We start from the raw sequence: 54,936 nt of genomic DNA on the forward strand, positions 1-54,936 counted from the left end.
CCCATGCGTCGAGGGTGACGTCCGAGCCCGCGGACGGGTCGGTCACGCACACCCGCCAGCCGTCGTACTCGCCCTCGTCGGGCAGCGTGTCGTTGACGTACGCCGTGTCCGCCATCACGTGGTCGGCCGGGACACCGAGGTCCACGACCTCCTTCCGCGCCGTCTTCCAGGTCTTCCACACCAGGTCGGGCATCTTCGGCCACGGGACGGCTCCGCCGTCCTCCTTCGGGCAGGGGGCACCGGCCCGCACCGCACCGAAGTCGATCGTCTTCGTGTCGGACCACGTCCAGCCGGTCTCCTGGAAGCACACGGTCCAGTTCGACCGCATCCAGATGCTCTTGCCGTCGTCGGACGCGTTGTGGTCGCCCACGCCGAACCCGGCGGCCTCCGCCCTGTCCCGCGCCTTGTCCAGCCGCAGGCCCCGGTAGTCGGCCGCGTGCGGCCGGGGCTTGGCGGTCGGGGTGGGGGTCGGCGTGGTCACCGCGTCGACCGTGCGCCCCTTCGCCGCGCCCTTCTCGTCCGCCTGCGCCACGGTGCCGCCGGCGTCCTTCTCCTGCGGGTCCGGGACGACCGCGCCGAGCAGGGCCACGGCCCCGATGGTGGCGACCACCTTCGCGGCCTTCTCCCAGGGGTTGTCCTTCCAGATCAGGACGATCGCGAGGACCAGCATGAAGAACCCGAGGAACTCGTTGACCAGCCCCAGCAGCGGCACGGCGAGCACGAAGCCGACGCGGGCCCGGCTGGTCAGCCACCAACGGGTGCGGGGAGGGGCCGGCGGGGCGGGCGGGTGGTTCATGCGCGGTGTTCTCTTCTGGTCAGGGGGGCGGCGGGGACGGCCCCTGGGGTCACCCCCGCGTACGTCGTGTCGAGCGACGGCATCGTACAGAGTGCGCATCGGTGCCCTTGACGCCGGATGTGGGGAACTTTCGGGCTTCGGCCTGTTCACCGGGGGTGCGGGCTCTAGCGTTGACGCCGAGTGGCGGGCCGACAGGGGGCGCTGTACGTGCTCCTGCGGCGCTTGTAGGCGGAGTGGGCCGTGTCCCATCGGTGGGGTGGGGAGTTGGGCGGGCTGCTCGGTGCGCGGCGGAGGTGAACGGGCTGTGGGTGAGCTGGTGCGGGAGCCGGAGGGTACGGCCGAGGTGGGAACGCCGGGTGTGGATGCGGTGCCGGGGGCTTCTGGGGAGCTGGGGTCCGGGATTCTGCGGGTGTTCGGGCGGCAGCTGAAGCGGTTCCGGTTACGGGCGGGGCTTGACCGGGCGGAGTTCGGCGGGCGGACCGGGTACTCGACCGCGACCATCGCCGCGTATGAGCAGGGGCGCAGGGTGCCGCCCTCCAGGTTCATCGACGCGGCGGATGAGTTGTTGGACGCGGGCGGGGTCCTCCAGGAGATGAAGGACGAGGTCGCGCGGGCCCAGTATCCGGCGTTCTTCCGGGACGCGGCGCGGCTGGAGGCGGAAGCGGTTGAGCTATGGGTTTACGGGACCCATGCCGTGCCTGGCCTCTTGCAGACGGGGGAGTACATGCGGGCCGTCTTCGAGATGTGGCGTCCGCTGCTGAATGAGGAGACAGTTCAGCAGCGCGTCGCGGCTCGGCTCGCCCGACAGGATGTCTTCGCCCGCAAGCCTGCGCCACTGGTGAGCTTCGTCATCGATGAGTCAGTTCTGCGCCGACCGCTGGGCGGCCGGTCGGTCATGCGTGGGCAACTGGAACAACTGCTGCTCGTCGGCGAGTTCCGCAACGTGGAGATCCAGGTCATGCCGTTGAACCGAGAGGACAACGCGGGTGTGGACGGGCCGTTCACCGTGCTGCACGGAGATGGTGGAGATCAAGTCGCCTACTTGGAGGCGCAGGGGCGAAGCACAATGGTGACGGAGCGAACTGAGGTCCGCGGCATCGTGTCGCGTTATGGGATCATCCGAGCGCAAGCCCTCACTCCACGTGAGTCCTTGGCCTTCATCGAGAAGTCGCTGGGAGAACTATGAGCGTCAAAGGAACCGTCGGGACCTACCAGCTTGACTGGTTCAAGAGCAGCTACAGCGGCGGAGCTGGTGGCGAATGCGTGGAGGTGGCCACCTGCCCGCACACCGTGCACGTGCGGGACTCGAAGGACACGAACCGCCCTGGTGTGGCCGTCGGTTCGCAGGCGTGGGCCGCGTTCGTCGGGTTCGCCGCCGACCGGATCGGCTGAGTCGACGTCTTACTGGCGTGCCCTGTGGCTCCGAGGTGACCGATGCAGCCGGTGGCCGGGCCCGGTCCGTGGGTCACGCCGGCGGCTCCAGCGGTCGCTCGCGCACCCGCTTGAGGTGCCGTTCGAAGACCTCCCGCGCCTCCGGTGTCAGGGTGCGCAGGGCGACCAGTGCGGTAATGGCCACGTCGCAGAGTTCCGACTGGACGTCGTCCCACGTGTGGGTGACGCCCTTGCGGGGGTTCTGGCCGGTCGCGCCGATGACCGCCTCGGCCACCTCGCCGACCTCCTCGGAGAGCTTGAGGATGCGCAGCAGCAGGCCCTCCGGGCCCGGGTGGCTGCGGGTGGCCTCCAGACGGGACCAGAGTTCGTCCACGGCCGGCCAGAGGCCGGGGGTGGGATCGGCGGGACCGGCGGTGCCGGTGGTGTCCTGACGGGTCATGCCGCGCAGACTGCCATGCCGCCGCGCGGCGCTGCCCCGCTACTGCTCGAAAGGGCTCCTACTCCTCGAACAGGGCCTCCTGCTCGCCCTCCTTCTGCTGCCGCAGCCGCCGGTTCCGGGCGCCCACCACCACGGCCGTCGTCGCCGCCGTCACGCCCAGGGCCACCGGCACCATCCAGCCGCGGTCGAAGACATGGCGGAAGGCGTGGTCGAGGGAGAGGCGGCCGGGGCCGGTGATGGCCAGGCCGGCCGAGGCCAGGCCCAGGGACGCCGCGTGCTCGTAGCCGCCCTCCTGGGCGAAGAAACCGTTGGGCATGTGGACCGCCGACGCCCCGGCCATCGCGCCGGCAGCCGCCGCGCCCGCCGCCGGGGTCGCCAGGCCCAGCGCCAGCAGGACGCCGCCGCCGGCCTCCGCCAGGCCCGCCGCCGTCGCGCTCGCCTTGCCCGGCGCGTAGCCGACGGACTCCATGAACTGGCCGGTGCCCTCCAGGCCGTGCCCGCCGAACCAGCCGAACAGCTTCTGCGCGCCGTGCGCGGCCAGCACCCCGCCGGTCCCCAGCCGGAGCAGCAACAGGCCCACGTCGCGTCGGTCGTAACAGGTCACGGTGACTCTCCATCAGCAGGCGACAGGTCCCCTCCGCGTTCCCACCGTCGCACCCCTCACCCCACCGGGCCCGTCCTGGATGGCGTTCGGGTGGCGATGGTGGGGGACCGGTGTGAGCCTGACGTCATGACCATTCAGCCAGCCAAGCTGCGCGATCCGGCCGTCCGGGCGTTCGTCCACGCCGTCAACGCCCACGACCGCGACAGCTTCCTGTCCCTCCTCGCGCCCGACGCGACGATGGCCGACGACGGCTCGGACCGCGACCTCGCCGACTGGATCGACCGGGAGATCTTCTCCTCCCACGGCCACATGGAGGTCGACAACGAGTCCAACGGCGGTCACACCCTCCTCGCCCGCTACTGCAACGACACCTGGGGCGAGATGCGCACCAGGTGGACCTTCGTCGTCGGGGACGACGGGCGGATCTCGCGGTTCGAGACCGGGCAGGCGTAGCCGGGGAGAGGGTACGAGCTGCTGCGGAGGGGCTGGTCCGTACGCGGGCGCATGCGCGGGTGGACGCTCGAGGGCCGCTCATCATCACGGAGTCGGCCGATGGTGGGCCGTCTGCCAGGGCGATGAGCGGCCCCTCGGGCCGGCACGGTGGATCAAGGGCCGATCAGCGGCCGGTCAGTAGCCGTGTCCGCCGAACCGCTGCTGTGCGTACTGCTGCTGCACGGCGTCCCGCCGCACCGCGGACCCCTGCTCCGTCAGCGTGATCCGGCCCGCGTCGATGGTGGCCAGGCGCGGGGCGCGGCGGGCTATGGAGGAGTCGTGGGTGACCATGACGAAGGTCAGCCCGTGCTCCCGCCACAGGCCCTCCAGCAGGGCCATGATGTCGTCGCGGGTGCCCTCGTCGAGGTTGCCGGTGGGCTCGTCGGCGAGCAGGACCCTGGGCTTCTTCACCAGCGCGCGGGCGATGGCGACGCGCTGCTGCTGGCCGCCGGACATCTCCGAGGGCACGTGCGCCAGGCGTTCGCCGAGGCCGACCGAGCGCAGCGCCTCGGCGGCCCGCTCGCGGCGCTCGGCGGGCCGGACGCCGAGCGGGACCAGGGCCGTCTCCACGTTCTCCTGGGCGGTCAGGGTCGGGATGAGGTTGAACGCCTGGAAGATGATGCCGATCTTCTCGGCCCGCAGCCGGGTCAGCTTGGCCTCGCCGATGGCGCCCAGGTCGACGCCGTCCAGCTCGACGCTGCCGGCGGACGGGCGGTCCAGGCCACCGATCATCTGCAGCAGCGTGGACTTGCCGCCGCCCGTCGGGCCCTGGATGACGAGCTGGTCGCCGTCGGCGATGGTGAGGTCGACGCCGCGCAGCGCCTCCACCGTCTCCTTGCCCCGCGTGTACCGCTTGGTGACGCCGGTGAGTCTGTACATGGGATCTCCGTGACGAAAGGACGTGAAGAGAGGGGGAGGGGACTACGAGACGCTGCGCAGGGCGTCGGCCGGGCGCATCCGTGAGGCACGCCAGCCGCCCATGGCACCGGCGATGAGTCCGCCGGTGACCGCGAGGCCGACGGCGAGGGCGATGGTCGTGATGGAGACGGGTGCGGACAGCGCGATCTCCAGGGTGTTCTTCGCGGCCTGCTGCCCGGGGCCGCCACCGCCGGGGCCGCCGCCCGGGCCGCCGCTCATGCCGCCGCTGCTGCCGCCGAGCTGCGCGGTGAGCTTCGGGCTGATCGCGGTCACCGTGCAGGCCGCCGCGAGACCCAGGGCGATGCCGAGGGCGCCGCCGATCAGGCCGTTGACCATGGATTCGCCGACCACCTGCCGGGTCACCTTGCGGCTCGGCCAGCCGAGTGCCTTCAGGGTGCCGAACTCCCGCACCCGGCGGGACACCGCCGAGGAGGTGAGCAGCGCGGCCACCAGGAACGCGGCGGCCAGCACGGCGACGGACAGCCACTTGCCGACGCTGGAGGCCAGGCTCGAGGCCGTGGACAGCGAACCGGAGACGGTGGAGGCGAGGTCGGAGGAGGTGGTGACGGTCGTACCGGAGATGTTGCTCTGGATGGTCTTCTTCACCACCGAGATCCGCTTCGAGTCCGTCGCCTTGACGTAGATGGTCGTGACCTTGTTCTTGGCGTCACCCAGCGACTGGGCCTGCTTCAGCGGCAGGTAGACGTCGGTGGTGGAGTCGCCGCTGTCCGGGGTGGCGATACCGATGACCGTGTACTTGGTCCCGGAGATCCTGATGGCCGAACCGACCTTGTACTTCTTCTCCTTGGCGTACGACTTGGCGACCACCGCGGCCTTGGCGTTCGTCTGCGCCGAGGTGAACGTCTTCCCGGAGGTGATCTTCATGGTGGCCAGTGGGCCGAGGGCCTGGTCGGTGACGTCGACGCCGGCCACCGAGTAGCTGTTGACGTCGAAGTCGGCGCCGCCGCCCTGTACCTGCGGCTGTCCGCTGCCGCCGCCGGTCCCGCCGGGACCGCCCTGCTGCTGGGAGCCGGACGACGAGGTGGACGAGTTGGCCTTGCCCTGGGTGAAGGAGCCGTCGACCTTGGTGACGTTCAGGGACAGGGCGCCGACCGCCGCCGACACGCCCTTCTGCGCGGCGACCTTCGCGACCAGCGAGGACTTCAGGGCCTCGCCGCCCTGTGTCATCACCCGGTCGGAGCTCTGCGTGGACGTGCCGCTCTGCTTGGCGTCGAACTTGAAGTTCGGCCCCTGTGAGCTGTTCGCCTTGGGGGCCGAACGCGCCTTGGTGACCGTCATGTCGGTGCCGAGGCCGTACAGCGATTTCAGGACCTTGTCCTGGGCCTGCGTCATGCCGGCCGACACCGAGTTGACGGTGATGACCAGCGCGATACCGAGCGCCAGACCCATCGCGATCACCAGAGCGGCCTTCTTGCGGCGGCTCAGCTCGCGCTTGAGATAGATGCCAAACATCCCGTTCCTCGAAGGTTCTTGGCGCCCGCTGTGGGCGCGGCCACAAGCTAGGGAGGAACCTTTGACGGGGCCTGGGTAAAGGATGTGCAAGGGCTGAGAAGGCGGGTGACTCACCGGATTCTCATGGGACGGCAAATTCCGGTCGTCTACCCGGCTCCTGCGGACAAACTCCTGTTCGACGCGGTGTACGGTCCCGGGGTGCGTGATAGTTCCCGGCTCAGCCGGCGTGCCGTCCTCGGGCTGACGGCCGCCGCCCTTCCCCTGTCCGTGGCCGCCCCGGCCGCCGCCACCACCGTCGTGGGCGGTGAGCGGCTGGCGCGTGGCGGAGTCCAGGTGCGCGGCGCCTCAGGACCGCCCAGGAAGCTCGACGCCCGCGCGTGGCTCGTCGCCGACGGCGAGAGCGGCGAGGTGCTCGCCGCGTTCAACGCGCACCGGCGCCTCGCCCCCGCGTCCACGCTGAAGATGCTCTTCGCGGACACCGTGCTCAAGAAGTTCGACCGCACCGAGCGGTACAAGGTCACCGACGAGGACCTGGCCGACGTCCCGGCCGGTTCCAGCCTGGTCGGCATCAAGCCCGGCATCACCTACACCGTCGAGCAGTTGTGGCAGGGGGTGTTCCTGCGCTCCGGCAACGACGCGGTGCACGTGCTGTCGCACATGAACGGCGGCATCGCGAAGACGGTCGCCGAGATGCAGGCCAGGGCGGAGGACCTGCAGGCCCTGGACACCCGGGTGGTCAGCCCCGACGGCTTCGACCACAAGGGGCAGCTCTCCTCGGCGTACGACCTCACGCTGTTCGCCCGGCAGGGCCTGAAGGACGCCGACTTCCGGGGCTACTGCGGCACCCGGACCGCCGACTTCCCGGCGGGCGGCAAGAAGACCTTCCAGATCCAGAACACCGACCGCCTGCTCACCGGGGCATGGGGTCTCGACGTGTACGAGGGCCTGATCGGCGTGAAGAACGGCTACACCAGCCACGCCGGGAACACCTTCACCGGTGCGGCCACCCGGGGCGGCCGCACCCTGCTGGTCACCGTGATGCATCCCCACGTCGGCGGCAACGCCGTCTACGAGCAGACCGCCGCGCTGCTCGACTGGGGCTTCGGGAAAGGGAGTTCGGCGCAGGCGGTGGGCGCGCTGGCCGAACCGCTCAGCGCGGGCGGGGCGAGCGCGAGTCCGGCGCCGGGCACGGCCCGGAAGGCGGCACAGGCCGCGGCGGGCGCCCCCGGGTCGGCGTCCGGGCACACCTCGTCGTGGCGGCTGCTGGAGGGCGCCGCCGGCTCCGCGGCCCTGCTGGGCGCGGGTGCGTGGGCGGTGCGCCGGCGGTTGACCCGGGGGAGGGCGGCCGGGGCCGAGGCGCAGCCGGAGAGCGAATCCGCCGGACGCCACCGGATCTGAGCCGCCGGGAGCCGAAGGGGCCGTAACACGATTTGCGGCAGCCGTTCCGCCGGCCGGTGCGCACCTCGCGGTCGCCCGCGGGCCCCACCCCCAACCTGCGGCCGGTGGAACGGCTGCCGTCTCCCCCCTCGGTATGGCTACGGGGCCCCCGTGCTCCAAGTGTGAAGCTCTTGTGAAGAGAAGTTGACCATATGGGGCCGGTCGGCCGCAATGCCGCAGATGTTCGACTTCCGTCGCCCAACCGCCCTCAGCCGCGCCCGATGTAGGGCATCGCGGTCGCCAGCACCGTCGCGAACTGCACGTTCGCCTCCAGCGGCAGCTCGGCCATGTGCCGCACGGTGCGCGCCACGTCCGCCACGTCCATCACCGGCTCGGGAGCCGTCTGCCCGTTGGCCTGGAGCGCGCCGGTCTCCATCCGGGCCGTCATCTCGGTGGCCGCGTTGCCGATGTCGATCTGGCCCACGGCGATGCGGTACGGCCGTCCGTCCAGCGACAGCGACTTGGTCAGGCCGGTCAGCGCGTGCTTGGTCGCGGTGTAGGCGACCGACATGGGCCGGGGCGTATGGGCGGAGATGGAGCCGTTGTTGATGATCCGGCCGCCCTGCGGCTCCTGCTCCTTCATCCGCCGGTACGCCGCCTGCGCGCACAGGAACGCCCCGTTGAGGTTGGTGTCCACCACGTGCCGCCAGGCCTCGTAGGGCAGGTCCTCGACCGGCACCCCGCCGGGCCCGAAGGTGCCCGCGTTGTTGAACAGCAGGTCCACCCGGCCGAACCGCTCGACGGCCGCCGCGAAGAGCGCCGCCACGTCCTCGGGCCGGGACACGTCGGTGCGTACCGCGAGCCACGGGCCCCCCGGCGCCCGCGCGGCCGTCGCTTCGAGCGTCTCCGTGCGCCGGCCGGCCAGGACCACCGACCAGCCTGCGCGCAGCAGTTCCACGGCGACGGCCCGCCCGATGCCGGAACCGGCGCCGGTCACCACCGCGATCTTCGATTCCCTGTCAGTCATGGCTCCGCAGCGTAGGCGGCAGATCCGCCATGCGGAATCGGCTGTCCGCCATACGGTTGGAGCCGGTTCAGGAGCCGGGCAGGTCCTAACCGGCGACCGCGGCCGCGGCCGCGGGCACGGCCTCCCCGGGGTACCGCACGCCGATCCGCTCCCGGATCGCGTCCAGCGTGCGCATCACCGCGAGGCTGCCGTCCAGCGGCACCAGCGGCGACTCCCGCTCGCCCGCCCGCAGTGCCCGCATCACCTCGGCCGCCTCGTGTCGCAGGCTGGTGCGCGGCCCGTCGGCCGGTTCCGCGGTGAACTCCTCGCAGTCGCGGCCGTCCCGGTGCAGTACGAAACGCTCGGGGTGGAAGAAGCCGGCGGGGATGTCGATCCGACCGAGGGAGCCGGTGACCGAGGCGGTGGTCCCGGTACCCCCGGCGATGGAGCAGTGCAGCGAGGCCAGCGCGCCGCTCTCCCAGGAGAGCAGGGCACCGGTCTGGAGGTCGACGCCCTCCGCCGAGAGCACCGCGCTCGCGGCGACCGCGTCCGGCTCACCGAGCAGCAACTGCGCGAACGACACCGGATACACCCCGAGGTCCAGCAACGACCCGCCGCCGAGCGCCGGGTCCCGCAGCCGGTGCGCCGCCGGGAACGGGCCCGCGAGACCGAAGTCGGCCTGTACGGTGCGGACTTCACCGATCGCCCCGTCGTCCACCAGTGCCTTCAGCCGCCGCACCAGCGGGTTGCAGTACATCCACATCGCCTCCATCAGGAAGCGGTCGTGCTCCTTGGCCAGCGCCACCAGTTCCCCGGCCTCGCGGGCGTTGAGCGTGAACGCCTTCTCGCACAGCACGTTCCGCCCGGCCGTCAGGCACAGTCCCGCCGCGGCCCGGTGCGCCGCGTGCGGGGTGGCGACGTACACGACATCGATGTTCGGGTCCGCGGCCAGCGACTCCCAGTCGCCGTAGGCCCGGGTCACCCCGAACCGCTCGGCGAACGCCTCCGCGGACTCCGCCCTGCGCGAGGCGACGGCCACGATCTCCGCGTCCGGCAGATCCACCAGATCCGCCGCGAAGGCCGCCGCTATCCCGCCCGTCGCCAGGATCCCCCACCGCACGCTCCGCTGCCCCATCCCGCCCCGCCCTCGCTCATGTGTACCTCGGCAGTGTGTACGAGCTGAGAGCATAGGTGCCGGGACAGCACGAGAGGGAGGGACGCATGCGCGAGGACACGGCGGCATCGGCACCGGAAACGGCGCACCCGGCCGGCCCCGCGTGGCCCGCTGCCGGCCCCGCACGGCCCGCCGGCCTGCTCCTCGTCCTCCTCCTCGGCGGCCTCACCGCCACCACCCCGCTGGCGATGGACATGTACCTCCCCTCGCTGCCGGAGGTCACCCGCACGCTGCACGCCCCCGCCGCCACCGTCCAGCTCACCCTCACCGCCTGCCTGGCCGGCATGGCCCTCGGGCAACTGGTCGTGGGGCCGATGAGCGACCGCTGGGGGCGCCGCAGGCCGCTGCTGGCCGGCCTCACCGTCTACGTCGTCGCCACCGCCCTGTGCGCGCTCGCGCCCAACGTCGAGACCCTGGTGGCGCTTCGGCTGGCGCAGGGCCTCGCCGGCTCGGCCGGGATCGTCATCGCCCGGGCCGTCGTGCGCGACCTCTACGACGGCCTGGCCATGGCCCGCTTCTTCTCCAGCCTGATGCTGGTCTCCGGGGTCGCCCCGATCGTGGCGCCGCTGATCGGCGGCCAGATCCTGCGGGTGACGGACTGGCGGGGCGTGTTCGTCGTCCTCACCGTGACCGGCGCCGCCCTCACCGCCCTGGTCTGGGCGCGGCTGCCGGAGACCCTGCCGCCCGCCCGCCGGCACCAGGGCGGAGTGGGGGAGGCGCTGCGCGCGATGCGCGGCCTGCTCGCCGACCCGCCGTTCAGCGGCTACCTGCTGGCCGGCGGCTTCGCCTTCGCCTCGCTGTTCGCCTACGTCAGCGCCTCGCCGTTCGTCGTGCAGGAAATCTACGGCGCCTCCCCGCAGACCTTCAGCCTGCTCTTCGGTATCAACTCGGTCGGGCTGATGATCACCGGTCAGATCAACGGCAAGCTGCTGGTCGGCCGGGTCGCCCTGGACAAGGTGCTCGCGGCCGGCCTGGCCGTGACCGTGCTCGCGGCGGCCGCCCTGCTGCTGATGTCCGCCGGGGCCTTCGGCGAGGTCGGCCTGGTCCCGGTCGCCGCCGCGCTCTTCGTGCTCATGTCGGCGATGGGCATCACCCTGCCCAACGCCCAGTCCCTCGCCCTGCTGCGCACCCGGCACGCCGCAGGATCCGCCTCCGCGCTGCTCGGCACCTCCTCCTTCCTGATCGGCGCGGTCGCCTCCCCGCTGGTCGGCGTCGCCGGGGAGCACACCGCCGTGCCCATGGCGATCGTCCAACTGGCGGGTACGTTGGTCGCGGTGGCCTGCTTCGTGGGACTGTGCCGTCCCTGGAGGGCCCGTACGGGGCCGGAGGGAGACCACAACTGAGCACGCCGAGACTGCGCCCCGGCACACCAGAACGAGCCGGGCTCGACCCCACGGAACTCGGGCACCTGGCCGACGAGGTGCACGCCCTGACCGCCGGAGTGCGCCCCTGGGCGGTCGGTGCCGTCGTGCTGGCCGGACGCGGGCCGGTGGTCGCCGTCGCCGAGGCCGCCGGCTGGGCGGTGCGCTACGCCTCCTACGACCCCGAGACCGGCACCGGTGTCGAACTGCCGCCCGCCGAACGGGTCCCGGCCGGTGTCGACACCCCCTTCGACCTGGCCTCCCTCACCAAGCTGTTCACGTCCGTCGCCGCCGTGCAGCAGATCGAGCGCGGCACCCTCGGCATGGACGCCCGGGTGGGCGCCTACCTGCCCGAGTTCACCGCCGCCGCCGAACACGGCATCACCGTGCGGCAGTTGCTCACCCACACCTCCGGGCTGCGCCCCGAACTCCCGCTGTACGAGAGTCCGGACACCGCCGCCCGGCTGGCGATGCTGCGGGCCGAGGCGCCGGCCGCCGCGCCCGGCACCTACATCTACTCGGACCTGAACATGATCCTGCTCCAGTTCGTCCTGGAGCGGATCACCGGCCGGCCCCTGGACGTGCTGATCGAGGACGGCATCACCCGGCCGCTCGGGATGACGGCGACCGGCTTTGGACCATGCCCCGGAGCGGCGGCCACCGAGGACCAGCGGCTGCCGTGGGCCAAGGCGGACCGGGGGATGCTGCGGGGCGTGGTGCACGACGAGAACGCCTGGGCGCTCGGCGGGGTGGCGGGTCACGCGGGCCTCTTCTCCACCGCGCCGGACCTCGCGGTCTTCTGCCGGGCCCTGCTGGCGGGCGGCGCGTACGGCCCCGCCCGCATCCTCGGCCCCGACTTCACGGAACTCCTGCTGGCCCCGCCCGGCCTGGGCTTCGCCGTGGACCAGCCGTGGTTCATGGGCGAGCTCGCGGGCCGGGGAGCGGCGGGCCACACCGGTTTCACCGGGACCTCCCTCGTCCTGGACCCCGCCACGGACACCTTCCTGGTCCTGCTGGCGAACACGGTCCACCCCCGCAGACGCCTGCCGGACAGCAGACCGAGGGCGACCGTGGCAACCCATCTGTCCCGAGCCGTCCGCGGGGCGTGAGCGGCGGACACTCCCGCGTCGCTGTGCCTGACCGCCGGGCGCTGCGGTGCCGTGGAGCGTGGCCGCCGCGCGCTGCGGTGCCGTGGGGCGCGGTGCTTGGGCGCTTCGGTGCTGGGGGACGACACCTCGGGTACTCCCGCGTCGCTGTGCCTGACCGCCGGGCGCTGCGGTGCGGCGGGGCGTGCTCGCCGGGCGCTGCGGCGGCGTGAAGCTGAACCCGGGCACTTCGGTGCGTGAAGCCGAACCCTCGGCCGTCCCGGTGCCGCGGGACGCGCTCGCCGGGCGCTTCGGTGCCATGGGCCGTGTGCCGTAGGGCGCCTCCGGTGCCATGGGGGCGTGATCCCCGTGTCCCGGCGCCGTGGGGGCGGACTCCCCGGGTGCCCGGCGTCACTGGTCCCACCGGGATCGGTCCCCTCCGGGTTGCTGAGAGAATCGCGGGGTGAACGCCCCAGCCTCCCCAGCCGACGCCCTCCGTGCCTCTGTCACCGCACTGCTCGACGGGCTTCCGCCCAGGCAGGCCGCCGGGGCCGTGGAGCGGCTGATCGCCAGCTACCGGGGCGACACCCCCACCCGCACCCCGATCCTGCGCGACCGCGCCGACGTGGCCGCGTACGCCGCCTACCGGATGCCCGCCACCTTCGAGGCGGTCCGCTCGGCGCTGGAGGCGTTCGCGGACGCCGCGCCCGGCTGGGCACCCGGCAGCCATGTGGACGTCGGCGGCGGCACCGGCGCGGCGACCTGGGCGGTGACCGCCACCTGGGACGGGACACGGCCGGTGACCGTGCTCGACTGGGCCGAACCCGCGCTCGCCCTCGGCCGGGAGATCGCCGCCGCCAACCCGGCCCTGCGCGACGCCCGCTGGGAACGCGCCCGGATCGGCACGGCACTCACCCTCGACCCCACCGATCTCGTCACCGTGTCGTACGTCCTCAACGAACTCGCCGAGGCCGACCGTGCCGCCCTCGTGGACGCCGCCGCGGCCGCCGCGCAGGCCGTCGTGATCGTGGAGGCCGGTACGCCCGCGGGCTACGAGCGCGTCATCGAGGCCCGCGACCGTCTCGTCCGCGCCGGCTTCCGGGTGGCCGCACCCTGCCCGCACAGCGCCGCCTGCCCCATCGTCCCCGGCACGGACTGGTGCCACTTCTCCGCCCGGGTCAGCCGCTCCTCGCTGCACCGGCAGGTCAAGGGCGGCTCCCTGGCGTACGAGGACGAGAAGTTCAGCTACGTGGCCGCCACCCGGCTGCCCGCCGAGCCGGCCCCGAACCGGGTGGTCCGGCGCCCCCAGATCCGCAAGGGGCAGGTGCTGCTGGACCTGTGCGAGGCGGAGGAGCGGCTGGGCCGGACGACCGTCACCAAGCGCCACGGCGGCCTGTACCGGGCGGCCCGGGACGCCGACTGGGGCGACCCCTGGCCGCCCCAGGACCCGCCCGCGTAGCCGCGCGGGCTTGTTAGCGTCAGCCCATGGTCAAGAAGCCCGCCCCCGACGCCACCCGGCGCAGTGAGAAGTCCCGCCGGGCGATCTACGCCGCCGCCCTCGCCCTGGTCGGCGAGACCGGCTACCGCAAGACCACCGTCGAGGGGATCGCCGCCCGCGCCGGGGTCGGCAAGCAGACCATCTACCGGTGGTGGTCGTCGAAGGCGGACGTCCTGCTGGAGGCGTTCCTGGACCTCGGGGAGCAGGCGGCACGGGCGGCGGGACAGCAGCCCTACACCCTCCCCGACACCGGCGACCTCGCCGCCGACCTCAAGACGGTGCTGCGGGCCACCGTGGACGAACTGCTCGACCCGTGCTTCGAGACGCCCGCCCGCGCGCTGGCCGCCGAGGGCCTGGTCGACGAGCAGCTCGGCCGCGAGTTCGTCGACAAGCTCCTGCAACCCCAGCTCCAGCTCTACGTCGACCGGCTGCGCTCGGCGCAGGACACCGGCGCGGTACGCCCCGACCTCGACCCGCGCATCGCCCTGGAACTCTTCGTCTCCCCGCTGGCCCAGCGCTGGCTCCAGCGCACCGGCCCGATCTCCTACGACTACACGGACACCCTGGTCGACTACGCCCTGCACGGCCTGGCCCCGCGCTGACCTCCTGCGCGGCGCGTATCGTCCGGTTTCTCCGGATGGCACCGGTGACACCCCGAAGCGCAGGAGGATGGGACGATGAGGCATGCTGTCCGCACCAGGCGAGGCGAGGGGACAGATGAGCGCGACGTTCGGCGGCCGTAGCGGCCGACAGGGCAAACTCTCCCAGTGGCTGCGCGGGCGCCGCCCGAAGGAGACCGCCGACCCCGGCGGCCGTGAGGCCCTGCTGCTCGCCGCCGCCGCCGCGGGTCTGCCGCTCGCGCCCGCCGCGCACCCCGGGGCCGGCTACGGCTGCTCCTGCGACCGCGTGGGCTGTCCCACCCCGGCCCGGCACCCGGTGTCGTTCGCCTGGCAGACGCAGTCCACCACCGACCGCGCCCAGATCGAGCGCTGGGCCCGGCAGCAGCCGCAGGCCAACTTCATCACCGCCACCGGCATGGTGCACGACGTCCTGGACGTGCCTCTGGAGGCCGGCCGGGAGGCGCTGGAGCGGCTGCTCGACGCCGGTGTGGAGGTCGGGCCGGTCGCCGAGAGCGACGACGGCGGCCGCATGCTGTTCTTCACCCTCACCCGGGGCACCCCCGAGGACGAGGACGAGTGGTGGCCCTGCGAGCTGGACTGCCACCCCGAGACCATGGACGAGCATCCGGGCCTGCGCTGGCACTGCCGCGGCTCCTACGTCCTCGTACCGCCCTCCCGGCTGCCCGGTGACGGGGAGCGGGGGCTGCGCTGGCTGCGCGGCCCGGAGCACCCGCTGCCCGAACCGCTGAGCCTGCTGGAGACGCTGACCGACGCCTGCGCCCGTCACACCGGCGACCCCGCCGGCGCCGCCTGGCCACCGCGGCACTGAGCCGGGCTGAGCCTTCGCCGGGGCCGGGCCTCGCGCGGGTTACTCGCCCTGCGCCGCCGTCAGCCCCTGGACCCGCCCCAGCACCGACACCCGGCCGCTGCCCGCCGGGTCGAGGGCGGCCTCGTTCGCGATGATCTCCAGCGTCAGCGACTGCTTGATCTCGCCCTTGGTCAGGGCCTGCACATCCCGGTTGGGGGTGGGCACCGACGTGCCCGCGGCGGCCGTCTGCTTCTCGTAGTGGTGCGTGGTGAAGAACACCAGCGCCCCGCCGTCCGCCGTGCGCAGCGCGAGCGGCGCGTAGTCGCCGCTGGTCAGCGGCTCGTCGATGAACTGCCGGACCAGACCCGGCCGCTTCGTCAGCTTCTTGCGGTTCGCGCGCAGGGTGCTGGTGTATGGGCCGTCCGCGAAGGTGTTCCCGCCGCTCTTCAGATGGCTCGCGTACCCCTTGCTCAGCTCGGCGGGCGGCACGGCCGGCCCCGTGGAGCCGGCGGGCACGGCCTCGGCCCAGCCGTCCGCGTCCTTCTTGAACTGCGGTACGTCCCCTGCCGCCACCAGCGTCAGATACGCCACCTGCCACGGCTCACCGAGGCCGTCCCGGGTGAACACCAGCAGCCAGCGGGCGTTGCCGCCCTTGTTGCCCTTGGCGTCCGCGACGAACCAGCGCGGCCACCCGGCCTTCTTCGGGATGGTGAACTTCGCGTCCGTCAGCTCCAGCGGCGAGTGGTTCGCGTTGCCCGACGGGCTGTTGGCGTGCCCGGCCTTCAACCGGGCGCCGTCTATGTCGGCGAGGGCGCCGGTGACGTGCTTCGCGTCCAGGGAGCGGTCGTAGGCCTTGTCGGCCTTGTTGTACGCGTCCGTGAACTGCCGTAGGGCCTTGGCGGCCTCGGCGCGGCCGGCGGCCGGGAGCACCTCGCGCTCCCCGTGCACCACCACGCATCCGCTCGCCGTCAACGACAAAGCGGTCAGCGAAGCCGCTATGAGTGCGTTCCGGTCACGCCTGCGAAGCCCGCGACGACTGCGATCCCTGCTCATGAGGTGCCTTCACCCTCCCCTTCCCGGAGGCGAACCCTACCGGGACGGGAAGGCGCGCGGACGGCCGGTTCCCGTACTGTGCCGTCCCGTTGCCCGGACCCGTTACTCGGACGCCGGGACCTTGCCCCCGGCGGGAGCCGCCGTGCCCCGCCGGCCGCCGCGCAGCCGGGCGCGGAACTCCGGCGTGAGCAGGAAGACGGCCAGCGTCGGCACCAGGTAGAGGGCCCACACCGTGAGCTGGACGACGGTCGGGTCCGGCTGGAAGTTGAGCACGCCCTTCAGCAGGGTGCCGTACCAGCTGTCCGGCGGGATCGTGCCGCTGATGTCGAAGGCCAGGTGGTTGATGCCCGGGATCCAGCTCGCCTCCTGCAGGTCGTGGAAGCCGTACGCCAGCACGCCCGCCGCGACCACGACCAGCATGCCGCCGGTCCAGGTGAAGAACTTGGCCAGGTTGATCTTCAGGGCGCCCCGGTAGAACAGCCAGCCCAGCAGGACGGCCGTGGCCAGGCCCAGCGCCACGCCGATCAGCGGGCGCGGGGTGCCGTCGCTCGCCGCGTGCACCGAGGCCCACACGAACAGGGCGGTCTCCAGGCCCTCCCGGCCGACGGCCAGGAAGGCGGTGGCGACCAGCGCGCCCGTACCCATCGCGAGGGCCGCGTCCAGCTTGCCGTGCAGCTCCGACTTCAGGTGCCGCGCGGTGCGCCGCATCCAGAACACCATCCAGGTCACCAGGCCCACGGCGACGACGGACAGCGAGCCGCCGAGCGCCTCCTGCGCCTGGAACGTCATCTCCTGGGAGCCGAACTCCAGGGCGCAGCCGAAGCCCATCGCGATGGCGACGGCGATGCCGATGCCGATCCAGATCGGCTTCAGGGCGTCCCTGCGGCCGGTCTTGACCAGGTAGGCGATCAGGATGCAGACGACGAGCGACGCCTCCAGCCCCTCGCGCAGACCGATCAGGTAGTTGGAGAACACGGGCTACGCCTCCTTCTGGAACAGCGAGCGTCCCCACCAGTCGCCGGTGTCCCGGACGCCGGGGGGAACCGCGAAGAGCGCCGAACCCACGTGCTGGATGTACTCGTTGAGCGCGTCGTGCGCGGACAGCCTGCGCTGCAGCGGGATGAACCCCTTGCGCACGTCCCGCTGGTAGGCGAGGAAGAACAGGCCGGCGTCGAGGCGCCCGAGGCCGTCGGTGCCGTCCGTGAAGGAGTAGCCGCGGCGCAGGATGGTGATGCCGTCGTTGGAGTCGGGGTGCGCGAGCCGCACGTGCGAGTCCGGCTTCATCGCCTTCAGGAACGGCTCGTCGTGCTCCTTGGCCTTGCCGACCGGGGCGCCCTCGCGCTTGTCGCGGCCGAAGACGTCCTCCTGCTCCTGCAGCGAGGTCCGGTCCCAGGTCTCGACGTTCATGCGGATGCGCCGGGCGACCAGGTAGGACCCGCCCGTCATCCAGTCCGGCCCGTCCCCCTCGCCGGCCCAGACGAACTTCTTCAGGCGATCGCTCTCGGTGCCCGCGATGTTGCGGGTGCCGTCCTTGAACCCGAACAGGTTGCGCGGGGTCTGGGCGCCCGGGGTGGTCGACGAGGTCTTGCCGAAGCCGAGCTGGGACCAGCGGATGGCGACCTTGCCGAAGCCGATCCGGGCCAGGTTGCGGATGGCGTGCACGGCGACCTGCGGGTCGTCCGCGCAGGCCTGGACGCACAGGTCGCCGCCGGTGCGGGTCTTGTCCAGGTTGTCGCCGGGGAAGGCGGGCAGGTCGACCAGGGCCGCGGGCCGCCGGTCGTGAAGGCCGAACCTGTCGAAGAACGACGGTCCGAACCCGATGGTCAGGGTCAGCCGGGACGGCTTGAGTCCGAGAGCCTCGCCGGTGTCGTCCGGCGGCGCCTCGGCGAGCCCGCCGTAGGCGCCCTCGCCGACGGTCTTCCCGGCGGTCATCCGCCGGGCCGCGTCCGTCCAGTCCTTCAGCAACTGCACGAACGCGTCGCGGTCGTCGGTCTTCACGTCGAACGCGGCGAAGTGCAGCCGGTCCTGCACGGGGGTGGCGATGCCGGCCTGGTGGGTGCCGTGGAACCGCACCGCCCCGCCCGCCTCGGCGGAGGCGGGGTCGATGTCGTCGCCCACCTTCGCCATCGCCATCCCACCGCCGGCCGCGGCGGCCCCGAGCGCCAGCCCGGCACCTCCCCAGCCGATCAGCGCCCGGCGCGACGGACTGCCGTCGCGGGACTCCTGGGTCTCCCGGGTCTCCTGGGTCTCGGTCATCGTCTTGTCCCCCTGCTCACTTCACGACGGCGGCGGCGAGCTTGGACAACGGCTCGGCGAGCGCGTTCACCGCGTCCGACAGTTCCTTGCGCTGCTCCCCGGTGACCTTGTCGTAGGAGGTGAACTCGTAGGAGTTCTTGTCGGAGCGGTACTTGTCGAGCACGCCGTTCAGCGCCGTGAACTGCTTGTCCAGCTCCTTGGCCAGCGCCGGGTCGTTCTTGGCGGCGACCGGCTTCAGCAGCTCGTAGGCCTTCTGCGCGCCCTCGACATTGCCCTTGAAGTCGACCAGGTCGGTGTGGGCGTAGCGGTCCTCCTCACCGGTGACCTTGCCGGTCGCGACCTCGTCCAGCAGCTCCTTGGCGCCGTTGGCCATGGAGGACGGGGTGATCTCCGCCTTGCCGACCCGGTCCTGCCAGTCCTTGAGGTCGGTGACGAGCTGGTCGGCGAGGGTCTTCTCCTCGGCGCCGATCTTCTTGTCCTTCCACAGGGCCTTCTCCAGCCGGTGCCAGCCGGTCCACTTCTGGCCCTCCTCGAGGCCGTCCTCGCGGACGTCGACCTTCGGGTCGATGTCGCCGAAGGACTCGGCGACCGGCTCGGTGCGCTCCCAGCCGAGGCGGGAGAGCGGGTACGCCTTCTTGGCGGCCTCCACGTCGCCGGCCTTGACCGCCTTCACGAAGGTCTCCACGCGCGGCAGCGTCTCGCCGGCCTGGTCCTGCGCGTACTGGCGGTAGTCGGCGACCGCCTTGTCCAGCCCGGGGTCGCGCCGGGCCGTCTTGCCGCCGCCGGTGACGGTGAGCTTCTGCCGGATGCCGTGGCCCTTCATGCCGGGGCGGCAGGCGATCTCGTACGTGCCCGCCTTCACCTCGGCGGTCAGCGTGTACTTGGTGCCCGGGCCGATGTTCTCCTTCTCGGAGACGATCCGGTCGTCCGGGAAGACGATCTCGACCTCGGTGGCCTTGGCGCCCTTGTTCTCTATCTTCAGCGTGACCTGGCCGGCCGGCACGGACTTGGCCGAGGTGTCGCACTTGGAGTCGGCGGCGGTGACCTCGATGGCCTTGCCGTCCTTGGCATCGCTCTTCGCGGTGCAGGCCGAGAGGGCGGTCAGAGCGGCCACGGTGGTGGCGGCGGTGACGGTCAGTCGGGCGGCTCGCATGCAGGCTCCAAGACGGATCTGGTGTGGTGAGGCTGACCTAACATAGCTGAGGCTTACCTCAGCGATACACACCCGGGTCGTGATTCGGCTCTCACGGAAGGATCACAGACACGGCTTGATCTCGGCGCCTCAAAGGGGGCGCCAGTGAAAGGTAAAGGGAAAGTCAAGGGATGATTCAATCTCCTCGTGACTGACTACGACGTGCTCCGCGTCTTCTGCGGACCCGACGGCGGCTACGGCAACGAGCTGGGCGTCGTCCGGGACGGATCGGTGCTGCCCGAGCGGGACGACCGGCAGGCGCTTGCCGCCAAGCTCGGCTTCAGCGAGACCGTGTTCGTGGACGACCCCGAGCGCGGGGTGATCGACATCTACACGCCCACCCTGCGCCTGCCCTTCGCCGGTCACCCCTGCGTCGGCACGGCCTGGCTGCTGGACGTGCCCGAGCTGGTCACGCCCGCCGGGGTGGTGGGCGTCCGGCTGGACGGCGAGTTCAGCTGGATCGAGGCCCGCGCGCAGTGGGCCCCGCCGCGCACCCTGCGCCAGTACGGCACCGCCGCCGAGGTCGACGCCCTCGACGTGCCGCCGCCCGGCGAGTGGGTCTACGCCTGGGCCTGGGAGGACGAGGCGGCCGGCCGGGTCCGGGCCCGCGCCTTCCCCGGCCGCGACGACGGGATCGACGAGGACGAGGCGACGGGCGCGGCGGCGCTGCTGCTCACCGAGCGGCTGGGCCGGGCCCTGAACATCACCCAGGGCAGGGGCTCCCAGATCCTCACCGCACCCCAGCCGCACGGCTGGGTGGAGGTCGGCGGCCGGGTCTTCCTGGAGCGCTGATCGTTCGAGGGGCGCAGGGCGCCGATCGTCAGGCGCTCTGTGCGAACTCCTCGCCCAGGGCCTGGAAGACGGCGGTGTTGAGGGCGAACGCCCGCTTGCACTCCGTCACGATGCGCTGCCTCTCCAGTTCGTCCGCGTCGACCGCGTCCAGGAGTTCCCGGTAACTCCGCTTGAACGCGGCCGGGTTGGAGATGTCCTCGAAGACGTAGAACCGGACGCCGTCGCCCTTGCGCGCGAAACCCCAGGTCTTCTCCGCCCGGTCCCGGATGATCTGGCCGCCGGACAGGTCGCCCAGGTAGCGGGTGTAGTGGTGGGCGACGTAACCGCCGGGCCAGCGCTCGGCGCACTCCCGGACCCGGTCCGCGTACGCCTCCGTCGCGGGCAGGGCGGACACCTCCGAGCGCCAGCGCGGGCCGCGCAGATGCGCCAGGTCCCGCTCCAGCGCGGGCAGCCGCAGCAGCTCGGACCGGATGAAGGGCCCGGCCACCGGATCCGCCGCCAGCCGTCCGGTCGCGCTCTCCAGTGCCTCGTAGACGAACCACAGCTGCTCGGTGTAGCGCGCGTAGGCGGCCACTCCCAGCCGGCCACCGAGCAGGTCGCTCATGAACGACGAGGTCTCCGCCACCACGTGCTGCTGGTGCGACGCGGTGCGGATGACGGTCGAGAACGACTCCATGGGCTCTCCCCGGACTCGGGCACGGCGATCTGCCGACCACCCTGCTGGCAAGTTTACCGACAGGGTGTCGGGAAACTTCCGCGGGTGGGCGGAGCGGGCAGCGGAAAGCCCGCCCCCACCTGGTGGGGGCGGGCCTTCAGGAGGTTCGGGCGGTCCGGGCGGCCGGGATCACGGCAGGGTCAGGATGTCCGCGCCCGTCTCGGTCACCACCAGCGTGTGCTCGAACTGTGCCGTCCGCCTGCGGTCCTTGGTCACGACGGTCCAGCCGTCGTCCCACATCTCGTACTCGTACGTCCCCAGCGTCAGCATCGGCTCGATGGTGAAGGTCATGCCGGGCTGCATGACCGTCGTCGCGTGCGGACTGTCGTAGTGCGGGATGATCAGGCCGGAGTGGAACGACGAGCTGATGCCGTGCCCGGTGAAGTCCCGCACCACTCCGTAGCCGAAGCGCTTGGCGTAGGACTCGATGACCCGCCCGATGACGTTGATCTGCCGGCCCGGCCTGACCGCCTTGATCGCGCGGTTCAGGGACTCCCGGGTCCGCTCCACCAGCAGCCGCGACTCCTCGTCCACGTCCCCGACGAGATAGGTGGCGTTGTTGTCGCCGTGCACCCCGCCGATGTACGCGGTCACGTCCAGGTTGACGATGTCGCCGTCGTTGAGGACCGTCGTGTCCGGGATGCCGTGGCAGATGACCTCGTTGACGCTGGTGCACAGCGACTTGGGGAAGCCGCGGTAGCCGAGGGTCGACGGGTAGGCGCCGTGGTCGCACATGTACTCGTGGGCGACCTTGTCCAGCCGGTCGGTGGTGACGCCCGGCGCGATGAGCTTCGCGGCCTCCTCCATCGCCTGCGCGGCGATGCGGCCGGCGAGGCGCATCGCCTCTACGGTCTCGGGCGTCTGCACCTCCGGACCGGTGTACGGCGCCGGCGCGGGCTTGCCGACGTACTCGGGGCGGCGGATGTTTCCGGGTACCGAACGGGAGGGGGAGATCTCCCCGGGTACGAGCAGCGACTGGCCAGACATGCCAGCGAGTCTAACCAGCGGGCATGGGGGAATATGTGCGTGGCGAGAGGAGCTGTCCATGGCCTTGTTCAAGAAGCGCACCGCCGGCAAGCCGGGTGAGTGGTACTACTGCCTGGAGCACAAGAAGGTCGAGGAGGGCCCGGACTGCCCGGGCAAGGACCGCTTCGGGCCGTACGCCAGCCCGCAGGAGGCGCAGCGCGCGATGGAGACCGCGCAGGAGCGCAACCTCGAATGGGAGACCGACCCCCGCTGGCACGACGCCCCCGCGGGCGGCCGGGACGCCGACGAGGACTGACTCACACCGGCGCGGACGCGGTGGCGGCGCGCTGCTCGCGCAGCCGCACCGCGTGCTCGTCGCTCCGGGCGTCGTACGTCATCAGCCCCGGCAGGCACAGGGCCGGCAGCCCATCGCGCCCACGCACAGCACCCCGCCCGACCACACGGACGCCCGTACGCCCGCCCAGGCCGCGACACCGCCGGAACGGACCTGCCCGAGCTGCGGGCCCACCGCGTACGACAGCAGCTCGACGCCGCGGCGAGCCGGCCGCGCAGCTCGTCCGGGATCGTCTGGTTCCACATCGCGCCCCGGAAGACCCCGCTGACCATGTCGCAGCCGCCCGCGACGGTCAGGAGCGGTCCGGTTCTCCTCACCAAGGGGCAGCGGGCGGCGCCGTCAGAATGTCCGCCAGCCGGGACAGGCGGTCCCGGAACCCCCGCCGGACCCGCGGAGAGCTGTTCTCGCCGGCCGCCGCGCTGACCAGGTGCTGCACGCTGTCCAGGTCCAGCTCCGCCCCCTCGGGCACGGCCAGCGTGTCGTGGGCCATCGCGGCCAGCTCGCCGCCACCCGCGCCGAGCGCCAGCACCGTCACCCCGGCCCGGCGGGCCCCGTGCACCCGCTCCAGCAGCTCCGCCGGCTCCTCGGGGGCGACCACGAGCAGGGTCTCGCCCCGTCGCGCCGCCTCGATCCGGCCGGGTCCGACGGCCAGGTGGGCGGGGTCGGCCAGGCGCGCGTGGTGCCGTACCAGCGTGGGCGCCAGCTCGGGGGTGCCCGACCACGCGGCCTCGTCCACCAGGTGCGCGGCCAGGTGCCAGGGCTCGTACTCGGGCGTGCCCACCAGCAGCAGCCCGCCCCCGTGCGACACCACCGACCCGCGCAGCACCCCCGCGAACCGCCGGGTGGCTCCCAGCCACTCGGTCCCGGCGAGCACTTCGCGCAGCAACGCGACACGTACGGCGTCCATGCGGCCGCATCCTGCCGCAACCGATCGCCCGCGGCCCGGAGTTCACGCCGAATTCGCCCGACCCGGGGACAGGACGGCCGGCCCCCCTTCCGTGGCTCACCCGACCCGCTGCCGTCACCTTCGCGGACGTAGAGTCGGCCCATGACCTCTACCGACAGCGCACAGACTCCCGCCAAGGCCCCCGCGAAGGACCCCTGGGACCTGCCCGACGTCTCCGGGCTGGTCGTCGGCGTGCTCGGCGGCACCGGCCCGCAGGGCAAGGGCCTCGCCCACCGGCTCGCCCAGGCCGGCCAGAAGGTGATCATCGGCTCGCGGGCCGCCGAGCGCGCGCAGGCCGCCGCCGAGGAGCTGGGGAACGGCGTCGAGGGCGCCGACAACGCCGAGACCGCGCGCCGCAGCGACATCGTGATCGTCGCCGTGCCCTGGGAGGGCCACGGCAAGACCCTCGAGTCGCTGCGCGCGGAACTGGCCGGCAAGCTCGTCGTGGACTGCGTCAACCCGCTCGGCTTCGACAAGAAGGGCGCCTACGCCCTGAAGCCCGAGGAGGGCAGCGCCGCCGAGCAGGCCGCCGCGCTGCTGCCGGACTCCCGGGTCACCGCCGCCTTCCACCACCTGTCGGCCGTGCTGCTCCAGGACCCGGAGGTCGAGCGGATCGACACCGATGTGATGGTGCTCGGCGAGGACCGGGCCGACGTGGAGACCGTGCAGGCGCTGGCCGGCCGCATTCCCGGCATGCGCGGCGTCTTCGCCGGGCGGCTGCGCAACGCCCACCAGGTGGAGTCCCTGGTGGCGAACCTGATCTCCGTCAACCGCCGGTACAAGGCGCACGCGGGGCTCCGCGTCACCGACGTGTGAGCCGTACCGGGCGATGGGGGACACTGGTCGGCGAAGCAATACCGAGCAGTGTCCCCGACAGGAGCCGAGCCCCATGCCCCGCATCGCCCTCTACCCCCTGATCGTCTGCGTCCTCGCCGTCGCCGCAGCGGTCGTCTCCTTCGCCCAGGGCAGCTGGCTGGGGATCGTCTGGGTGCTCCTCGCGGGCCTGTCGTCCAACATGACCTGGTACTACGTCAAGCGCGGCCGCGCAGCCGCTGCCGCGCAGGGCGAGTCCGTCACGAGCTGACCACGCACAGCTCCGGGGTGCCGTTCCAGAAGCGGTAGAGCCAGTAGCCGCAGTCCGAGAAGCCGTCGCTCACGCCCAGCGCGCGCAGGATCGTGTAGATCATGTCGAAGAACGCGTGGTTCACCGACGGCACCCACAGCAGCGCGAACACGAACAGCAGCCCGAACGGCGCGAACGGCTCCACCTGCCGCTTCACGCCGTACGACAGCCACGGCTCGAGCACCCCGTAGCCGTCCAGGCCCGGCACCGGCAGGAAGTTCAGGATCGCCGCCGTCACCTGGAGCAGGGCGAGGAACGCCAGCGCGTACCGGAAGTCGCGGGGCACGCCGTCCAGGGCGTGCAGCCAGAAGGGCGCCGTGCACACCGCGGCGAACAGCACGTTCGTCAGCGGGCCGGCCGCCGAGATCAGGCTGTGCCGCCAGCGGCCCCGGATCCGGCCGCGCTCGATGAACACCGCGCCGCCCGGCAGACCGATCCCGCCCATGATCACGAACACCACGGGCAGCACGATGCTCAGCAGCGCGTGCGTGTACTTCAGCGGGTTGAGGGTGAGATAGCCCTTCTCGCCCACCGAGATGTCCCCGGAGTGCAGCGCGGTGCGGGCGTGCGCGTACTCGTGCAGACACAGGGAGACGATCCAGGCCGCCGTCACGAACAGGAACACCGCGACACCCGGCTGCTCGGCGAAGCCGGTCCAGGTCGCCCAGCCGGTCACCGCCGTCACGGCCAGGATGCCGACGAAGACGGGACTGACACGGCGGTCGCCGCGGCTGGTGGTGGCGGTGGTCATGGGCGGCTCCTGTAGGCGGGGCGGTCGGGAAGGCCGACCGTACCGAACGGCGGACACGCCGGGAAAACGCTTAGCGGTATCCGTCCGGTTCCTGGATGGTGGGGGAATGGCACTGAAGAAGGTGTTCTACGAGGAATGGCAGATGGGCTGCTGCGGTGAGCCCTTCTCGGTCGGCGACGAGATCGACTGGCCGCTGGTCGACCTCGACGAACGGCAGCTGCTGGCGGGGGACTGCCACGGCGCCGAGGCCTGGGTGGAGAACCATGCGGACACCACGCACCCGACCACCGGCCGGGTCCGCGCCATCGACCTGGTGCACCAGGAGTACACGCTCGACCTGGACCTGCGTGACCTCGGGCGCGCGGCGCCGCCGTACGGGAAGGTGACGCTCCTCCCTTCGGGGCGCTCCCCCGAACCGGTGCCCGGCTCGGTGACGTTCGAGCCCGTCGACCACTGCCCGAAGTGGTTCGCGGAGGAGGACTACGCACCGCCGCGGGGCCCGCACCGCGTCCGCCGGGTCCACGGCGCCCTCGTCACCCTGGAGGTGCCGGACGGCGCACCGCGCGAACCCGGTGACCGGCGCTGACCGCTCCGGAGAGAATGGACCCCGTGCGCTATCGCCTCCTCGGAACCACCCAGGCCCACCGCCCCGACGGCACGCCCGTCCCGCTCGGCGGAGCGCGGCTGCGCGCCCTGCTCAGCGTGCTCGCGCTGCGGGCCGGCCGGACCGTCCAGGCGGGCGTCCTGGTGGACGAGGTGTGGGGCGCCGACCCGCCCGCCGACGCGGCCGGCGCGCTGCAGGCGCTGGTCGGCCGGCTGCGCAGGACGCTCGGCGCCGGCGCCGTGGCCTCCGCCGAGGGCGGCTACCGGCTCGTCGCCGCCCCCGACGACGTCGACCTCACCCGCTTCGACCGGCTGACCGGCGAGGGGCTCGGCGCGCTGGCCGACGGCGACCCGGCGAAGGCCGCCGTCGTCCTGGACGACGCGCTCGCCCTGTGGCGCGGCCCCGCCCTCGCCGACCTGCCGGACCGCACCGCCGAGGCGGCCCGCTGGGAGACCCGCCGCCTGGACGCCCTGCGCGCCCGGCACACCGCCGCCCTCGCCCTCGGCCACGCCGGGCGGTCGCTGCCGGAGCTGGCCGCGCTGTGCGACAGCCACCCCCTGGACGAGCCGCTGCAGGCGCTGCGGCTGCGGGCGCTCAGGGACCTGGGCCGCCCCGCCCAGGCGCTGGCCGCCTACGACGACGTACGACAACTGCTCGCCGACCGGCTCGGCTCCGACCCGGGCCCCGAACTGCGCGCCCTGCACAGCGAGTTGCTGCTCGCCGAGACCACCGGTACCGCGCCCACCGCACCCACCGCACCCACCGCGCCGGCTGCTCCGGAACCCGGCCCCACGCCGCCCGCCGCCTTCCTCGGCAACCTGCCGGCCCGGCTCACCTCCTTCGTCGGCCGCGAGCCGGACATCGCGGCCATCGGCGCCGACCTCGGCGTCGCCCGGCTGGTCACCCTGCTCGGACCCGGCGGGGCCGGGAAGACCCGGCTGTCCCAGGAGGCCGCCGAGTCGGTGCGGCACACCGCCCGGGACGGCGTGTGGCTGGCCGAACTCGCCCCCGTGGACGAACCGGACGCCGTTCCGCAGGCCGTGCTGACCGCGATCGGCGCCCGCGAGACCGTGCTGCACGGCGCCGGCGCCGAGAGCATGCGCGCCGTCGCCGACCGGCACGACGACCCGGTCGAGCGGCTGGTGGAGCACTGCGCCCGGCGCCGGATGCTGCTCGTCCTGGACAACTGCGAGCACGTCGTCGAGGCCGCCGCCCAGCTCGCCGAACGCCTGCTGGCGCACTGCCCGGAGCTGACCCTGCTCGCCACCAGCCGGGAACCGCTCGGCGTGCCGGGGGAACTGGTGCGGCCCGTGGAGCCGCTGCCCGAGCCCGTCGCACTGCGACTGCTCGCCGACCGGGGCGCGGCGGCCCGGCCCGGATTCCGGGTCGAGGACGACCCCGAGACGTGCGCCGAGATCTGCCGGCGGCTAGACGGACTGCCCCTCGCCATCGAGCTGGCGGCCGCCCGGCTGCGCATGCTGACGCCCCGCCAGATTGCCGACCGGCTCGATGACCGCTTCCGGCTGCTCACCAGGGGCAGCCGCACCGTGCTGCCCCGCCAGCAGACCCTGCGCGCCGTCGTGGACTGGTCCTGGGACCTGCTCGACACGGACGAACGCGACGTCCTCAGCCGGCTGTCGGTGTTCGCGGGCGGCTGCGACCTGGCCGCCGCCGAGGCCGTCTGCGGCCCGGTCGCCATGGACGCGCTCGGCTCCCTCGTCGACAAGTCCCTCGTGGTGGCCGCCCCCTCGGCCGACGGCCAGATGCGCTACCGCCTGCTGGAGACCGTCGCCGAGTACGCGACCGAACGGCTGGACGAGACCGGGCGCCGTACCGAGGCCGAACGCGCCCATCTGACGTACTACCGCGAACTCGCCCGCACCACCGACCCGTTGCTGCGCGGCCCCGGACAGCGCACCGCCGTCGACCGGCTCCAGCTCGAGTACGAGAACGTGCGCACCGCCCTGCGGCACGCCATCGCCGGCCGGGACGAACAGGAGGCGCTCTGCATCATCCACGCCCTGATCTGGTACTGGCAGATGCGCGACCTGCGCGTCGAGGCCCGCAATCTGTGCCGCGAGGTCATGGCGCTGGGCCCCGACCCGTTCGAGGAGCCCGTGCGCCGTGCCGCCCCGGTGTGGCAGCGCTGCACGGACATCCCGCCCCCCTACACCGGCGAACTGCTCGACGAGGCCCGGCGCGGGCTGCACCTGGCCCATCTGGCCTGCATGGACACGGAACTGGACACCTGGCAGACCCCCACGGCCCAGGCCAAACTGCGCGCCATCACCCGGGTCTACGAACCCGGGATGCCGCAGACCTGCCGTGCCCCGGGCATGCTCTGGTTCTTCGCCGAGCTGCTGACCAGCGGCGTCGACCGGCTGCGCGCCATCCTCGACTCCTGCGTCCGCACCTGCCGGGAGACCCCCGGATTCGAGTGGGAGCTGGCCGGCACCCTGCAGATGCGCGCCAACATCCTCGCCAACCGCACCGAGTGGGCGGGCGACGCCACCCGCGACGCCGACGAGGCGCTGGAGATCTTCGAGCGCCTCGGGGACGCCTGGGGCGCCGCCGAGGCGCTCTCCGCACGCGGCGAGTCGCGCGAGCGCAAGGGCGAGTACGAGGCGGCCGCCGCCGACTTCCGGGCGGCCGTCGCGTACGCCGAGCGCCTCGGCGCCCGCGCCCAGTCATCGGTGCTCGCCATCCGCCTGGGCGCCGTGCTCCTGGAGACGGGCGAGCCGGAGAAGGGCGAAGGCCTGCTGCGCGAGGTCATCGAGCGCACGGACGGCAGCAACAGCGAGGCGCTGCCCATGGCACGCCTCTTCCTGTCCGCCCGGCTCTGCCTGACCGGCCGGGTCGCGGAGGCACGCGAACAACTGCGGCTGCTGCGCGAGGGCTTCGGCATCGCGCACTTCGTGGTCTTCGACGCCCTCATCCTCGGTCAGGAGGCCTGGGTGGACATCGTCGACGGCCGCATCGAGGACGCCATGGACAAGATCCGGCGGGCGCTGGCGCGCTCCAGCGACCCGCTGTCCCAGGCCATCGCCCCGCACCTGCAGCCCCTGTACCTGACCATCGCGGCGGCCGCGCTCGCCGAGGCCGACGGCGGCAGCCGAGCCGCCGACGCCGCCCGCTGCCTGGGCGCCGCCCACGCGCTGCTGCCCCCGGGCCATGTCGCGGCGACCGTCGAGCGGGCGACGCGCGAGCACGCCGAGGGGGCCGTCCTCGCCGTGCTCGACCGGGCGGCGTTCGACGCCGCGTGCGCCGAAGGCGGTGGCCTCTCCCTCGCGGAGGCCACCGCCCTGGTGTGACGTCGCCGGATATCGCCGGACGTCAGCTCTTGGTGCGGAACTTGTGGATGGCGACCGGGGCCATCACCGCGGTGAGCCCCACCGACCAGATCAGCGTCACCCACAGGTCGTGCGCGACCGGGCCGCCCTCCATCAGGCCGCGCGCGGTGTCGGCCAGCGCGGAGAGCGGGTTGTAGTCGGTGAAGTTCCGCAGCCAGCCCGGCATCGAGGCGGTCGGCGCGAAGATCGAGGAGCCGAACTGCAGCGGCATCAGCACCAGGAAGCCCATCGCCTGCACGGACTGCGCGTTCTTCATCATCACGCCGAGGGTGAGGAACACCCACATCAGCGCCGAGCCGAACACCACGGACAGGCCCACGGAGGCCAGCAGGCCGTCCCAGCGGTGGACGTCGTAGCCGACGAGGACGGCGACCAGCATCAGGACCGCGGTCGCGAACAGCATCCGCATCAGCTCCACCGCGATCTTGGCGAAGAGCACGGAGCCGCGCCCGATGGGCAGGGACCGGAAGCGGTCCATGACACCGGAGTTGAAGTCCTGGTTGAAGCCGGTGCCCACGCCCTGGGCCATGTTCATGCCCATCATGGCCATCAGGCCCGGCACGACGTACTGGACGTACGCGTCCTGGCCGCCGCCCAAGGACTTGCCGATCGAGCCGCCGAAGACGTACACGAACAGCAGGGTGAAGATCACCGGGAACAGGATGGCGTCGAACATCGACTCCGGGTCCTGCCGGATCCACAGCAGGTTGCGGCGGATCAGCGCGCCGGTGTGCCGCAGATGCGCGCGGACCGAGATGGGGGTGTCGCCCTTGAGGTGGGCGGCGGGGGTGGTGACAGTGTCCGAAGGGGCGGCGCGGAGCGCCTCGTCCAGGGTGGCGGTGGGAGACGGGTGGGCGCTCATGCGGCGACCTCCTTGAGGGAGTCGGCGGGCGTGGTGTCCTGCGGGGCACTGGCGCGGTGGCCGGTGAGGGAGAGGAACACCTCGTCCAGGCTGGGGAGTTCGGTGGTGATGGAGGAGATGGTGATGCCGCGCGCGGTGACCGCGCCGACCACCGCGGTGAGCTGCTCGTCGCTGAGGATCGGCACCAGCAGCGTGCCGGTCTCGTTGTCCACGGTGGTGGTGGCTAGCCCGGTGATGCCCAGCTCGTCCAGCATGTCGGCCAGCGGCCGCAGTTGCAGCGGATCCACCGGCCGCACCCGCAGCGAGCGCCCGCCGACACGGGCCTTCAGCTCCTCGATGCCGCCCTTCGCGATGACCTTCCCGCGGTCCACGACGGTCAGCTCGGAGGCCAGCTGCTCGGCCTCCTCCATGTACTGGGTGGTCAGCAGCACGGTGACCCCGCTCCCGACCATGGCCTTGACCTCGGTCCACACCTCGTTGCGGGTGCGCGGGTCCAGCCCGGTGGTCGGCTCGTCCAGGTAGAGCACGGCGGGCCGGCCGATCATGGAGGCGGCGAGGTCCAGCCGCCGCCGCATACCGCCGGAGTAGGTGCCGGCGGGCCGCCGCGCGGCCTCCGTCAGCGAGAACCGCTCCAGCAGCTCGTCGGCCCGGGCCCGGGCGTCCTTGCGGGACAGGTCCAGCAGCCGCCCGATCAGGTACAGGTTCTCCCAGCCCGGGAGTTTCTCGTCCACGGAGGCGTACTGCCCGGTGAGCCCGATCACCCGCCGTAGCTGCCGGGGCTGCCGCACGACGTCGTAGCCGGCCACGACGGCCTCTCCGGCGTCCGGCGTGATCAGGGTGGACAGGATCCGTACGAGGGTGGTCTTCCCGGCACCGTTCGGCCCGAGGACCCCCATCACGGTGCCCTCCCTGACATCCAGGTCGACCCCGTCCAGCGCCTTGGTCTCGCCGTAGTGCTTGACCAGTCCCCGTACGGTCACGGCGGAGCGCCCGCCGGCGGGGTTGTCATCGATTCGCGTCATGAGGAGGACAGTGACAGCCCCCACCGACAAACCACCGACAGCCGGCCCGCTGGTACCGACACGGCGCCGACATGTCACACGCGGGCGCGTCGGAGCGTCATGAGGGTGTACCCACCGACGACGGAGGAGCCCCCATGACAGCGGACCGGTCATCAAGCAGCACGGCGGCCTTCAGCCGCCTGCACGACGCCGTGCGCACCGGCGACGCGGAACTGGTCGCGAGGACCATCGACGAGGTCGTCGAGCCCGGCCTGATCTTCCACGCGCCCGTGCCGACGGGCGTGACGGGCGTGCAGGCGCTCAAAGAGGTCTGGACGGTGCTCCTGCGCGCGTTCCCCGACCTGCGGGTGGAGATCGAGGACGTGATCGCGGAAGGCGACAAGGTCGTCTACCGGAACACCGTCACCGGCACCCATCTGGGGGAGTACCGGGGCCTGGCGCCGACCGGCAGGTCCGTCAGGTACGGCGAGATCTTCGTCTTCCGCCTCGCCGGTGGCCGTATCGCCGAGATCTGGGGAGTCGTCGACGTCCTCTCCCAGCTACGGCAGCTCGGCGCCGTCCACGCGTGAGCCGGCGCGGAAGGGGAGCGGCCCCGTCGACGGGGGAAATCGACGGGGCCGCTCTGGTGCCGGATCGGCTCTGGTGGACGGGAGCGTCAGTGGACGGAGTGCTCCTCCAGCGGGAACGTCCCGCCGACGACGTCCTCGGCGAACGCCTTCGCCGCGTTGCCCATGACCTCACGCAGGTCCGCGTACTTCTTGACGAACTTCGGCACCCGGCCGGAGGTGAGACCGAGCATGTCGGTCCACACCAGAACCTGCGCGTCCGTCTCCGGCCCGGCACCGATGCCGACGGTGGGGATGTGCAGCACCCGCGTCACCTCGGCCGCCAGCTCGGCCGGGACCAGCTCCAGGACGACCGCGAACGCGCCCGCGTCCTGCACCGCCTTCGCGTCCCGCAGCAGCTGCGCCGCCGCCTCCTCGCCGCGCCCCTGCACGCGGTAGCCCATCGCGTTGACGGACTGCGGGGTCAGCCCGATGTGCGCCATGACCGGGATACCGGACTCCACCAGCAGCCGGATCTGCTCGTGCGAGCGCTCGCCGCCCTCCAGCTTCACCGCGCCCACGCCGGCCTCCTTCACCAGCCGGGTCGCCGAGCGCAGCGCCTGCACCGGTCCCTCCTGGTAGGAGCCGAACGGCAGGTCGGCGACGATCAGGGCGCGCTGGGTGCCGCGTACGACGGCCGCCGACAGCACGGCCATCTCGTCGAGGGTGACGGGCACGGTGGTCTCGTACCCGAGGTGACAGTTGCCCGCCGAGTCGCCGACGAGCATCACCGGGATGCCGGCCTCGTCGAACACGGACGCGGTCATCGCGTCGTAGGCGGTGAGCATGGGCCACTTCTCGCCGCGCTCCTTGGCGAGGGCGATGTCGCGGACGGTGATGCGGCGGGTGCCCTTCCCCCCGTACAGCGCCTTGCTGCCGTCGGAGGGCGTGGTGTGGGCAGCCGAAAGCTGCGTCATGGCAACGGCTCCTTCAGTCATCTCGAGGCGCCCTGACGGCGTCCCCGGATCGCCTCCATGGTGGCACTTGGTGCCGCCGAGGGCCAGGGGACCCCCCTGTGATCCCTTCGAAAAACGCTGTCGGTGCGGAACGGAAGACTCCGGTGCGTAAGGCCTCGGTAAAGAAATAAGATACGAGACGGTTCCGTATTGAAATGGCCCTAGGCTCGAACACATGACAACTTCCGTCCCTGCCTCCCGGATACCGGAAGCGGTGCACCGGCGCCGCTGGGCGATCCTCGGCGTGCTGATGCTGAGCCTGCTCATCGTGGTGCTCGACAACTCCATCCTGAACGTCGCCATCAAGACCATCTCGACCCCGGCGCCCACCGGCCTCGGCGCCACCCAGAGCGAGATCGAGTGGGCGATCAACAGCTACACCCTGGTCTTCGCGGGCCTGCTATTCACCGCGGGCCTCATCGGTGACCGGCTGGGCCGCAAGAAGGTGCTGCTCGGCGGCATCGTCCTGTTCGGCATCGGCTCGGCCCTGGCCGCCGAGTCCGGCTCCCCGGACCAGCTCATCGCCTTCCGCGCCGTGATGGCCCTCGGTGCCGCCTTCGTGATGCCGGCCACCCTCGCCGTACTGATGAACGTCTTCGAGCGCGAGGAGCAGCCCAAGGCCATCGGTATCTGGGCCGGCGGCGTCGGTCTCGGCATCGCCATCGGCCCGATCACCGGCGGCGCGCTGCTCGACCACTTCTGGTGGGGCTCGGTCTTCCTCATCAACGTGCCGATCGTGATCATCGCGGTCGCCCTGATGGTGTGGCTGGTGCCCGACTCCCGCGACCCGAAGCCCGGCCGCCTCGACCCGGTCGGCGTGGTCCTGTCCGTCGTCGGCCTGGTGCTGCTCGTCTACGGCATCATCAAGGGCGGCGAGCTGGCCGACTTCACCGACGCCAAGGTGCTGGCGACGATCATCGCCGGTCTCGCCGTGCTCGCCGGCTTCGTGATCTTCGAGAAGCGCAGCGACCACCCGTCGCTGGACGTCACCTACTTCAAGAACAAGGTCTTCTCGGCCGCCATGGCCGCCATCGCGCTGGTCTTCTTCGCGTTGATGGGCGTCACGTTCTTCTCGGTCTTCTACATGCAGAGCGTGCGCGGCTACTCGCCGCTGGAGTCCGGCGTGATGATGCTGCCGCTGGCCGCCGCGCAGATGATCTTCGCGCCGCGGGCCCGGCTGGTCGTCGACCGGTTCGGCAACAAGGCCACCACCACCGCCGGTCTGGTGCTGATCGCGGCGACCCTGGCCGCGTTCGCCACCTTCGAGACCGACACGCCGATCTGGCTGCTGGAGGTCATCTTCTTCCTCATGGGCACCGGCATGGCGCACATCATGACGCCGACCTCGGTCGTCATCATGCAGGCCCTGCCCCGCGAGAAGGCCGGCTCCGCCTCCGCGCTCAGCAACACCTTCCGCCAGGTCGGCGGCGCCCTCGGCATCGCCGTCCTCGGCTCGGTGCTCTCCGCCGCCTACCGCAACGGCGTCGAGGGCAAGCTGAACATGCTGCCGCCCGCCCTGCGGGACACGGCCGGCGAGTCCATCGAGGCCACCCTGGGTATCGCCGAGAAGCTCGGCCCGCGCGGACAGGCCCTGGTCACGCCCGCCAACGACGCCTTCCTGCACGCCATGCACGTCACCGCCCTGTGCGGTACGGGCGTCGCGCTCATCGGCGCCGTGGTGGTGGCCCTGTTCCTGCCGGGCAGGCCGCCGGCCGGTCAGCAGGGCGAGCGGGAGCCGGAGTTGGTGGCGGCCGCGGACTGACCGGGCGGAAGAGGGACAGCGGTTCCACGGGGGAAGGAGGCGGCTGCGGGACAATTCCCGCAGCACAGTGGAAGGACGGACGACGTGAGCCTTGCCGACAGCCGGCCGCGACCGGACGGACCCGTACGGGGCCGCCCGCGCAGTGAGGCCGTGGAACGCGCCATCCTCGAGGGAGTGATGAAGCTCCTGGAGGAGGGCGTTCCCCTCGCCGAACTCTCCATCGAGCGCGTCGCGCGCACGGCCGGGGTCGGCAAGGCCACGATCTACCGCCGCTGGAGCGGCAAGGAGGAACTGTTCGTCGACGTCATCCGCGCCGCCGAACCCCCCGACCCCGAACTCTCCGGCACCTCCATGCGCGACGACCTCGTGGTGCTGGTGGAGGTGCTGCGCCAGCGCGGCCTCGTCAGCCGCTCCTCGGCGATCCTGCACAACGTGTACGCGCAGATGAAGTCCAGCCCCAAGATCTGGGTGGCGTACCACGCGAGCGTCATAGCGCCCCGGCGCGCGCTGGTCATGGACGTGCTGCGGCGCGGGCAGGAAAGCGGCGAACTCCGGCCGGACATCGACCTGGAGCTGGCCAACGACATGTTCGTCGGCCCCATGCTGGTCCGCTCCGTCATGCGCCCCGACGCCGAGCTGCCCGAGGGGCTGTCCGAGCGGATCGTGGACACGGTCCTGGCGGGCCTACGCCCCGTCAGCCCCGCGGTCCCGCCGGTCTAATGTGCGCGTTTGGTCACAGACACCGCCCGTACGGGGGGTAACCGGAACCCACGGCGCCGCCTCGTTCGTCCTCGTCTTCCGTACGGCCGTCATGGGACGGCGGGAACGAGCCGATCATCCCCTAGGGTCGTCAGAAGCGCGGGGGAACGACGGCGTGCACGGCAGGCAGTGAGGCAGACGGTATGGCGCAGCAGGCGTACATGACGGAGACGGACAACGGCGGCTCGGGGCCCGAGCGACCGGGATCCCGGCTTCGGCGCCTGACGCACCGCCTCGTCGCCGGCTGGCGCGGCGACCCACGCATCTGGCGGCGGGGCATCGTGCTCGCCGTCCTCGCGCTGCTGGTCGCCCTGGTGATGCTGGTGCACTCGCGCATCCCCAACCGGGTGGGCAACCTCGGCAGCCTCACCGAGACCTTCCTGCCCTGGCTGGGGCTGGCCATCCCGGTGCTGCTGGTCCTCGGCCTGGTCCGCAGGTCGGCGACCGCCCTGATCGCGGTGCTGTTCCCGGCGATCGTGTGGCTGAACCTCTTCGGCGGCCTCGTCTTCGACAAGGCGGGCGGGGGCGGCGACCTCATGGTGGCCACCCACAACGTCAACGCCGACAACCCCGACCCGGCCGCGACCGCCCAGGACGTCGCCTCCTCGGGCGCGGACCTGCTGGCCCTTGAGGAGCTGCCCGCCTCGGCCGTCCCGGTGTACGAGAAGGCGCTCGCGGCGACGTACAAGTACCACGCGGTCGTCGGCACGGTCGGCCTGTGGAGCAAGTACCCGATGACCGGCGTCGCGGCCGTCGACATCAAACTCGGCTGGAAGCGCGCGATGCACGCCACGGTGACGACCCCCGAGGGCCCGCTCGCCGTCTACGTCGCCCACCTCCCCTCGGTGCGGGTCAAGATGGAGGCCGGGTTCACCGCACGCCAGCGGGACAAGAGCGCCGACGCGCTCGGCGAGGCCATCGCCGACGAGACGCTGAAGCGGGTGGTCGTGCTCGGCGACCTCAACGGCACCATGAACGACCGCGCGCTGAACGCCGTCACCTCCCAGCTGCGCTCCACCCAGGGCGCGGCGGGCAGCGGCTTCGGGTTCAGCTGGCCGGCGTCGTTCCCGATGGCGCGGATCGACCAGATCCTGGTCAAGGGCGTCCGGCCGGAGAGCTCCTGGACTCTGCCGCGCACCAACAGCGACCACCTGCCGATCGCCGCCCGTGTGAAGCTGGACACGTCCGCGTAACCGGCTGGAATACCGGGCCGGGGAGACTTTGTTCCGCACGAGAACATACGCTGCGATGGAACTCCGCTCTCCCCTCGAAAGGCACAGGCCCTACATGCCCCTGGCCCTGCTCGCACTGGCCGTCGGCGCTTTCGGTATCGGCACCACCGAGTTCGTGATGATGGGACTGCTCCCCGACGTCGCGGACGACCTGCACATCTCCATCCCCGCCGCCGGGCACCTGGTCTCGGCGTACGCGCTGGGCGTGGTCATCGGTGCGCCGCTGCTGGCCGCCGTGACCGCCCGCATGTCCCGGCGCACGGTCCTCATCGCCCTGATGGCCCTCTTCGTGGCGGGCAACGCGCTCTCCGCCTTCGCCCCCGGCAACGACGCCCTGCTGGCCGCCCGCTTCCTCAGCGGCCTGCCGCACGGCGCGTTCTTCGGTGTCGGCGCGGTGGTCGCCACGAACATGGTGGCGCCGGAGCGCAAGGCCCGCTCGGTGTCCCTGATGTTCCTCGGCCTGACCGTCGCCAACATCGCCGGCGTCCCCGCCGCCACGCTGATGGGCCAGCACATGGGCTGGCGGGCCACCTTCCTCGGCGTGAGCGCGATCGGCCTGGCGGCGATAGCGTCGCTGGCCCTGCTGATCCCGCACGACCGGGCCGCCGCCCCCACGACCGGCCTGCGCGGCGAGCTGGCGGCGCTGCGCTCGGTGCCGGTGTGGCTGGCCCTGGGCACCACGGTGGCGGGCTTCGGCGCCCTCTTCGCCGCCTACAGCTACATCACCCCGATGCTCACTGACGCGGCGGGCTTCGCCGAGACCAACGTGACGCTGCTGCTGGCCCTGTTCGGCGTCGGCGCGACCGCCGGCAACCTCCTCGGCGGCCGCCTGGCGGACCACTCCCTGCGCGGCACCCTCTTCAGCGGCCTCGCCTCCCTGGCGGTGGTGCTGCTGCTGTTCCCGGTCCTCATGCGGGCGGAGTGGAGCGCGGCCCTGTCCGTCACCCTCCTCGGCATGGCGGCGTTCGTCACCGGCTCCCCCCTCCAGCTGATGGTCATGGAGAAGGCCGCGGCGGGCCCCTCCCTCGCCTCCTCCGCCAACCAGGCGGCCTTCAACCTGGCGAACGCCGGCGGCGCCTGGATCGGCGGCCTCGCCCTGGCGGCGGGCTTCGGCGTGACGTCGCCGGCGCTGGCGGGGGCGGTGCTGGCGGTGCTCGGTCTGGGCGTGGCGGGCGTGGCGTACACGGTGGACCGACGGCGCGAGGTCGCCCACGAGGGCCGCGTGGTCGCTACGCACGTACCTGAGCAGTCGGGGGCGCTGCGCCGCTGACCAGCGGCTCCGTCGCCCGGCCGGGCAGGGGCCCGCACGCACGGCGTACGGACCCTTGCCCTGTGCCGACCTGCCGTGACTCAGCTCAGATTCCGGCGGCACTCATCGAGTGCGAACGCGCCGAAGCTGTCCGCGATCTTCTCCATACCGCCGCCCTCCGGAACGCCCGGGTTCCACGCGAACACCGGATACTCACCGTCCTGGTCCGGCCGAGAGGTGTCGAGCACGACGACCCCGAGGACGTCGTCGTGCATGACGACCAGGAAGTAGTGCGGCAGGCCGAGCTGAGCGCGGTCCTCAATCGTGTACGCGGACGAACCCAGAAGCTCTTCTCCTCTGGCGGGCGTTTGGAACACACCCGGGAACTCGACGGGCGGCACCTCCCACGTGCCGAACTCCTCGATCAGGCGCCGATACGAGGGAGGGAAGGCGAGCCCCATATCGGCCTCCGCGCGTGCGATCGCCTCGGGGGCGCAGCCATCACCATGATGAGCCAGGTCTTCGTTCGCACGCACGAGGCCGATCACTTGCTCGGCTGCCTGCAGGCCGTTCGTCATTGGAAATCCTTCGCTCTGCTCTTCCAATATTCCTTCTTCCATCTTTCGAACTCGGGCCGGTCGATCCCGCTGGGAATCTTTGTGCCCGACTTCCAGTGCAGTTTGCCGTAGTTGTCGAAGTGCATGGCATCTGTCACCTCGGCAATGGGCCCGTCCTGTGTCTGAAGCATGTGATGGAGATTCAGAGGCTTGTCCTTCCCGCCGCTTGCAGTCCTGCCCGTGCCCATTGGAGCAAACCCCTGCTGCATCCGCTTCAGGTTGGTCCGACCGTAAGGATCGTCGGGTGAAACGTAGTCCGGCTTGATCAGGTCGTCCCGTTGGTATACGCGCTGACCTTGGAAGTCGGTCAACTTCCAGAATCTACACGGGGGTCCTGAGGCTGCCGCAACCCATGAGCGCGTTGCAGCGCCAGATGCAACCCGCGGCATGGTGGCTGCCTCGCAGGCGACCTGGATGTCCTGCTGGTACGCCTCAACTGTGCGAGAGATATTGGCGAGCGTGGCGGGATTTACTTTGTCCAGGGTTCTGAGTGCCCGAAAGGCATCTTCGATCCCGATTCCCGTGCGCAATGCGGCGTCAACGGCCTTGATGGCGTCGGCGACAGCCTTGATGGCCTTACCCGCAAAGAGAGAGGCTATGTCGAATGTCGCCCAGGCGCAGTCGCCCCAACTGCCGCCATTACCTGTCAGCTTCTCGCCGCACCCGATGAAATCGTGCAGGACGATTTCCACGGGGTCGATGCTCTCGTTGAACTCGACCATCGAAATGGTGCGTTCGACGGTGTCGTACTGATCCGGGATGATCTGGGTATTCAGGAAGAGTGTTTCCCATGCCGGGCAACCGGTCATCGGAAGTTCTTCCAACGTGCACAGATAGATATCCAGCTTCACATTGAAGTGGATCTTCGCGGTGATGATGCAGTTTCCGACGTGGAACGGCTCGCAGTTTTTCTTGTCGAGGACCTCCGGCTTCCCGATCGGTTCGATTTTCTCGTCCCAGAACACGCTGCCGATTCCGGAGATCCCGCCGTCGGAAATCCGCTTGCTGTTCCTTGCCCGTTCGGTGCGGTCGGCCGCGTTTTGAGCTTCCGTCGCGTACTTCTCGGCGTCCTTCGCGGCCTCTTCGGCTTCGGTCGCCGCCGCGTCGGCGCGGTCGGCCGCTGTTCGGGCGTCCTTGGCGTCCTGTTCGGCCTGGGTCGCCGCGGAGCGGGCTGCTGCGGCGTCGAGTTCGGCGGCGTCGGCGGAGTCGCGGGCGTCCTTGGCGTAGCCCTCGGCTTTTCCGGCTGCCTTGTCGGCTGCCGCGGCGTCCTCCGTCGCCTGCTTGTCGTACTCGACGGTGCGGGCCAGCGATGCCGAGGCGGCCGCCGCGGCCTTGGCGGCGTCGGCGGCGTAGCCGAGGGCCTCCTTGGAGTAGGTGCGGGCGTCGGACGCGTACTGGGCGGCGTTCGCCGCGTGCTGGTAGGCCTCCTTGGCGTCGCCCTTGGCCTGGTCGGCGATGTCCTTGGCTGCGGCGGCCTCCTGCCGCGCGTTCTTGGCGTGGGCGTCGGCGACGGCCTGCTGCTGTTCGGCGATGGTCTTCGACGCCTGCCCGGTCAGGACGACGAGGCTGGCGGCCGAGTCGGTGTCGACGTAGGGGGAGCCGAGCTGGATGGCGTCGTTGGCGGGGTCGGTGACCTGTTCGGCTGCCTTGCCGGCGTCGACGGCGGCCTGCGCGGTGACGTGGGCGAATCCGGCGGCCTTGGCGGAGGCGGCGAGCGCCTTGCCGGCCTCCTTGTCGGCGGCGTCGGCCTGGGTCTTGGCGTCCTTGGCGTGCTGTTCGGCCTCGTCGGCGAGCTTGACCGCGGTCTTGGCCTCGGCGGCGGCGTCCTGGGAGGCCTTGATGGCGTCGGCCACCGCGCTGGTCGCGGTCCTGACGGCCGCGTCGGCCTTCAGCTTGTCGGCCTGGGCGGCGTCCGCGTCGGAGCGGGCCCGCTTGGCGGCGGCTTCGGCGCGGGTGGCGGCGGCGTCGGCGCCGGCTGCCGCCTTGGTGGCGGCGTCGGCCTCGGAGCGGGCCTTGGTCGCGGCGGCTTCGGCGTCGTCGGCGGCCTTGTCGGCGTCGTTGGCGGCGGCGCGGGCGGCGGTTGCGGCGTCGCCGGAGTCGAGGGAGTCGGCGTAGGCGTCCTTGGCGTCGGCCTTGGCGCGGGCGGCCGCCGCCTTCTGCTCGGCGTCCCAGGCGTCGTCGCGCATGTCCTTGGCGTGGTCGCTCGCCTTGACCGCGCCGTCGCGTTTGCCTTCGGCGGTCTTCTCGGCTGCCTCGGCCTTGTCCTTGGCGTCCTTCGCCTTCGTCGCCTGGTTCTCGGCGTTCTTGCGGTGGTCGGCTGCCTCGGCGCGTTTGGCGGCGGCGTTCTCCTTCTCCGCCTTGGCGGTCTTCTCCTCGGCCTCGGCGGCGAGCCGCTTGGCGTGCGCGTCGGCGGCGGCCGCCTTGGCGTCGCCCTCGGCCTTCACCGCGACCGCGAGCTTGGCCTCGGCGGTCTCCTTGTCCTTCTTGGCGTTGTCCCGGTGGATCTTCGCCGCGTCGGCGGCGGCCTTCGCCTGCCACTCGGCCGTCTTCGCGGCCTCCTTGCGGAACTCCGCCTTCGACTGCGCGGCCTGCGCGAGCGCCCGCTGGGCGATGGTTGCGCTGTCCCCAGCGGAGGCGCGGGTGGCGGCCTCGGCGGTCTCACCGGCCTTCACCAGCGCCTGCAACGCGGCGACCGAACCCTTGGTGACCTGGTCCTTCTGCTGACCCACCAGCAGACCGCGGCCACGCGGCGCCCCATTGGCATCCGCGATGCCGTAGGCGGTCTGCATCGCGGTGTCCGACGCGGTCGCGGCCTTCTGCGCGGACGCCAACTGCGCCTTCACGACACCGAGCTGCTTCTTCGCCTCCGTCTGCGCGCCCTTGATGGCCACCTTGGCCTTGTCCACGTCGGCCTTCGACGCGGCGGTGCCGGTGTGGCTCTTGGGGACGATCTTGAGCTTCTGCGCGGCGGAGCCGTTGCACGTCGACAGCACGGCGTCCTTGCTGTTGTCGAACGTCGGCAGGTGCAGGCACTTGCCGGTCGCCGCGTTACGCAGCGGCCCGGCGCTGCGCACGTCGAACTTCCACTGCTGGGCCTTGCTGCTGCCGCAGTCCCGGATCTGGATCTTTGTGCCGTCGGCGCTGTTGCCGTTCAGCACCTCAAGGCATTTGAAAGAGTTCGGATTGACCAGGGTGTAGCCGCCCGGGTAGGAACCCATCAGCTGCCACTTCTGGGAGGCTCCGCCGTTGCAGGTGTAGACCTGGACCGGCGTCCCGTTGTCCTTCTTTCCGCCTTGGACGTCGAGGCATTTGCCCGCCGCGCCCGGCACCTGGATCTCCAGCTGGCCGTCGCCGATCCAGCTGATGCCGCCCTCGGTGTAGTAGTCCAGCCAGCGGGTGGCGTAGTCGGCGATCCACGACTGGCCCAGCATCTTGCCCAGGGCGAACGCGCCCTCCTGCAAGGCCTTCGTGCTGGTGGCGCCGGCAGCGAGGATCTGCTGCCGCTGCGTGGCCTGTGACGCGATCTCCTGCTGCCACTCGGCGGATGCCTGTGCCACCTCCTTGCCGAGGACCCGGTTGGGGTCGATCGGATCGTGCCACGCGCACGCGGCGAACCTGGCCTTCAGGTCCTCGACCGCGATGCGGAACTCCGGGGTGTCCGGCTCCGGGGCCGTGCCGGCGAAGCCACCCGAGGACAGGAAGATGCGAGCGTCATCGGCGAATACCCGGGGAACGAACAGCTGGTTGGGCTCGATCTTGCCGGAGTTCTTCTTCCACAGCGCCCAGGCCTGCTGCTCGGAGGGCGTTCCCCCGGTGGCGTACAGCGGGTCGCCGATCGCGAGCGCGGCAGCCTTCGTGCTGTCGTCGGCGGTGGGCGACGGCTCGTAGAACGGGGAGAACAGGTCGATCGACTTGAAGTACGACTGGTACAGCCAGGGAAGCAGCCCGACCTGGTCGAAGATCTTGTCCTGTCCCTGCGGTGCGCCGGGGTAGGACCGCAGGCCGCTGACGGGGCCGGACCACGCCTGCTCCTGCTCATCCGCCTTCTTGACCCACTGATCGCTGCCGGTCTCGTCGGCGTCGTACGCCTGGTGCAGCGGGGTGCTGGTGTTGTAGAGGTCCCGGTCGAGCTTCTGGTGGAGCTGGTCGGGCGGCAGCCCGATGGAGTTCTGCGCGAGGGCGAACATGTTGGGTCCACCCCTGCGCAGGGCGTCAGCGGCGACGCACTGATCCCCGCGCAGCTGTTCGGCCGCCTTGGTGTCGTAGCCGTCGTAGGAGTCCCCGACCGGGGTCGCGTCGTTCCGGTCCGTGAGGCCGGCGAGGTCGGGCCGGACGGTGAGGCCGGCGATGACCGCGGCGGCGGTCACCAGCAGGATGATGCGGGCAACCAGCCCCGATCGTCCGGGTCTTGGCATGAGAAACCCGGGTAATTTGGCACGCAAAGGAGCAGCCCTTTCTTCTTCAGGGGGCACGAAACGAACGGTCGGCCGCGGAGCCGGGCGGCATTGAGCGCACAGGCCCCTGAGGAAGACTCAGGTATGGCGATACCTGGCTGGGATTTCGCGAACGGACGGCCGCTGTGACGGCATGGCGATGCGATCCCTCCCCGTGAGCGACGACGTTCCCCCGGTCGCTGGTCATGGTGTGCGCGGGCGCGGACTGGTCAGATCCCGCCGGTGCGCGGCGACACCTTAGGCACATCCGGAGAACCTCGTACAGGTGTTCACTTTCCGGTGGAGAGGAGTCGTGGCGCGAATCTTTCCGCTGGTCAGCTCTTCGAAGGGGGCTCAGTAGCGCCCAGCTGCTGCGGAGTACCTGTGTTCTTCCTGTGTAGCTCCTGTGGATGCGGCTGGCTGGTGAGGTGCGGGAGCTGATCAGAGATGGCTGAAGTTCGACCCCTGAAACAGGTGACGGCGCCGTCGGCATCCCGAAAACCAGTTGAGCGCCGGCGCCGAGTGTCCCTACCGTGCTGCCGGACCAAGTCGTCGAGGCAAGGACGTGCCGTTGTACACCGTGTGAGACCCCCCGAGGCCTGATTGGTCGCGCGTCGCGCATGTGCGCCGCGCTGCTTTTTGCTGCGGACTTCTCACTGAAGACGGTGTACTTCTGTGCTCAATAGCTGGGTGGTCATACCCACCTGCCTGCCGCTGGTTCTCCGGCGTTGCCACGCGTGCGCGTCCGAACACTTCCGGACGAGCGGCAAGTTCCGGGTCAACGCGAACCACAAGCTCATCGACGTCTGGCTCCTCGCGCTCTGCACCGCTTGCGGGGAGACGACGAAACTCACGATTCTGGAGCGGACGAACGTGCGCTCCGTACGGTCCGACCTGCTGGACCGGCTGCATGACAACGACCCCGCTTTGGCCCCCGAGTTGCTCCAGGACCCGGTCGTGCGGCGACGTAATCGCATCGCCCTCGACTGGGACAACGCCTGGCGTCTCGACACCGGTGGATCGGATCACCTGGACCGCGAGGTGATCGACGTCTCGGTCCGCTTCGCGGCCCGGATCCCGGTCCGGCCGGTGCGGCTGATCGCTGAAGGCTGCGGTCTTCCGCGGGCCGAGGTCGAGAGGCTGGTCGTGGAGGGGAAGCTCGTTTCGGCGGTCCGGCTGGGCGGCAAGCTCTCCGGCGACTTCACCTTCACGCTAAAGCGCTGAGCCCTCCCTGGGGTCAGGGGCCTGTCCGGCAGGATCCGCCGGGCAGGCCCCTGGCGCGCGTATTGGAGAGTGCTGCGGGGTGCCTGTGCGACGCCACCTGAAGGCGATACGGGCGCGGTGGCGGGCGCCGTCGCCCGGGAGGACCGCCGTGATCGTTCTGGCCGTGCTCCGGCACGACCAGCGGCTGGTCGACATGGCCGGCGGCAACGACATCTCCGCCACCACCGTGCGGCGTTGGCGCGATGAACCGATCGGCCTGAGCACTCAGCAGTTGAATCACACCAACGCGCGTGGCCCGACGTCAGCCGGCCCGAGTCCGGTCCCGCATTTCGGCGATCGCCGGGAACCCGGGCCCGCTCTGCCGAGCAGCCACGGTGTCAGTTCGTCCGGATCCGGTCCCGCACCTCCGGCCGCGCCTCGAACCCGGCCGCCTTGTACGTGGCGATGCCACCGACGTTGGAACTCGGCGTGCAAACGCGCACGCTCGACGAGCCCGTCTCCCGCAGCGCGGCCGCCCCGGCCACGGTGATCGCCCGGCCGTAGCCGCGACCACGGTGGTCCTCGTGCACGCCCATCGGCTCGACCAGCCCCGGCTTCCCCGGGCCGGCCGACCACACCGTCACCACCGCCGTCACGTTGCCCTGGTCGTCATAGACGCCCAGGCAGCGGGCGTCTGCGTAGAACGGTCCCGCCGACATCGCGTGCCAGTACTCGCGCGTAGGCCTCGAGGTGTTGAACGCCGACCGCAGGACGTCGGCGAAATCCTGCGCCTGCTCCGGGCCGATCGCTCTGATGCGCACGCCGGGGTCCTCCACCGGCTCCGCGAGGTCGCGGAAGAGCGGCGTCCACGGCTCGTCGACGCCCCAGCCCTCCTTGGTCAACCGGTCGTGAAGCAGCAGGCCCAGCGGTGCCTCGATCGACACCGCTCCTTCCGGCAGCACGCCGCGCTCAGGCAGCGAGAAGTCCTCGACGAGCCGCCGCGCCAAGCCCTCATCCTGGAAAGCGTCCGGAGCGACCGTCATCCGCACCACCGTCGGCGAGTCCAGCATCCCGACCGCGAGGATCCGTCCGTCCCGGCTCCAGGTCCGGACCACCGCGGCCGTCTCGGCCGTTCCGAACCGGTAGTTCCAGCCAATGTCCCCCGAATGCAACTGCATCGGCGCTCCGTCGTACTGCCATGCCCGCAGCGAGGCCATGGCCTCGCGCACCCCGTCGACCGCCGGCGTTCCCAGCACAATCGTCATGGCCGGGATCAGACACCCCACCCCGAGGGTCCGCAACCGATTAACCGACCCAGTGGTGCTCCCGCAGCGGCCCGACTGAGACCTTCGCTCCGCGCAGTAGTCCTGCCGGCGAGACATCGCCGTGGATCTGCTCGCTGATCCGCCGCAGGGCGCGCATCGCCACCTCGAATTCGTCACGCTCGACCCGCACGTCTACCAGCTGCTTGGCCAGCTCCTCCTCGACGACGTCCAGCTCAGCCCGGCGAGCGGCGATCCGGTCCAGCATCACGGGATCCGTCAGATGGCGGAGGCACCCTGACCAGCAACTTCAAGATGACGACACCTCAGTGAACACCCCGTTGGTGGATCGTCGGGAGAACCTTCTCCGCGATGTCGACGAGAGCGCCGTCGTTAGGGAGGGCGCCGGACTTGCTCCACACGGTGATGTCGTAGTAGCCGCCCCGGTCCTTCCGGTCGAGGGCCACGGACAGCGTCCTGGCCAGCGGGCCCTGCTGGACCGGCCCGCTGTTGTGCTCCTTGCTGAAGTCGATCTCGATCCTCATGGTGTGGTCCGAGGAGAAGAACGCGGGCCGGCCGAGAACCTCGAGTGTCTTGATGTCCTTCTCGACCCGGTCTCCCGCGATGTCGAACAGCCTCACGTACTGGGCGGTCGACAGGTGGTTGTAAGTGGCCGAGAGGTTCACGGTGTACGTGTCGAACGTGATCTCCGCCTCCGGCTCGGCGACCTTCCCGTCGGTCAGGGCGGCGGTGCCGTTGCTGCCCGAAGCCGTGTCCGCGATCTCCCCGGGTGTTCCCAGGAGCCGGGCCAGGTCGGGCCGGTTGAGCGCCTCGCACAGGTCGTCGCCGGTCAGGGGCCGGGGCGTCTTCTCGTACGCCTTCGGCAGCTTCTCGTGCTCCGAGTCCGAACACGAGGCGGGCTGAGGCGTGGTGTCGGCGGACGGCATCACACGGGGGCCCAGCCACACCGCGGCCGCGAGCGCCCCGAACACGGCCAGGGCCGCGACGGCCTGGCCCCACGCGTTGTGGTCCTTCTCCGGTTTGCCCGGTCCGGGACGCGGTCCGGTTCCCGCATGGTCTCCTGCCGGGGCGGAGCTCGGGGGCTGAACGGGAGTTGCAGCCGGGGCCGGAATCGGAGCCGGTGCCGAGGCCGAGGCCATGATCGGGTCCGCGGTCGGGGTCCGTGTCAGCTCCTGGGCCTGGGCCGGAACCGTGGCCGAGGCCGCCTGGGCCTGCTCCGAGGCCGGGGTCTGACCCGGGGCCGGCGCGGCAGCCCCGGTCACCATCGCGCCCGCGGCGGACGCCGAACCCTCATCCTTGTTGCGGCGCGCGCGAAGCGCCCGGACCACCGTGTGGACGCGGATCGCCGTGAACACGAGGAACGCCGCTCCGATGGCGGCCGCGACCCGGTCGGTGTCGCGTACGGCGAGATACATGATGCGCAGGCCGAAGACGGACCCGATCACGATGAGCAGGGGTTCGCGGACCCAGAAGGGCAGCACGCGCAGGAGTAGACCGAGCATCCGGTGATCTCATCAGGGACATGACCACATTCGCCGTGGTGGAGGCCACAGTTCCGGGGTCGCTCTGGCACCTGCCGATCCGGGGCCGGCCTGGGCTGTCTCGTTTGGATCAGCCGGCAGGTCAGAGGAAGATGCCTGCCACATGCAGTCTGGGTGGCGACCCCGCGCCACTGTTTCATACGCCGTGATGGCCTGGCCCTGCTTGGGGCCGGGCCCGTAGACCAGGACGATGTCATTGTCCTTCCGGAAGATGAAGTTCCCTGCAGTGCCCGACGAGTGGTACACCGCATCGGGGAAGCTGCGGCCGTGGGAGCCGGGCGAGCTAGCCCGGCGCCCAGGGCAGTTCGCACCAGACGGTCTTGTGGTCCGGGCCCTGGTCGACGCCCCAGCGCTGGGCGAGGGCGTCGATCAGGGTCAGACCGCGGCCGGACTCGGCGGTGTCGGTGGCCGGCAGGAGGACGGGGAGGGTGCGTGCTTCGGGGTCGGTGACCTCGATGCGGGTGTGGCCTTGGGGGGTTCCGGTGACGCGGACGGTGACCGGGGTGCCCTCGCCGAGGTGGTCGATGACGTTCGTCAGTAACTCCGTTACGCACAGGCCCACTTCGTAGTCGAGAGCACGGAGGCGGTGGCGCAGTTCCAGTACGGCCCTGGGGGTGGCGAGCAGGTCGAGTTCGAGGGTCATCGCTCCGCCGCCGTCCTGCGGAGGGCGGCGGCGAGGGCCTGGGCCGTGGCCGTGTTGCAGTTCCCGAGCGCGACGAGACCGGCGGGCGGTGTGTACGTACCGGCGAGGCTCGGCAGGTCCACGCGGAGGGAGGGCAGCGTGATGTCGTGCAGGGCGAGGGCGGTGCGCAGGTTCTCCACGCAGAGCGTGACGTCGTAGGCGGTGGGGGAGTGGTCGGACATGGGGGCTCCGGCCTTCTGTGCGGTGAGTTACGAACACCTCACAGAGTGTCGCCCGGCTCGCTACCGTGGAAGAGGGTTCGCGTCCGCGACGCGAGCAGCGGAAACGGCACGGTGAGTTACGGCGGTGAGCACGTGGTCCGACGCAAGGACATCGACGGTTCGGTCAGCGTCCCCGACTTCTACGGCAAGGAGTTGAGGTGGCAGCGGGAGGCTGCGGGACTCTCGCTGGAGCGGTTGGTCGAGGGCAGCTTCTACGGCAAGTCGCACCTCAGCGACATCGAGCACGGCAAGCGGCGCATGCCGATGGATCTGGCCCGGCACGTGGACCGGGTACTGGGCACCGACGGCTACTTCGAGCGGCACTGTGAGGATGTGCGGAGGGCGCGGCGGGGGCCGCATGCCGCCTACTTCGAGAGGGCTTTGGAAGCGGAGAAGCACGCCGAGTCGATCGAGTTATGGTCTCCCAGCACCCTGCCCGGCCTGCTGCAGACAGCGCCCTACGCGCGTGCGCTGGTTCATTCCGCTCATCCGTCCGCCTCGGACGAGTGGGTCGAGGAGAAGGTGCGGGCGCGGCTCGATCGCGCCCGTCTCTTCGAGGACGATCACGCGGTCCCGGAGTACTGGGCCATCCTCCACGAGTCGCTGCTCACGGACACCATCGTGTCGCTTGAGGGCATGGCTGAGCAGCTCGACCGCATCGCGGAACTGGCCGACCGGCGTCGGATCGTTCCGCAAGTCGTTTCGCGGAGGAGCGGCGCGTATCCCCTCATGGCGGCCTCCATCATGATCATGACCTTCCCGGATGCCCCGCCGCTGATCTACACCGAGGCGTCCTACAGCGGAGACACCATCGATGATCCGGCTCTCGTGAAGCAGTACCGCAAGGCATACGATCGGCTCAGGGCCGTCGCGCTGTCACCGGGCGCGTCCCTCGCCATGATCAAGGCAGCCGCAGAGGATTACCGAAATGGCAAGCGACCGGATCGACTTGAGTGACGCGCTCTGGTTCAAGAGCAGCTACAGCAATGGTGATGGCGGGGAGTGCGTAGAAGTGGCAAGCGACTTCCCCGGCGCCGCCCTCTGGCGCAAGTCGAGCTACAGCAACGAAGACGGCGGCAACTGCCTCGAAGTCGCCGACAACATCCCCGGCCTGGTTCCCGTCCGAGACTCCAAGGCGCCCCAAGGTCCCGCCATCGTCCTTGGCGCAGCAGCCTGGGCCCCCTTCGTCGCCTCGCTCAAGAGGTGAACTAGGGGCCCAGGGGCCGTCACTCTCACGCCTCCGGAATGTCGAACCGGGCCAGGTCCCGCAGCCAGGCACGCGCGTTGCCGTCCGACGGGGCGCGCCAGTCGCCGCGCGGGGAGAGGGAACCGCCGGCCGAGACCTTGGGCCCGTTCGGCATGGCCGAGCGCTTGAACTGCGCGAACCCGAAGAAGCGACGGCAGAAGACCTCCAGCCAGCGCCGGATCTCCGGCAGGTCGTACGCCACCCGCTTGGCCTCCGGGAAGTTCGGCGGCCAGTCGCCGGCGTCCGGGTCGTGCCAGGCGTGCCAGGCCAGGAAGGCGATCTTCGACGGCCGGAAGCCGTAGCGCAGCACGTGGAAGAGCGTGAAGTCGTGCAGCGCGTAGGGGCCGATCTTCGACTCCGTCGACTGCATCTCCTCGCCCGGGACCAGCTCCGGGCTGATCTCGGTGTCGAGGATCGCGGCGAGCGTCCGGCCTGTCTCCTCGCCGAACTGGCCGCTGCTGATGACCCAGCGGATCAGATGCTGGATCAGCGTCTTCGGCACACCAGAGTTGACGTTGTAGTGGCTCATCTGGTCGCCGACGCCGTAGGTGGACCAGCCGAGCGCCAGCTCGGAGAGGTCACCGGTGCCGAGCACGATGCCGCCGCGCTGGTTGGCCAGCCGGAAGAGGTAGTCCGTGCGCAGACCCGCCTGCACGTTCTCGAAGGTGACGTCGTACACCGGCTCGCCGGAGGCGAACGGGTGGCCCATCTCCTGCAGCATCAGCCGCGCGGTGGGGGTGATGTCCAGCTCGGCGGCGGTGACCCCGAGCGACTCCATCAGCTTGTGGGCGTTGTCCTTGGTGTGGTCGCTGGTGGCGAAGCCCGGCAGGGTCCAGGCGAGGATGTCGCTGCGCGGGCGGCCCGCGCGGTCCATCGCGCGGGCGGCGACGATCAGCGCGTGCGTGGAGTCCAGGCCGCCGGACACCCCGATGACCACCTTCGAACCGCCGATCGCCGCCAGCCGCTGCTGAAGGCCCTCGACCTGGATGTTGTACGCCTCGTAGCAGTCCTGGGCGAGGCGGTCGGCGTCGGCCGGCACGAACGGGAAACGCTCCAGGCGGCGGCGCAGGCCCAGGTCGGTGAGGGGCGGGTCGAGTTCGAAGGCGACCGTCCGGAAGTCATCGGTGCGCGCCTTGTGGGTACGGCGGTTGTCGTCGAACGTGCCCATCCGCTGCCGCTCCTGCCGCAGCAGGTCGAGGTCCACGTCGGCCACCGCGTGACTGTCGCCGAGCGGGAACCGCTCGGTCTCGGCCAGCAGCACGCCGTTCTCGTAGACCATCGCCTGGCCGTCCCAGGACAGGTCGGTGGTCGACTCGCCGAGACCGGCCGCCGCGTAGACGTACGCGGCGAGGCAGCGGGAGGACGCCGAGCGGCACAGCAGCTTGCGGTCCTCGGCCCGGCCGACCGTGATCGGGCTGCCCGAAAGGTTGACGAGGACGGTCGCGCCGGCGAGGGCCGCCTCCGCGCTGGGCGGCACCGGCACCCACATGTCCTCGCAGATCTCCGCGTGCAGCACCAGACCGGGCACGTCCTCGGCCGCGAACAGCAGGTCCACGCCGAACGGCACGCTCTCGCCGCCGAGCCGGATCGAACCACCGCGCTCGTCGGCGCCGTCGCCGATTTGCCGGCGCTCGTAGAACTCCCGGTAGTTCGGCGGGTACGACTTGGGCACGACGCCGAGGACCCGGCCGCGGTGCACGATCACCGCGCAGTTGTAGACCCGGTTGCGGTGGCGCAGCGGGGCGCCGACGACCAGGATCGGCAGCAGATCCGCCGACCCCGCCACCACCTCCCGGAGCGCCTCCTCGACCTGGTCGAGGAGCGCGTCCTGGAGCAGCAGGTCCTCGATGGAGTAGCCGCACAGCACCATCTCCGGGAAGACGGCCACGGCGACGCCCTCCTCGGCGCACCGGCGTGCGTGGCGCAGGACCGCTTCGGCGTTGGCATGCGGGTCCGCGATGACGGTGTGACCCGTGCACGCGGCAACCCGTGCGAAGCCATGCTGATAGATCGACCAGAAGTTCAACGGAGGCACGCGCCCAGTGTAATCGTCACAGCGACACGATGGGTGGTGCGGGGGTGTGTGCCGTCCCCCCGGACGAACGACGAGGGGGCGTGGGGTGCACGCACCCCACGCCCCCTCTACCGGGTCAGCGGATCAGTGACGCCGGTACGACTGGACGTAGCCGTTCGCGGGCGAGCCCACGCCGGTGACGTCGTCGTAGCCCTTCACCGCGGACAGCGAGCTGTCCTTGCCGAGGCTGCGGACCGAGGTCGCGAGGCCGTCAGCGGCGTCGAAGCCGTTCAAGAAGTCGATCCGGGCGACCGCCAGGCCGGAGCCCGTCGGGTTGTCCGTGACGTCGTGGAACACGCCCGTCTTGCCGTACTTCGCGTAGATCGCCGGGTTGGCGAAACCGAGCGCCTTGCCGCCGCGCGCCTCCTGGGCCAGGGCCTGGACCGCCGCGATCACCGGAGCGGCCAGCGAGGTGCCGCCGATGCGGTACTCGCTGTACTGCTCGGTGCCGTCGGGGAAGGTCTGGGTCTGGCCGACCAGGAAGCCCGTGTTCGGGTCCGCGATGGCCGCGATGTCCGGGACGACGCGGTTGCCGGCGGCGTTGTTGGCCGTGGCGAGCGCCTTCGGGACGACGTTCTTCTGGTAGTACGGCTGCGGCACGGTCTTGCTGGTGCCGCCGCCCGCGCCCGAGGTGTAGGCGCCCGGGAAGTTCGTCCAGCTCTTGCCGTCGGCCGACAGGGTCGCCTTCTCGGTGCCCCAGCCGGTCTCCCACTGGTACTTGTCGCCCTTGCCGACGGCCAGCGAGGTACCGCCGACCGCGGTCACCCACGAGGAGTTGGCCGGGGTGTCGACCTGCTTCACACCGGTGTTGGCGACCTCGTCGCCGTTGTCGCCGGAGGAGAAGTAGAAGCCGATGCCCTGCACCGCGCCGAGCTGGAACACCTGGTCGTAGGCGGCCAGGAGGTCCGGCGTCTGGTTGGCCTCGATGTCGCCCCACGAGTTGGAGACGATGTCGGCCAGGTGGCCGTCGACGATCTTGCTGAGCGAGTCCAGCAGGTCGTCGTCGTAGCAGGACGCGGCGCCCACGTACGTGACGTCGGCGGCCGGCGCGACCGCGTGCACGGCCTCGACGTCGAGGGTCTCCTCGCCGTACCAGCCGGCCGCTCCGCACTCCTCGGTCTTCGTGTAGTTCTTCGGCAGCGCCTGGTGGAGCTGACCGGTCTTCCAGGCCGCGTCACCGTTCTTCGTCGCGTACTTGCCCGCGTCGAAGGCGATGGTCGGCGAGGCGTACGCGTCGGTGATGGCGATGCGCACGTTCTTGCCGGTGTACGTACCCGCGCCGTAGGCGGCACGCAGCTGCTTGCCGGTGTAGCCCTTGATCGCGTACGGGACCTTCTGGCCGTACGCGTCCGGCAGCGTGCTCGCGGTCTTCGAGCCGTAGTACGAGGAGAACGGCCCGGAGTTCCTGAACACGGCGTCCGGCGGCGGAAGCTGGTCCTTGTGGTGCGCCTTGTGCGGGGCGTTGTCCAGACCCGTGACGGTCAGGACGGCGCCCTTCAGGCCGGCCGGCGCGGACGCGGTCTTCGCCGGGGCGCGGTAGGTCTTCGAGCCCTTGGCGAAGTTGTGGAGCTGGGTGCCGAACGCCTTCTCGGCGGCGGCCACGTCACCGGAGACGGTGACGTAGTGCGAGGTGACCTCGGTGACCGTCAGCCCGGCCGACCTCAGCCAGGACTTGACGGCGGCCACCTGGGCCTTGGTGGCCCCGAAGCGGGCCTGCGCCTTCTTGGCGCTGAGGAACTTGCCGTACAGCGGCGAGTTCGGGTCGGACACGGCCTTGGCGTAGGCCGACAGACCGGCCGCGTCCCGTCCCGCCAGATAGACCCGGGCCTTGACCTGGGCGTCGTTCGAGGTGGCACCCTTGTCCGCCTTGGCGGTGGCCCACATGGGCCTGGTGCCCTTCAGCGCGTCACGGGCCGGGCCGTCCGCGGCGTGCGCCGTGGGTATGCCCAGCGCCAGCGCACCGGCGATCATCGGCAGCGTCGCTGCCATGCTCACGCCGGCGCGCACCTTGGCGCGGTTGGATCTCATAGAACCCCCTGCGATGCGGTTCGCATGCACGTAGTGGCTGGTACGTCGTGGCGGTACGCACCGACCCGCGGCGGTTCGGGCCGGCGAATGGATCACACGACGATGGCCACTCTTGCGATGAACCGTTCATGTCAGGGGAACGCAAAGGTCAAGAGAAGCTCAAAGAACCTTCATTCAAGGAGATTTGAGGTTTTCGCGATAATCATCCGGATGATGGTGCTATGAACGGGGCTGCGCGCCACGCTCCTTGAGCATTCCGGCCATCAGCTCGATCTCCGACTGCTGCGCCTCGACCATGCCCCGCGCGAGCCGCTTCTCCACCCCGACCGTGCACTTGGCGGCACAGCCCCGGGCCATGTGGACGCCGCCCTTGTGATGGTCCGTCATGAGCTGGAGGTAGAAGACCTCCGCCTGCTTGCCGTCGAGCGTGCCGAGCTTCTTCATCTCGGTGTTGGTCGCCATCCCCGGCATCAGCGCCCCGTCCTTGCCGGCGGCCATGTCACCCATGCCCATCCAGGTCATCGGCGGGTCGGCGGACACCTTCGGCAGCCCCCACAGGTCCAGCCAGCCCAGCAGCATGCCGCGCTGGTTGGCCTGGGTCTGCGCGATGTCGTAGGCGAGGCGGCGCACCTCCTCGTTCTTCGTGCGGTCCCGCACGATGTACGACATCTCGACGGCCTGCTGGTGGTGGACCGCCATGTCCCGCGCGAACCCGGCGTCGGCGGACTCTGCCGCCGGCGTCCCGGTGTCGGCCCCGCCGGAGTCCTCGGCCACGGCGTAGGTGATCGCCCCGGCCGCGACGAGCACCGCCGCGGCCGCGCCCGCCGCCCAGCCGACGTGCCGCCGCCTCACTTCATCGCCCCACCGGTGCACGAGGCGCCCGGCTCGGGCGTCTGCTTGCCCTGCACGTACGTGGCGAAGAACTTGTCGACCTCCGGGTCGCTCGCGCTCTTCACGGTCACCTGATGGCCCCACGCGGACAGGACGATCGGGGCGGCCTGGTTCTCGTACGGGCTCATCAGCGAGTAAGGCGTCTTCTTCACCTTCGCCGCGAGCGCGCCGACGTCCGCCTTGGCGGCCTTGCCGGTGTACGTCACCCAGACCGCGCCGTGCTCCAGCGCGTGCACGGCGTTCTCGTCCTGCACCGGCCCGGTGTAGACGTCGCCGTTGCAGTTGAGCCACATCGGGTTGTGGTTGCCGCCGACCGGCGGGTGCATCGGGTACGACACCTTGCTGGTGACGTGCGTCCGCGACAGCTTCCCGGACCAGGTCCGCACCCCGTCCTTGCCGGTGGTGAAGTGCCCCGAGTCGCCGGAGTTCTTGGCGTCGCCGCTCGCCGCCGAGTCCTTCTTGCCGGACTGCGAGTTCACCAGCACCACACCGCCGACGGCGAGGCCGGCGACGACCACCACCCCGGCGGCGACGATGAGCACCCGGTTGCGGCGCGCGCGGGCGCGCTCGGCGCGCCGCATCTCCTCGATGCGTGCCTTGCGCGCGGCGGCGCTGCTGTTCTTGGCGGAACCCATGAGGCGTGTCCTTCTGGGGAAAGGGGCGTGGACGATGGGGCTCGCCGATCGTAGTGCGCTCGGGGGGCCGTTCCGCAGCGAGGGCACGGGAACCGAATAATTTGAACCAGCGATGCGCATTACCTACCCTCGTGGTATGCGGCTGCTGCGCTCCACCGACCTGGCCCTGCGGGTCCTCATGCGACTCACCGTCGCCGACGAGACCAGCCCCACGACCCGTCAGGTCGCGGGGGACATGGACGTGCCCTACACCCACGCGGCCAAGGTCGTCGCCGAACTCCAGCACATGGGGCTGGTCGACGCCCGCCGCGGCCGGGGCGGCGGCCTGAGTCTGACCGAAAAGGGGTGCACGGCGTCGGTGGGCGCCGTGGTACGCGCCTTCGAGGGCGACGGCGACGTCGTCGACTGCGACGGTGCCGGCCAGGGCACCGCACCCTGCCCGCTGAGCTCGGGCTGCCGGCTGCGGGGCGCGCTGCGCCAGGCCCAGGA

The 54,936-nt window shown here is 71.2% G+C and carries 53 protein-coding genes and 1 pseudogene (2 of these 54 only partly in view); 24 read left to right on the top strand and 30 right to left on the bottom strand.

Going from position 1 to position 54,936, the window contains the following annotated elements:
- On the bottom strand, positions 1-796 hold the 5' portion of the coding sequence (locus ACFVVO_RS29475; RefSeq protein ID WP_390058895.1) for a hypothetical protein. Its footprint begins 242 nt before the window's first position; 796 of the gene's 1,038 nt are visible here — the first part of the coding sequence; it begins with the start codon at positions 794-796; its stop codon lies off the left edge, out of view.
- A gap of 313 nt (positions 797-1,109) precedes the next feature.
- Here ACFVVO_RS29475 and ACFVVO_RS29480 point away from each other — a divergent pair, with 313 nt between their 5' ends.
- Together ACFVVO_RS29480 and ACFVVO_RS29485 are read left to right on the top strand one after the other, a co-directional pair.
- Positions 1,110-1,982: a helix-turn-helix domain-containing protein gene (locus tag ACFVVO_RS29480; RefSeq protein WP_390059105.1), complete on the top strand. Its 873-nt coding sequence runs from the start codon at positions 1,110-1,112 to the stop codon at positions 1,980-1,982.
- A complete protein-coding gene (locus ACFVVO_RS29485) occupies positions 1,979-2,188 on the top strand; it encodes a DUF397 domain-containing protein (protein ID WP_390058897.1) in 210 nt (69 codons plus the stop codon). Before ACFVVO_RS29480 ends, ACFVVO_RS29485 begins: the two co-directional genes overlap by 4 nt.
- Positions 2,189-2,261: 73 nt before the next feature.
- Here ACFVVO_RS29485 and ACFVVO_RS29490 read toward each other — a convergent pair whose 3' ends face one another.
- Both ACFVVO_RS29490 and ACFVVO_RS29495 read right to left on the bottom strand, forming a co-directional pair.
- A complete protein-coding gene (locus tag ACFVVO_RS29490; protein WP_390058898.1) occupies positions 2,262-2,627 on the bottom strand; it encodes a MazG-like family protein in 366 nt (121 codons plus the stop codon).
- Between the two features lie 58 nt (positions 2,628-2,685).
- On the bottom strand, positions 2,686-3,231 hold the full coding sequence (locus tag ACFVVO_RS29495) for a DoxX family protein (protein WP_390058900.1): 546 nt from the start codon (positions 3,229-3,231) through the stop codon (positions 2,686-2,688).
- 126 nt (positions 3,232-3,357) lie between these two features.
- On the opposite strand from ACFVVO_RS29495, the gene ACFVVO_RS29500 reads away from it, so the two are divergent.
- Entirely contained in the window at positions 3,358-3,684 is a 327-nt protein-coding gene (locus tag ACFVVO_RS29500; protein WP_390058902.1) for a nuclear transport factor 2 family protein, read from the top strand.
- Between the two features lie 174 nt (positions 3,685-3,858).
- Here the strand turns inward: ACFVVO_RS29500 and ACFVVO_RS29505 are convergent, their stop codons facing one another.
- Complete coding sequence (locus ACFVVO_RS29505; protein ID WP_390058904.1) at positions 3,859-4,602, bottom strand: ABC transporter ATP-binding protein; 744 nt, start codon at positions 4,600-4,602, stop codon at positions 3,859-3,861.
- Between the two features lie 42 nt (positions 4,603-4,644).
- The gene (locus ACFVVO_RS29510; protein WP_390058905.1) at positions 4,645-6,114 is read right to left on the bottom strand and encodes an ABC transporter permease; all 1,470 of its coding nucleotides are present in this window, start codon (positions 6,112-6,114) and stop codon (positions 4,645-4,647) included.
- Positions 6,115-6,312: 198 nt separating this feature from the next.
- Here ACFVVO_RS29510 and ACFVVO_RS29515 point away from each other — a divergent pair, with 198 nt between their 5' ends.
- Positions 6,313-7,512, top strand: a complete 1,200-nt coding sequence (locus ACFVVO_RS29515) for a D-alanyl-D-alanine carboxypeptidase family protein (protein WP_390058906.1) — start codon at positions 6,313-6,315, stop codon at positions 7,510-7,512.
- Positions 7,513-7,759: 247 nt separating this feature from the next.
- On the opposite strand, the gene ACFVVO_RS29520 is transcribed toward ACFVVO_RS29515, so the two are convergent.
- Together ACFVVO_RS29520 and ACFVVO_RS29525 are read right to left on the bottom strand one after the other, a co-directional pair.
- A complete protein-coding gene (locus ACFVVO_RS29520; RefSeq protein ID WP_390058907.1) occupies positions 7,760-8,518 on the bottom strand; it encodes an SDR family oxidoreductase in 759 nt (252 codons plus the stop codon).
- An 85-nt stretch (positions 8,519-8,603) separates the two neighbouring features.
- Positions 8,604-9,632, bottom strand: a complete 1,029-nt coding sequence (locus ACFVVO_RS29525) for a Gfo/Idh/MocA family protein (protein WP_390058908.1) — start codon at positions 9,630-9,632, stop codon at positions 8,604-8,606.
- A gap of 86 nt (positions 9,633-9,718) precedes the next feature.
- Here ACFVVO_RS29525 and ACFVVO_RS29530 point away from each other — a divergent pair, with 86 nt between their 5' ends.
- From ACFVVO_RS29530 to ACFVVO_RS29550, 5 genes are all read left to right on the top strand, one after another.
- Positions 9,719-11,014: a multidrug effflux MFS transporter gene (locus ACFVVO_RS29530; protein ID WP_390058909.1), complete on the top strand. Its 1,296-nt coding sequence runs from the start codon at positions 9,719-9,721 to the stop codon at positions 11,012-11,014.
- A complete protein-coding gene (locus ACFVVO_RS29535) occupies positions 10,966-12,141 on the top strand; it encodes a serine hydrolase domain-containing protein (RefSeq protein WP_390058911.1) in 1,176 nt (391 codons plus the stop codon). Before ACFVVO_RS29530 ends, ACFVVO_RS29535 begins: the two co-directional genes overlap by 49 nt.
- Positions 12,142-12,580: 439 nt before the next feature.
- A complete protein-coding gene (locus ACFVVO_RS29540) occupies positions 12,581-13,576 on the top strand; it encodes a small ribosomal subunit Rsm22 family protein (RefSeq protein WP_390058912.1) in 996 nt (331 codons plus the stop codon).
- Between the two features lie 26 nt (positions 13,577-13,602).
- Complete coding sequence (locus ACFVVO_RS29545; protein WP_390058914.1) at positions 13,603-14,217, top strand: TetR/AcrR family transcriptional regulator; 615 nt, start codon at positions 13,603-13,605, stop codon at positions 14,215-14,217.
- Between the two features lie 115 nt (positions 14,218-14,332).
- Entirely contained in the window at positions 14,333-15,064 is a 732-nt protein-coding gene (locus ACFVVO_RS29550) for a bifunctional DNA primase/polymerase (protein ID WP_390058916.1), read from the top strand.
- 39 nt (positions 15,065-15,103) lie between these two features.
- Here ACFVVO_RS29550 and ACFVVO_RS29555 read toward each other — a convergent pair whose 3' ends face one another.
- The 4 genes from ACFVVO_RS29555 to efeO all read right to left on the bottom strand — a co-directional run bounded on the left by ACFVVO_RS29555 (position 15,104) and on the right by efeO (position 19,505).
- A complete protein-coding gene (locus ACFVVO_RS29555) occupies positions 15,104-16,096 on the bottom strand; it encodes a hypothetical protein (RefSeq protein ID WP_390058918.1) in 993 nt (330 codons plus the stop codon).
- A gap of 102 nt (positions 16,097-16,198) precedes the next feature.
- Positions 16,199-17,071: an iron uptake transporter permease EfeU gene (efeU, locus tag ACFVVO_RS29560; protein ID WP_390058920.1), complete on the bottom strand. Its 873-nt coding sequence runs from the start codon at positions 17,069-17,071 to the stop codon at positions 16,199-16,201.
- A gap of 3 nt (positions 17,072-17,074) precedes the next feature.
- Entirely contained in the window at positions 17,075-18,352 is a 1,278-nt protein-coding gene (gene efeB / locus ACFVVO_RS29565; RefSeq protein ID WP_390058921.1) for an iron uptake transporter deferrochelatase/peroxidase subunit, read from the bottom strand.
- A 16-nt stretch (positions 18,353-18,368) separates the two neighbouring features.
- Complete coding sequence (efeO, locus tag ACFVVO_RS29570) at positions 18,369-19,505, bottom strand: iron uptake system protein EfeO (protein ID WP_390058922.1); 1,137 nt, start codon at positions 19,503-19,505, stop codon at positions 18,369-18,371.
- 186 nt (positions 19,506-19,691) lie between these two features.
- Between efeO and ACFVVO_RS29575 the strand changes: the two genes are divergently transcribed.
- On the top strand, positions 19,692-20,336 hold the full coding sequence (locus ACFVVO_RS29575; protein ID WP_390058924.1) for a PhzF family phenazine biosynthesis protein: 645 nt from the start codon (positions 19,692-19,694) through the stop codon (positions 20,334-20,336).
- Positions 20,337-20,364: 28 nt separating this feature from the next.
- On the opposite strand, the gene ACFVVO_RS29580 is transcribed toward ACFVVO_RS29575, so the two are convergent.
- Together ACFVVO_RS29580 and map are read right to left on the bottom strand one after the other, a co-directional pair.
- Positions 20,365-21,012, bottom strand: coding sequence for a heme oxygenase (biliverdin-producing) (locus tag ACFVVO_RS29580; RefSeq protein WP_390058925.1), 648 nt, complete (start codon positions 21,010-21,012; stop codon positions 20,365-20,367).
- A gap of 168 nt (positions 21,013-21,180) precedes the next feature.
- Positions 21,181-22,038 carry a type I methionyl aminopeptidase gene (gene map / locus ACFVVO_RS29585; protein ID WP_390058926.1) on the bottom strand — a complete coding sequence of 286 codons (858 nt, stop codon included), beginning with the start codon at positions 22,036-22,038 and terminating at the stop codon, positions 21,181-21,183.
- A 58-nt stretch (positions 22,039-22,096) separates the two neighbouring features.
- Here map and ACFVVO_RS29590 point away from each other — a divergent pair, with 58 nt between their 5' ends.
- Positions 22,097-22,333, top strand: coding sequence for a hypothetical protein (locus ACFVVO_RS29590; protein ID WP_351660041.1), 237 nt, complete (start codon positions 22,097-22,099; stop codon positions 22,331-22,333).
- Position 22,334: 1 nt separating this feature from the next.
- Here the strand turns inward: ACFVVO_RS29590 and ACFVVO_RS29595 are convergent.
- Both ACFVVO_RS29595 and ACFVVO_RS29600 read right to left on the bottom strand, forming a co-directional pair.
- Positions 22,335-22,668 (bottom strand): annotated as a pseudogene (locus tag ACFVVO_RS29595) (MFS transporter); the annotation flags it as partial.
- Between the two features lie 17 nt (positions 22,669-22,685).
- On the bottom strand, positions 22,686-23,279 hold the full coding sequence (locus ACFVVO_RS29600; RefSeq protein WP_390058928.1) for a hypothetical protein: 594 nt from the start codon (positions 23,277-23,279) through the stop codon (positions 22,686-22,688).
- A gap of 141 nt (positions 23,280-23,420) precedes the next feature.
- On the opposite strand from ACFVVO_RS29600, the gene npdG reads away from it, so the two are divergent.
- Complete coding sequence (npdG, locus tag ACFVVO_RS29605; protein WP_390058929.1) at positions 23,421-24,134, top strand: NADPH-dependent F420 reductase; 714 nt, start codon at positions 23,421-23,423, stop codon at positions 24,132-24,134.
- Positions 24,135-24,147: 13 nt separating this feature from the next.
- Positions 24,148-24,402, top strand: coding sequence for a hypothetical protein (locus ACFVVO_RS29610; protein WP_390058932.1), 255 nt, complete (start codon positions 24,148-24,150; stop codon positions 24,400-24,402).
- Here ACFVVO_RS29610 and ACFVVO_RS29615 read toward each other — a convergent pair.
- A complete protein-coding gene (locus tag ACFVVO_RS29615) occupies positions 24,392-25,192 on the bottom strand; it encodes a site-2 protease family protein (protein ID WP_390058934.1) in 801 nt (266 codons plus the stop codon). The two genes, ACFVVO_RS29610 and ACFVVO_RS29615, sit on opposite strands and share 11 nt — an antisense overlap.
- Before the next feature lie 106 nt (positions 25,193-25,298).
- Here ACFVVO_RS29615 and ACFVVO_RS29620 point away from each other — a divergent pair, with 106 nt between their 5' ends.
- Positions 25,299-25,778 carry a DUF6578 domain-containing protein gene (locus ACFVVO_RS29620; RefSeq protein ID WP_390058935.1) on the top strand — a complete coding sequence of 160 codons (480 nt, stop codon included), beginning with the start codon at positions 25,299-25,301 and terminating at the stop codon, positions 25,776-25,778.
- 14 nt (positions 25,779-25,792) lie between these two features.
- A complete protein-coding gene (locus tag ACFVVO_RS29625; protein WP_390058936.1) occupies positions 25,793-29,107 on the top strand; it encodes a BTAD domain-containing putative transcriptional regulator in 3,315 nt (1,104 codons plus the stop codon).
- A gap of 22 nt (positions 29,108-29,129) precedes the next feature.
- Here ACFVVO_RS29625 and ACFVVO_RS29630 read toward each other — a convergent pair whose 3' ends face one another.
- A complete protein-coding gene (locus ACFVVO_RS29630) occupies positions 29,130-30,008 on the bottom strand; it encodes an ABC transporter permease (protein ID WP_390058937.1) in 879 nt (292 codons plus the stop codon).
- Entirely contained in the window at positions 30,005-31,030 is a 1,026-nt protein-coding gene (locus ACFVVO_RS29635; protein WP_390058939.1) for an ATP-binding cassette domain-containing protein, read from the bottom strand. The genes ACFVVO_RS29630 and ACFVVO_RS29635 overlap by 4 nt, the downstream gene beginning before the upstream one ends.
- Before the next feature lie 134 nt (positions 31,031-31,164).
- Here ACFVVO_RS29635 and ACFVVO_RS29640 point away from each other — a divergent pair, with 134 nt between their 5' ends.
- Positions 31,165-31,599 (top strand): ester cyclase, encoded by a 435-nt coding sequence (locus ACFVVO_RS29640; RefSeq protein WP_390058940.1) that lies wholly within the window; start codon positions 31,165-31,167, stop codon positions 31,597-31,599.
- An 86-nt stretch (positions 31,600-31,685) separates the two neighbouring features.
- On the opposite strand, the gene panB is transcribed toward ACFVVO_RS29640, so the two are convergent.
- Positions 31,686-32,552: a 3-methyl-2-oxobutanoate hydroxymethyltransferase gene (gene panB, locus ACFVVO_RS29645; RefSeq protein WP_390058941.1), complete on the bottom strand. Its 867-nt coding sequence runs from the start codon at positions 32,550-32,552 to the stop codon at positions 31,686-31,688.
- A gap of 214 nt (positions 32,553-32,766) precedes the next feature.
- On the opposite strand from panB, the gene ACFVVO_RS29650 reads away from it, so the two are divergent.
- The 4 genes from ACFVVO_RS29650 (at position 32,767) to ACFVVO_RS29665 (ending at position 37,614) form a co-directional block, all read left to right on the top strand.
- Positions 32,767-34,353, top strand: coding sequence for an MFS transporter (locus tag ACFVVO_RS29650; protein WP_390058942.1), 1,587 nt, complete (start codon positions 32,767-32,769; stop codon positions 34,351-34,353).
- Between the two features lie 84 nt (positions 34,354-34,437).
- Positions 34,438-35,073 carry a TetR/AcrR family transcriptional regulator gene (locus ACFVVO_RS29655; RefSeq protein WP_390058944.1) on the top strand — a complete coding sequence of 212 codons (636 nt, stop codon included), beginning with the start codon at positions 34,438-34,440 and terminating at the stop codon, positions 35,071-35,073.
- Between the two features lie 182 nt (positions 35,074-35,255).
- Positions 35,256-36,305, top strand: a complete 1,050-nt coding sequence (locus ACFVVO_RS29660; protein WP_390058946.1) for an endonuclease/exonuclease/phosphatase family protein — start codon at positions 35,256-35,258, stop codon at positions 36,303-36,305.
- 94 nt (positions 36,306-36,399) lie between these two features.
- Positions 36,400-37,614 carry an MFS transporter gene (locus ACFVVO_RS29665; RefSeq protein ID WP_390058947.1) on the top strand — a complete coding sequence of 405 codons (1,215 nt, stop codon included), beginning with the start codon at positions 36,400-36,402 and terminating at the stop codon, positions 37,612-37,614.
- 80 nt (positions 37,615-37,694) lie between these two features.
- Here ACFVVO_RS29665 and ACFVVO_RS29670 read toward each other — a convergent pair whose 3' ends face one another.
- Both ACFVVO_RS29670 and ACFVVO_RS29675 read right to left on the bottom strand, forming a co-directional pair.
- On the bottom strand, positions 37,695-38,171 hold the full coding sequence (locus tag ACFVVO_RS29670) for an SMI1/KNR4 family protein (protein WP_390058948.1): 477 nt from the start codon (positions 38,169-38,171) through the stop codon (positions 37,695-37,697).
- The gene (locus tag ACFVVO_RS29675; protein ID WP_390059106.1) at positions 38,168-42,625 is read right to left on the bottom strand and encodes an RICIN domain-containing protein; all 4,458 of its coding nucleotides are present in this window, start codon (positions 42,623-42,625) and stop codon (positions 38,168-38,170) included. Before ACFVVO_RS29675 ends, ACFVVO_RS29670 begins: the two co-directional genes overlap by 4 nt.
- A gap of 693 nt (positions 42,626-43,318) precedes the next feature.
- Here ACFVVO_RS29675 and ACFVVO_RS29680 point away from each other — a divergent pair.
- Positions 43,319-43,867 carry a DUF1062 domain-containing protein gene (locus ACFVVO_RS29680; RefSeq protein ID WP_390058949.1) on the top strand — a complete coding sequence of 183 codons (549 nt, stop codon included), beginning with the start codon at positions 43,319-43,321 and terminating at the stop codon, positions 43,865-43,867.
- A gap of 377 nt (positions 43,868-44,244) precedes the next feature.
- On the opposite strand, the gene ACFVVO_RS29685 is transcribed toward ACFVVO_RS29680, so the two are convergent.
- From ACFVVO_RS29685 to ACFVVO_RS29705, 5 genes are all read right to left on the bottom strand, one after another.
- On the bottom strand, positions 44,245-45,111 hold the full coding sequence (locus ACFVVO_RS29685; RefSeq protein ID WP_390058951.1) for a GNAT family N-acetyltransferase: 867 nt from the start codon (positions 45,109-45,111) through the stop codon (positions 44,245-44,247).
- A gap of 40 nt (positions 45,112-45,151) precedes the next feature.
- Positions 45,152-45,376, bottom strand: coding sequence for a hypothetical protein (locus tag ACFVVO_RS29690; protein WP_390058953.1), 225 nt, complete (start codon positions 45,374-45,376; stop codon positions 45,152-45,154).
- A gap of 58 nt (positions 45,377-45,434) precedes the next feature.
- A complete protein-coding gene (locus tag ACFVVO_RS29695) occupies positions 45,435-46,631 on the bottom strand; it encodes a DUF6215 domain-containing protein (protein ID WP_390058955.1) in 1,197 nt (398 codons plus the stop codon).
- A gap of 322 nt (positions 46,632-46,953) precedes the next feature.
- Positions 46,954-47,313 (bottom strand): ATP-binding protein, encoded by a 360-nt coding sequence (locus ACFVVO_RS29700; RefSeq protein ID WP_390058957.1) that lies wholly within the window; start codon positions 47,311-47,313, stop codon positions 46,954-46,956.
- Positions 47,310-47,534, bottom strand: coding sequence for a hypothetical protein (locus tag ACFVVO_RS29705; protein WP_390058958.1), 225 nt, complete (start codon positions 47,532-47,534; stop codon positions 47,310-47,312). The genes ACFVVO_RS29700 and ACFVVO_RS29705 overlap by 4 nt, the downstream gene beginning before the upstream one ends.
- Before the next feature lie 132 nt (positions 47,535-47,666).
- Between ACFVVO_RS29705 and ACFVVO_RS29710 the strand changes: the two genes are divergently transcribed.
- On the top strand, positions 47,667-48,530 hold the full coding sequence (locus tag ACFVVO_RS29710) for a helix-turn-helix transcriptional regulator (protein WP_390058960.1): 864 nt from the start codon (positions 47,667-47,669) through the stop codon (positions 48,528-48,530).
- Positions 48,502-48,780 carry a DUF397 domain-containing protein gene (locus tag ACFVVO_RS29715; protein WP_390058961.1) on the top strand — a complete coding sequence of 93 codons (279 nt, stop codon included), beginning with the start codon at positions 48,502-48,504 and terminating at the stop codon, positions 48,778-48,780. Before ACFVVO_RS29710 ends, ACFVVO_RS29715 begins: the two co-directional genes overlap by 29 nt.
- Positions 48,781-48,805: 25 nt before the next feature.
- Here the strand turns inward: ACFVVO_RS29715 and ACFVVO_RS29720 are convergent, their stop codons facing one another.
- The 4 genes from ACFVVO_RS29720 to ACFVVO_RS29735 all read right to left on the bottom strand — a co-directional run bounded on the left by ACFVVO_RS29720 (position 48,806) and on the right by ACFVVO_RS29735 (position 54,447).
- Positions 48,806-50,854: an NAD(+) synthase gene (locus ACFVVO_RS29720; RefSeq protein WP_390058963.1), complete on the bottom strand. Its 2,049-nt coding sequence runs from the start codon at positions 50,852-50,854 to the stop codon at positions 48,806-48,808.
- 123 nt (positions 50,855-50,977) lie between these two features.
- The gene (locus tag ACFVVO_RS29725; protein ID WP_390058965.1) at positions 50,978-52,921 is read right to left on the bottom strand and encodes a protease pro-enzyme activation domain-containing protein; all 1,944 of its coding nucleotides are present in this window, start codon (positions 52,919-52,921) and stop codon (positions 50,978-50,980) included.
- Between the two features lie 219 nt (positions 52,922-53,140).
- Positions 53,141-53,773, bottom strand: a complete 633-nt coding sequence (locus ACFVVO_RS29730) for a DUF305 domain-containing protein (RefSeq protein WP_390058967.1) — start codon at positions 53,771-53,773, stop codon at positions 53,141-53,143.
- Positions 53,770-54,447 (bottom strand): DUF3105 domain-containing protein, encoded by a 678-nt coding sequence (locus ACFVVO_RS29735; protein WP_390058968.1) that lies wholly within the window; start codon positions 54,445-54,447, stop codon positions 53,770-53,772. The genes ACFVVO_RS29730 and ACFVVO_RS29735 overlap by 4 nt, the downstream gene beginning before the upstream one ends.
- Before the next feature lie 136 nt (positions 54,448-54,583).
- On the opposite strand from ACFVVO_RS29735, the gene ACFVVO_RS29740 reads away from it, so the two are divergent.
- Positions 54,584-54,936: the 5' portion of an RrF2 family transcriptional regulator gene (locus ACFVVO_RS29740; RefSeq protein WP_390058970.1), read on the top strand. It continues 103 nt past the right edge of the window; the window shows 353 of its 456 coding nt (coding positions 1-353); the start codon lies at positions 54,584-54,586; its stop codon lies beyond the right edge, outside the window.

The sequence above is a fragment of the Streptomyces sp. NPDC058145 genome, from assembly GCF_042884245.1.
In the GTDB taxonomy this organism is placed as follows: domain Bacteria; phylum Actinomycetota; class Actinomycetes; order Streptomycetales; family Streptomycetaceae; genus Streptomyces.

Bases quoted from the DNA above. Each gene is read 5' to 3' on its own strand.
- ACFVVO_RS29675 (WP_390059106.1), bottom strand. From the start codon at position 42,625: ATGCCAAGACCCGGACGATCGGGGCTGGTTGCCCGCATCATCCTGCTG.
- ACFVVO_RS29555 (WP_390058918.1), bottom strand. From the start codon at position 16,096: ATGAGCAGGGATCGCAGTCGTCGCGGGCTTCGCAGGCGTGACCGGAAC.
- ACFVVO_RS29665 (WP_390058947.1), top strand. From the start codon at position 36,400: ATGCCCCTGGCCCTGCTCGCACTGGCCGTCGGCGCTTTCGGTATCGGC.
- ACFVVO_RS29590 (WP_351660041.1), top strand. From the start codon at position 22,097: ATGGCCTTGTTCAAGAAGCGCACCGCCGGCAAGCCGGGTGAGTGGTAC.
- ACFVVO_RS29690 (WP_390058953.1), bottom strand. From the start codon at position 45,376: ATGCTGGACCGGATCGCCGCTCGCCGGGCTGAGCTGGACGTCGTCGAG.
- ACFVVO_RS29485 (WP_390058897.1), top strand. From the start codon at position 1,979: ATGAGCGTCAAAGGAACCGTCGGGACCTACCAGCTTGACTGGTTCAAG.
- ACFVVO_RS29615 (WP_390058934.1), bottom strand. From the start codon at position 25,192: ATGACCACCGCCACCACCAGCCGCGGCGACCGCCGTGTCAGTCCCGTC.
- ACFVVO_RS29650 (WP_390058942.1), top strand. From the start codon at position 32,767: ATGACAACTTCCGTCCCTGCCTCCCGGATACCGGAAGCGGTGCACCGG.
- ACFVVO_RS29625 (WP_390058936.1), top strand. From the start codon at position 25,793: ATGGACCCCGTGCGCTATCGCCTCCTCGGAACCACCCAGGCCCACCGC.
- ACFVVO_RS29510 (WP_390058905.1), bottom strand. From the start codon at position 6,114: ATGTTTGGCATCTATCTCAAGCGCGAGCTGAGCCGCCGCAAGAAGGCC.
- ACFVVO_RS29530 (WP_390058909.1), top strand. From the start codon at position 9,719: ATGCGCGAGGACACGGCGGCATCGGCACCGGAAACGGCGCACCCGGCC.
- ACFVVO_RS29500 (WP_390058902.1), top strand. From the start codon at position 3,358: ATGACCATTCAGCCAGCCAAGCTGCGCGATCCGGCCGTCCGGGCGTTC.
- map (WP_390058926.1), bottom strand. From the start codon at position 22,038: ATGTCTGGCCAGTCGCTGCTCGTACCCGGGGAGATCTCCCCCTCCCGT.
- ACFVVO_RS29685 (WP_390058951.1), bottom strand. From the start codon at position 45,111: ATGACGATTGTGCTGGGAACGCCGGCGGTCGACGGGGTGCGCGAGGCC.
- ACFVVO_RS29600 (WP_390058928.1), bottom strand. From the start codon at position 23,279: ATGGACGCCGTACGTGTCGCGTTGCTGCGCGAAGTGCTCGCCGGGACC.
- ACFVVO_RS29735 (WP_390058968.1), bottom strand. From the start codon at position 54,447: ATGGGTTCCGCCAAGAACAGCAGCGCCGCCGCGCGCAAGGCACGCATC.
- ACFVVO_RS29670 (WP_390058948.1), bottom strand. From the start codon at position 38,171: ATGACGAACGGCCTGCAGGCAGCCGAGCAAGTGATCGGCCTCGTGCGT.
- ACFVVO_RS29630 (WP_390058937.1), bottom strand. From the start codon at position 30,008: ATGAGCGCCCACCCGTCTCCCACCGCCACCCTGGACGAGGCGCTCCGC.
- npdG (WP_390058929.1), top strand. From the start codon at position 23,421: ATGACCTCTACCGACAGCGCACAGACTCCCGCCAAGGCCCCCGCGAAG.
- panB (WP_390058941.1), bottom strand. From the start codon at position 32,552: ATGACGCAGCTTTCGGCTGCCCACACCACGCCCTCCGACGGCAGCAAG.
- ACFVVO_RS29695 (WP_390058955.1), bottom strand. From the start codon at position 46,631: ATGCTCGGTCTACTCCTGCGCGTGCTGCCCTTCTGGGTCCGCGAACCC.
- efeO (WP_390058922.1), bottom strand. From the start codon at position 19,505: ATGCGAGCCGCCCGACTGACCGTCACCGCCGCCACCACCGTGGCCGCT.
- ACFVVO_RS29620 (WP_390058935.1), top strand. From the start codon at position 25,299: ATGGCACTGAAGAAGGTGTTCTACGAGGAATGGCAGATGGGCTGCTGC.
- ACFVVO_RS29725 (WP_390058965.1), bottom strand. From the start codon at position 52,921: ATGAGATCCAACCGCGCCAAGGTGCGCGCCGGCGTGAGCATGGCAGCG.
- ACFVVO_RS29700 (WP_390058957.1), bottom strand. From the start codon at position 47,313: ATGACCCTCGAACTCGACCTGCTCGCCACCCCCAGGGCCGTACTGGAA.
- ACFVVO_RS29490 (WP_390058898.1), bottom strand. From the start codon at position 2,627: ATGACCCGTCAGGACACCACCGGCACCGCCGGTCCCGCCGATCCCACC.
- ACFVVO_RS29550 (WP_390058916.1), top strand. From the start codon at position 14,333: ATGAGCGCGACGTTCGGCGGCCGTAGCGGCCGACAGGGCAAACTCTCC.
- efeB (WP_390058921.1), bottom strand. From the start codon at position 18,352: ATGACCGAGACCCAGGAGACCCGGGAGACCCAGGAGTCCCGCGACGGC.
- ACFVVO_RS29525 (WP_390058908.1), bottom strand. From the start codon at position 9,632: ATGGGGCAGCGGAGCGTGCGGTGGGGGATCCTGGCGACGGGCGGGATA.
- ACFVVO_RS29545 (WP_390058914.1), top strand. From the start codon at position 13,603: ATGGTCAAGAAGCCCGCCCCCGACGCCACCCGGCGCAGTGAGAAGTCC.
- ACFVVO_RS29580 (WP_390058925.1), bottom strand. From the start codon at position 21,012: ATGGAGTCGTTCTCGACCGTCATCCGCACCGCGTCGCACCAGCAGCAC.
- ACFVVO_RS29520 (WP_390058907.1), bottom strand. From the start codon at position 8,518: ATGACTGACAGGGAATCGAAGATCGCGGTGGTGACCGGCGCCGGTTCC.
- ACFVVO_RS29505 (WP_390058904.1), bottom strand. From the start codon at position 4,602: ATGTACAGACTCACCGGCGTCACCAAGCGGTACACGCGGGGCAAGGAG.
- ACFVVO_RS29660 (WP_390058946.1), top strand. From the start codon at position 35,256: ATGGCGCAGCAGGCGTACATGACGGAGACGGACAACGGCGGCTCGGGG.
- ACFVVO_RS29635 (WP_390058939.1), bottom strand. From the start codon at position 31,030: ATGACGCGAATCGATGACAACCCCGCCGGCGGGCGCTCCGCCGTGACC.
- ACFVVO_RS29715 (WP_390058961.1), top strand. From the start codon at position 48,502: ATGGCAAGCGACCGGATCGACTTGAGTGACGCGCTCTGGTTCAAGAGC.
- ACFVVO_RS29705 (WP_390058958.1), bottom strand. From the start codon at position 47,534: ATGTCCGACCACTCCCCCACCGCCTACGACGTCACGCTCTGCGTGGAG.
- ACFVVO_RS29610 (WP_390058932.1), top strand. From the start codon at position 24,148: ATGGGGGACACTGGTCGGCGAAGCAATACCGAGCAGTGTCCCCGACAG.
- ACFVVO_RS29640 (WP_390058940.1), top strand. From the start codon at position 31,165: ATGACAGCGGACCGGTCATCAAGCAGCACGGCGGCCTTCAGCCGCCTG.